Here is a 57,671-nt window from a genome sequence, read left to right on the forward strand (position 1 = left end):
GAGGGGGGAGGGGCGGGGGGTGGTTTGTGGGGGCGGTTGTTGCAAGCCATGGCCTGGGGGGGGGGTGGGGGAGGGAACCCGGGGGGGGGGTTTTTTTTCCCCCCCCCCCCGGGCTGGGTCATGTGATGCGGGTGGGCTTCTGTGGTGTGATCAGTCTTCGAACGTGGCGCTCTTGACGTCCGTCCAGTCGGCGCCCTTGACGGTGTAGACGGTGAGCTGCTTGTTCGTCGTGTCGCCGAACTCGTCGAAGGCGACCTTGCCGGTCACACCGTCGAAGGAGACCTTGGACATCGCCTCGGTGACCTTGGCGCGGGCGTCGGTCGGGACCTTGCCGTCGTTGGCCGAGACGACCGCCTTGACGGCCTGGATGATGGACCAGGCGGCGTCGTAGGAGTAGCCGCCGTACGCCGCGTACGGGTCCTTGTAGCCGCCGGCCTTGTAGTCGTCGATGAACTTCTTGGCGGTCGGGAGCTTCTCGACGGGGTAGCCGACGGAGGTGGCGAGGTCGCCGTCGTTGGCCTCACCGGACGCCTTGATGAACTGCGGGTCGTAGATGCCGTCGCCGCCCATGGTCGGGATCTTCGCCCCGGCCTTCTTGACCTGGTCGGAGAGGAGGCCGCCCTCGGGGTACTGGCCACCGAAGTAGACGGAGTCGGCGCCGGAGGCCTTGACCTTGTCGGCGGTGGAGGAGAAGTCGGTCTCCTTCACCGTGACGTGGTCGGTGCCGACGACCTTGCCGCCCAGGCGCTCGAACTCCGCGGAGAAGATGGCGGCGAGGCCGGCGCCGTAGGTCTGCTTGTCGTCGACGACGAAGACCTTCTTCTTCTTGGCGTCGTTGAAGAGGTACTGGGCGGCGAACTTGCCCTGGATGACGTCGGTGGTGGCGGTGCGGAAGTACGTCTTGAACGGACGCTTCTTGTCCCCCTTGCCCCAGTTGTCGCCCTGGGTCAGTGCCGGGTTGGTGTTGGCCGGGGACACCTGGGTCAGGTTGGCGGTGTTGAAGACGCCCTGCATGGACTGGGCGACACCGGAGTTCAGCGGGCCGACGACGCCGAGGACGTCCTTGTTGCCGACGAGCTTGGTGGCGTTGGCCTGGCCGGAGGCGGGGACGGCCTGGTCGTCGAGGGCGTCGACCTTGAATTCGACCCCGGGGACCTCGTTGTTCTTGTTCGCGGTCTTGACCGCGAGGTCAACGGAGTTCTTGATGCCCTGGCCCAGGGCGGAGAGCGAACCGGTCAGCGGTGCGTCGACACCAATGACGACGGTCGTCTTGCCGCCGCTGTTGCTGTCGCCACCCTTGTTGCCGTCGCGCGACCCGCAGGCGGTGAGGGTGAGTGCTCCCGTGGTGATCACGGTGGTGAGGATGAGCAAGGAACGGTGTCGCACGCTGAGTCCTTTCCCTGGCACGGCTGCCTCATGGGTGAGGGGCCGTTTGGTTCGCCGGGCCGTACTGGTGAAACGGTTGCCGTGCTAGCAGACGCGCCCGGCGGCGCGGTGACTGGCGGTGACTCTAAGCCGCTCTGGCGGGCGGGCGGGAGCAGGGAAGGAAGGATGTGACTGTCTTGTTATGCCATCGCGTGGTTGTTGCGCGCAGTGTGTGCAGATAGGGCGATTGAATAAACGCTCGTATAGACCACATGCTGCGAAATTCCCCTGTTCAACTCAGGAGTATCAGGGGAAATTGGTCCTGACAGTCGCGTTCCCGGACGGCGTTCGGTGTGGCCGGTTGTGGCTTTCCTGCGCGGCCCGCCTCTCGATCGGGTGAAAGCTACGCACGGTGACATCGGACACGGGTGTCAGCTATTCGGACGCCAGTTTTCGGAACTCCCCGTAGCGCCGTTTGCGGATGCGCAGCGTTTTCGGGCTTGATCGTCGATCAGTCGCAGGGCTGCGGGGCGGCCGCGCCTCCGCTCCTCGACGCGACCCGCGGCCAAGACGTCGTCGTGGATGACGAGCTGCTCGTTGGACAGGCCCTTCTGCTCCCAGTCCAGTCCTGCGTACTTCCCTCCCGTGAGGGCTTCACGGGCCCAGTAGGAGACGAGGGCGGTGCAGACGTCGGCGGGGGCGGAGGGGTGGGCGGATGGTTCCGCAACGGTCCTCCCGGTTGTGGGGGAGGTGGTGCTGCAGGCACTGCCGAGAGCCGTGAGAAGGGTGAGGAACGTGAGGGCGCGAGGGCGGAAACCGGACATGGCCGCCAACCTCCCTTTGCCTACGGAGAGTTGGGAAAGCGTTGTGGTTCCTCCACTCTACGGGGCGGGTCTGCCCGCGGCGCGGGCCGGAAGGCTCTTTTTCTGCAAAACCCCTGGCGGGCCCGGGGGTTCCACCGGGTCGGTTTCCCTCGCTTGGTGGGCTTCAGGGGGGGTACTGCCGGATACGTGCCCTCTGGTTCCGAATGCATGTATGAGTGGAAGGTCGATCAACTGCCGTTCTTTTCCCGGAAGATGTCCGGGTGATGGGTTTAACCCTCCGGTTCGGAGGGGAAGCGGTGCGGTTCTGGACGGTGAATCCGGAAATCCGCACCAGGGGTGAATTGCCGGCCGCACGCGCGGACGACCACCGGTCCGGGGCGCCGGCCCGTTGTCTTCCGCCCACGGGCTACGCGGGGAAAATCCAGCCGCCGGCGCCGGCCTCGTCCCCCTCCGTGGGCGGTTCGGTGGGGCTCCGGTCCGCTCTGGTCCGCTGCGGTGGAGGCGGTGCGTCGGCGGGGGCGGGCGCCGGCGAGTGGGAGTGGACAGGTGGGTGCGTTCCGGGCGGCGTCCCGCGCTGATCACTGCCGCCTGCGGGGGCATTCCGGGGCCCGTCAGGGACAGAGCGTCCTTCGGAGCGCGGAGTTGATCCGCTTGCCGGTCGCCTCCGTCACCGGCCGGGCGTCGTTGCCGAACCGCTGGGCGGCGGTCCGGTCGGGGTCGGCGCCGCCGCCGTGCAGGGATCGGCACTGGTTCCGGCCCGCGTCGACCGCCTTGTCCTCGTCCGTGACGAGCGCGGGGTCGATGGCACTGAGCGCCTGGAGGTACTTCTGGCGGTCCGGACCTGTGGGCTCCGCCGGGATGCCCGCGGCGGCCCGGGCGGAGGACGGTGCCGGGGCGGCGGGTGCGGGCGAGGTCACGGGCGAAGTCACGGTCGTGGCCGCGGGGCTGCTGGTCGTACGGTCGGCTGCTGGTCCATCCGCGGCCTTCTCTCCGCTGCTCCCGCAGGCGGTGAGGGCGAGCGCGCAGACCAGTGGGGCGGCTATGAGGCGAGTACGCATCGGGTCATGATGCGCGCCGGCTGGTTGCGGCGTCCGTCGGAACGCCGGAGGCCCACCGGTTCGGGTGAGATCTCCTGCGACCGGTGCCCCGGGGGCCGCCCCCGTGAGAGAGGGGTGCTCCGGGCCGTGGGCGGGGCCCTGGGAACCGCCCGGCCGCGGTGGAGCCCCTGAGCCTCCCGGCGTCCGGTCCCCGGCCGGTGTCCGGCCGGTCGGACTTCGTGCGAACGGATCGGTCCCGTCCGCGTCGCCGCGGACCGGCGCGGCGGTGCGCCTCCTGCGGCCGGCGCCTCAGGGGCCGCCCGTCAGCGGGTGGCGCCCGGGACGTGTTCCGCGTCCTGGGGGCGTGCGTCGCGCAGGAGGCAGGTCAGGCGGGCCGTGCAGACCCGCTTGGCGTGCTCATCGGTGATCACGATCTCGTAGGTGGCGGTGGAACGGCCGCGGTGCACCGGGGTGGCCACCCCGGTGACCTGGCCGGATCGCACGCCGCGGTGGTGGGTGCAGTTGAGATCCACCCCGACGGCGATCTTCGTGCTGCCGCCGTGCAGCATCGAGCCGACCGAGCCGAGGGTCTCGGCGAGGACGGCGGACGCGCCGCCGTGCAGCAGCCCGTACGGCTGGGTGTTGCCCTCGACCGGCATGGTGCCGACGACGCGGTCCGCGGACGCCTCGGTGATCTGCACGCCCATGCGCGTCCCCAGGGTCCCCGCGGAGAAGAGGGCGGCAAGGTCGACGCCGAGCGCCGCGTACTCGTCGAGGACCTCTTGCGGGAACTTCACCGTCGTCTGCTCGCCCATGGGCTCGGCTCCGATCGTGGTACGTGTCTGGCTGTCCTGGGTGCCTGTCGCCTGAGCGAACGCTTAGGCGGACGGTGATTGTTCCAGACGTACGACCACGGACTTGCTGGCGGGGGTGTTGCTGGTGTCGGCGGTGGCGTCCAGCGGCACGAGGACGTTGGTCTCCGGGTAGTACGCGGCGGCGCAGCCGCGCGCGGTCGGGTAGTGCACCACCCTGAATCCGGGTGCCCGGCGCTCCACGCCGTCCTTCCATTCGCCGACCAGGTCCGCGTAGTCACCGTCCGCGAAGCCCAGTTCCGCAGCGTCCTCGGGGTTCACCAGGACGACGCGACGGCCGCCCCTGATGCCCCGGTAGCGGTCGTCCAGGCCGTAGATCGTGGTGTTGTACTGGTCGTGGGAGCGCAGGGTCTGCAGCAGCAGCCTGCCCTCCGGGAGCTCCGGGTGCTCCACGGGGGCGGCGGTGAAGTTCGCCTTCCCGGTGGCGGTGGGGAAGCGGCGCTCGTCGCGGGGGGCGTGCGGGAGGGTGAAGCCTCCGGGCCGGGCGATCCTGGTGTTGAAGTCCTCGAAGCCGGGGACGACGCGGGAGATGCGGTCGCGGATCGTCGCGTAGTCGTGCTCGAAGTCCTCCCACGGCGTCCCGGACCCCGGACCGAGGACGGCGCGGGCCATGCGGGCGACGATCGCCGGTTCTGAGAGCAGGTGCGGGCTCGCGGGCGGCAGGTTGCCGCGCGAGGCGTGCACCATGCCCATGGAATCCTCGACGGTCACGAACTGTCGGCCGCTCCCCTGCACGTCCTTGTCGGTGCGGCCGAGCGTGGGCAGGATCAGGGCGCGTGCGCCGGTGACCGCGTGCGAGCGGTTGAGCTTCGTCGACACGTGCACGGTGAGCCGGGCGCGGCGCACGGCGGCTTCGGTGACCTCGGTGTCCGGGGTGGCGGCGACGAAGTTGCCTCCCATGGCGAAGAAGACCTTCGCCTCCCCGTCGCGCAGCGCGCGGATGGAGCGGACGACGTCGAGGCCGTGCTGCCGGGGCGGCGCGAAGCCGAACTCCTTCTCCAGGGCGTCGAGGAACGCCGGTGCGGGCCGTTCGAAGATGCCCATGGTGCGGTCGCCCTGCACGTTGGAGTGGCCGCGCACGGGGCACACGCCGGCGCCGGGACGACCGATGCTGCCGCGCAGCAGCAGCAGGTTGACGATCTCCTTGATGCTGACGACGGAGTGCTTGTGCTGGGTGAGGCCCATCGCCCAACAGGCGATCGTGCGCCGGGAGGCGAGGATCATCCCGAGGGCCCGTTCGATGTCCCGGCGATCGAGCCCGGTCGCGGTGAGGGTCTCGTCCCAGTCGGTCTCCGCGGCTGCGGTGGCGAAGGCCGCGTAGCCGTGGGTGTGTTCCCGTACGAAGTCCTCGTCGACGCCGCCGTCCGCCTCGATGACCAGCTTGTTCAGGAGACGGAACAACGCCTGGTCGCCGCCGATGCGGATCTGGAGGAAGAGGTCGGTGAGCGCGGTGCCCTGGAGTATTCCCTGGGGCGTCTGCGGGTTCTTGAACCGCTCGAGCCCCGCCTCGGGCAGCGGGTTCACCGAAATGATCTTCGCGCCCGACTGCTTGGCCTTCTCCAGGGCGGACAGCATTCGCGGGTGGTTCGTGCCGGGGTTCTGGCCCGCGATGATGATCAGATCCGCCTGGTGCAGGTCCTCCAGGGACACGCTGCCCTTGCCGACGCCCAGTGTCTCGGTCAACGCCGAGCCGGACGACTCGTGGCACATGTTGGAGCAGTCGGGCAGGTTGTTCGTGCCGAACTCGCGGGCGAAGAGCTGCAGCAGGAACGCCGCCTCGTTGCTGGTGCGGCCCGAGGTGTAGAAGAGCGCCTCGTCGGGGGAGGACAGCGCCGTCAGCTCCTCCGCGACGATCTCGAAGGCGCGCTCCCAGGTCACCGCCTCGTACCGGTCGGCGCCCTCCGGGAGGTACACGGGCTGCGTGATGCGGCCCTGCTGGCCCAGCCAGTACCCGCTGCGGGAGGCCAGGTCCGCGACCGGGTGCGCGGCGAAGAAGTCCGGGGTGACGCGGCGCAGCGTCGCCTCCTCCGCCACGGCTTTCGCGCCGTTCTCGCAGAACTCGGCCACGTGCCGTTTGTCACCCTCGGGCCACGCACAGCCGGGGCAGTCGAACCCGTCCTTCTGGTTGACCTTCAGGAGGGTCCGCGCGGTGCGCGCCACCCCCATCTGCTGCCGGGCGATCTTCAGGGTGTGCCCGATCGCGGGGAGGCCGGCCGCGACGTGCTGGGGCGCCTCGACCTGCGGTGCGTCCTGGACCGGGTCACCTGCGGGCGGCTTGCTGGCCATCGTGCTCCCCTTTGAGCGCGTATCCGTTCGTACACAACCGATCCTGTCACGCGTGATGGCCGCCGGCCGACCCCCAGGTGCAGCGGACCTCGCTGTCGGTGGTCCGTGGCAGGATCGTCATCGTGGCTGAGACAGCGTCGAAGAAGACCCCAGAGGAAACCCGTCCGCGCCTGCTCCTCATGGACGGGCACTCCCTGGCGTACCGGGCGTTCTTCGCCCTGCCCGCGGAGAACTTCTCGACCGCGGGCGGGCAGACGACCAACGCCGTCTACGGCTTTGCGTCGATGCTGGCGAACACGCTGCGCGACGAGGCGCCCACGCACTTCGCCGTGGCCTTCGACGTGTCCCGCAAAACGTGGCGCTCGCAGGACTTCCCCGAGTACAAGGCGAACCGCTCGTCGACCCCGGACGAGTTCAAGGGGCAGGTCGAGCTGATCGGCGAGCTGCTCGACACCATGAACGCGATGCGCTTCGCCGTGGACGGCTTCGAGGCGGACGACGTCATCGCGACCCTCGCCACCCAGGCCGAGGCAGCCGGATTCGAGGTGCTGATCGTCACCGGCGACCGGGATTCCTTCCAGCTGGTCTCGGACCACGTGACTGTGCTCTACCCGACGAAGGGCGTCTCGGAGCTGACGCGCTTCACCCCCGAGAAGGTCCGGGAGAAGTACGGACTGACCCCGGCGCAGTACCCGGACTTCGCCGCGCTGCGCGGCGACCCGTCGGACAACCTGCCGGGCATCCCCGGCGTCGGTGAGAAGACGGCCACGAAGTGGATCAACCAGTTCGGTTCGTTCGCGGAGCTCGTCCAGCGTGCCGACGAGGTGAAGGGGAAGGTCGGGCAGTCCCTGCGCGACCACCTGGAGTCCGTCAAGCTCAACCGCCACCTTACCGAGCTGGTACGTGACGTGGAGCTGCCGAAGACCGTCACCGACCTTCAGCGCGCCCCGTACGACAGGACCGCGTTGAAGGGGTTCCTGGAGGTCCTGGAGATCCGGAACCCGAGCCTGCGGGAGCGGTTGCTCGCGGTCGACCCCGGTGCGGCGGAGGAGGAGCCCCCGGCGCCGGAGGCCGGCGTCGAACTCGACGGCAGTGTGCTGGGCGCCGGCGAGCTGGCCCCGTGGCTGGAGCAGCACGGCGGTCAGCCGCTCGGCGTGGCCACCGTAGCCGCGTGGGCTCTGGGCGTCGGCAGCGTCAGCGAGATCGCGCTCGCCACGGCCGGGGGGCCGGTGGACGCCGAAGGCCGTGGCGGAGGCAAGGCGGCCTGGTTCGACCCGACCCGGCTCGACGAGTCCGACGAGCGGGCCTTCGCCGCCTGGCTCTCCGACCCGGACCGCCCGAAGGTCATGCACAACGCGAAGGAGTCGTTGCGGGTCTTCCCCGAGCACGGCTGGCGCATCCAGGGCATCACGATGGACACGGCGCTCGCCGCCTACCTGGTCAAACCCGGCCGCCGTTCCTTCGCGCTGGAGGCACTGTCCGTCGAGTACCTGCACCGGGAGCTCGCCCCGGCGGCCGCCGACGGGCAGCTGGCGTTCGGCGCCGACGAGCAGGCCGAGGCCGACGCCCTGATGGCGCAGGCCCGCGCGGTCCTCGACCTGGGGGAGGCGTTCGGCGGGAAGCTCGCGGACGTCGGCGCGGCCGAGCTGCTCCACGACGTGGAGCTTCCGACGTCCCTGCTGCTGGCCCGGATGGAGCGGCACGGGATCTGCGCCGACCGCGCCCACCTGGAGGCGATGGAGCAGCAGTTCGCCGGTGCGGTGCAGCAGGCGGTGAAGGAGGCCCACGCTTCGGTGGGCCACGAGTTCAACCTCGGCTCGCCCAAGCAGCTTCAGGAAGTCTTCTTCGGTGAGCTCAACCTCCCCAAGACCAAGAAGACCAAGACCGGTTACACGACGGATGCGGACGCGCTGGCCTGGCTGGCGACCCGGACCGAGCACGAACTGCCGGTGATCATGCTGCGCCACCGTGAACAGGCCCGGCTGCGCTCCACGGTCGAGGGCCTGATCAAGACGATCGGGGGCGACGGCCGGATCCGCACCACCTTCAGCCAGACGGTGGCGGCGACCGGGCGGCTCTCCTCCACCGACCCGAACCTGCAGAACGTGCCGGTGCGTACGGACGAGGGGCGTGCGATCCGTCGGGGCTTCGTCGTCGGCGAAGGCTTCGAATCGCTGATGACCGCCGACTACAGCCAGATCGAGCTGCGGGTCATGGCCCACCTCTCGGAGGACGAGGGCCTGATCGAGGCGTTCACCTCCGGCGAGGACCTGCACACCACCGTGGCCTCCCAGGTGTTCGGCGTCGAGCGGTCCGCGGTGGACGCGGAGATGCGTCGCAAGATCAAGGCGATGTCGTACGGGCTGGCGTACGGCCTCTCGGCGTTCGGCCTGAGCCAGCAGTTGAACATCGAGGCGTCCGAGGCGCGGGCGCTGATGGACACCTACTTCGAGCGGTTCGGCGGGGTGCGGGACTATCTGCGCCGGGTCGTGGACGAGGCACGGGCCACGGGCTACACGGCCACGATGCTCGGTCGTCGTCGTTACCTCCCGGACCTCAACAGCGACAACCGGCAGCGCCGTGAGGCGGCCGAGCGCATGGCGCTCAACGCCCCGATCCAGGGCACGGCCGCGGACATCGTCAAGGTCGCCATGCTGCGTGTCGACGGTGCCCTGCGGCAGGCCGGGCTGAACTCCCGGATGCTGCTCCAGGTCCACGACGAAATCGTGCTGGAGATCGCCCCCGGCGAGCGCGACCAGGTGGAGGAGCTCGTCCGCCGGGAGATGCCGGCGGCGGTGGAGCTGCGGGCGCCCCTCGACGTATCGGTCGGTGTCGGCCCCGACTGGGAGTCCGCGGCCCACTGAGCTGGTGACCGGGGGCGGAGTGTCCCGCCCTCGGCCACTCCGCCCGTCCGTCCGGGAGTGGGGCGCCCGCGCCGGCAGGGCTCCCGGCCGGCACGGGCGTGGTGCACCATCGCCGTCGTCGACGTCCTGATCCGCGTGGCCACGGATGTTCGTCGCCCACCGCCGCGGGCGTCCGACGGACCGGGCGGGGACGGCGTATGACCGGACGGTACCGCCGCGCGCCTCCCCGGATGCCGCGGCCGGCCGGCTGGGACCAGCCGATCGCGCGACGTGCGTCGGGTCCGCCCTGTGGCGTCGTACGCCGGACCCCGGGGGCGCGGCGGGACCCGTGCCGCGCGACGCCGAGCGGCCATGGCACCGGACCGGCCGCCCGGTCCGGTCCCGCGCCCGGGTGATCACCTGGTGCCCCGCCCGTCCTCGGCCCGGGACGGTGGCTGCGGTGTCCGCACGGACGTCCGATCCGTGTCGGGTGCGCGGTTCGCGACGGATCACCGTGGGGGCAGGTCAGGAGACGCCGGTGCGGTCGGGCGCGGGGCGCTCGGTGGTGTCGCCGCCGGCCGTGAGCGCCCCGTGCCGCATCCGGAGCCGCACCGCGGCCGCGTACAGGACGACTCCCAGTACGAGGCCGGCGCCGGCACCGAAGCAGATCGTCGGGATGATGTCGACGGGGTTGTTGATCCGGCCCGGTCCCCAGTAGCGGTAGAAGCGCACGCAGCGGTGGGCCGTCCCGGCGAGCACGCACACGCCCAGCAGCGCGGCGGCCGTGCGCCTGCCGGAGGTCCCGATCACCGGTACGCACGCGGCGGGCGGGAGCCCGGCCGGGACCGACCGCAGTGCCGAGATCGTGAACCAGACCAGCGCGAACATGGCCAACGCCGAAGTGCCGTACTGCACATAGGTGTAGAGGGGGAATCCGGCGACCATCTCACCGAGGGCCGGCACGGTGCGCGTGCCCCAGCGGTCGAAGTGGGTGAAGCCGTCCCACACGATGTGCGTGCCCGCGCCGATGACCGCCGAGACGTAGAACCACAGAGCGACGACGAGAGGTGGCCGGTCCAGCCACCGGCGACCCTTCAGGACGGCGTGCACCCGCCCCTGCCATCCGGTGGGCAGCAGCGCCAGCAGGGGGTCGCGCGCCATGAGCCAGAGCCCCACCAGCGCTGCGGAGATGAGGACATCGACCGTCAGCGCCCCCAGCGGCCCGTGCGTTACCTCTCCGAACTCCATCCCGCCCGGGACGACGCTCGCCGCGAAGTACGTCATGTCGGGTGAGAAGGAACCCGCGATGAGTGCGGAGGCGAGCAGCGGACCGTGTGCCGTGCCGTCCCGGCGGACGCCGGGCAGGACCGCTGCGGCATGGCTGAGTGTGAACGGCATGGACGTCCCCCGTTGCAACCGGATTCGAATAAGAGCGCCCAGTATGCGCGATGTTGATCGTTCGGCCGGGGAGCGGGACGTTGTGCCGGCCGTGACGGATCAAGATATGAATATCGGGTGAGTTGGCCGGGGTTCCTGTGCTCCGGGGTCGTCCCGTGCCGTAATCTCACCGGAAGAATCGCGCGGGGAGCGCGAACGGCCGTCGACGGGGAGGAAACAGACGTATGGCAGCGCAATTCGGCCGCCGACTGCGCAAGGGAGCCACCACGACGGCGGTGGCAGCGGCAGCGGTGGCCGCACTCTCGGCATCCCAGGCGCCGGGTGTGACGCCTGCCACGACGGGTGCTGACGGAGGGCAGGCGGCCGACACGGGCGTACCGCCGGGCGGCTCGGCCACCGGCAATTCCCCGTACCACACGGATCTACCCCCGCTCAACTCCCCGAACAAGCCAGGTACTTCCCCGCAGCTTCCCGTGGTGACGGGCCCCGCCGAAGCAGGCATACCGGCCACCGTGCTCGCCGCGTACAAGCAGGCCGAGCAGGGCATCGCGAGCTCCGACCCGGCCTGCCACCTCCCCTGGCAGCTGCTCGCCGGCATCGGGAAGGTGGAGTCGGGCCAGGCGAGCGGCGGCCGGGTCGACGCGGCCGGCACCACGCTCACCCCGATCCTCGGGCCGATCCTGAACGGCGTCGGCTTCGCGAACATCTCCGACACCGACAAGGGCGCCTACGACCAGGACGCCGTCCACGACCGGGCCGTCGGCCCCATGCAGTTCATCCCGAGCACCTGGGCGACCTGGGGCCAGGACGCCAACGGCGACGGCCGCAAGGACCCGAACAACGTCTACGACGCCGCCCTCGCCGCCGGGAAGTACCTGTGTGCCGGCGGACGCGACCTGTCGCGGCAAGCCGACGTCGACAAGGCGATCCTGAGCTACAACCACTCGCGGGAATACCTGCGGACGGTCATGTCGTGGTTCGAGTACTACCGGCGCGGCACGCACCAGGTCCCGGACGGTAGCGGTGCCCTGCCGACCGCCCCCGTCAGCAGCGGATCCGGTTCCCGCACCCCGTCCGTCGCACCCGTGGTACCCGGCCCCACGTCCACGCCCGCGCCCCACAAGCCCAGCAGCGGCACGCCCGGTACGGCGAAACCCGGTACCACGTCGCCCCCGACGCCCGCGAAGCCGACAAACTCAGCGAAGCCCGGTGGTTCCCCGAAGCCGACGCCGTCGACCCCGCCTCCGCCCCCCTCGCCCACCCAGACGGTGTCCCGGATCGAGGAGGTCGCGGACACGCAGCTCACCGCGGACGCCGGAACCGACTTCACGGAGCGGCTCGCGATCAGTGCCAGGAACGGCCTGGGCAAGCCCGTCGCCGAGGCCGAGCTCCTCTTCGCGATCGTCGGTGACACCGACTCCCGGTTCGCCGGCGGCACGACGGCCGTGGTCGCCCGCACCGGTGCCGACGGGGTGGCCGTCGCCCCGGTGCTGACCGCGGGGGAGAAGACCGGCTCGTTCACCGTCCGGGTCACCGTCGTCGGCCGTGCCGTGGCCGGGCTCAGCCACACCGCCACCGTCACCCCGCGCCGGGCGGACGTCCTGGTGCGGAACGGTGACGAGGAACTGGCGGCCCTGCCGGGGGCCGAGTTCGCCGACCGGGTCGAGGTCAAGGCCACGTTCAAGGGCGCGGCGGCACAGGGGGTGGCGGTCACCGCCACGATGATCGCCTCCGCGGACGACCCGACCGAGAACACCCAGGGCCCGTACTTCGAGAATGCGGACGGCGAGCCCGTCCGCACACTGAAGGAACTGAAGACCGGAGCCGACGGCGCACTCGTCCTGCCGAAGCTCTTCGCCGGCGAGCAGACCGGTACGTTCCTGCTGCGCCTGACCGCAGAAGGCGGCGCGACGCTGACGGTCGAGCTGACGGTGACCACCCCGGCGGCCTGACGCCGCCCGGTGCTCCCGACGCGCGCCCCTCCGCTACTCCCGCGGAGGGGCGCCTCTCGTGTGCGGGGCCCCCGGTGGCGCGGCGCCGGCGTGAAACGTGTTCTCATCTCACGACCGCGTTGCTACGGTGCCCCCGCTCCAGGAGTTCTGACGTCGCATCAGATCCATGTTCCGGGAGGCCGACCATGCGCGCCCTCGTCGCAGCCGCCGCCGGGCTGGCACCCGTGCTGCTCGTCGTGCTCCTCATCGCGGTGCTGGACGTCCCGCCCGGGGAGACGTCGCCCAAACCCTTCTACACGACCGTCCCCGGCCCCAAGAAATAGCGGGAGGGACCGGCCGCCATGCGTCGCCCAGCCAGCCTCGTGCTCCTGGCCTTCGCCGTCTTCTTCGCCGCACTCGCACCGGTGCTGCGCTGGTACGCCTTCCCCAGGCTGGCGAAGATCCCCGCGGACCAGTACCAGGAGGTGGTCCTGGAGGCCAAGCCCGCGATCCTGCTGCAGTACGACACCATGCAGGCGAAGCAGGTGGCCGGGGTCACCATCGTGCAGACCCTGAAGGGGAACGTCGAGGAGTCGGAGAAGATCGAGCGCGACGCGGGCCGGGACGTCGTCGTCTGGGACTCGCTCTCCCACGTCCAGGGCCCCGACGGGAAGCTGGTCTCCCAGATCCCCGAGCGCTACATCTTCGACGCGCACACGCAGGCGCCGGTGCACGCCGCCGGCGAATCCGTCGACGGCGACGCGGTGCGGCGCGACGGCATCGAGTTCAAGTGGCCCTTCCTGACCGAGAAGCGGGACTACGAGTACTTCGACGCCCAGACGCGAACCTCCGCCCCCATCCGCTACCAGGGGACCAGGACCTTCCGCGGCCTGGAGGTCTACTACTTCGAGCAGACGATCCCCTGGACCAAGGTGCCCTACCCCAAGAAGATGCCGATACCCGGCATCGACGCCACGACCCTGGAACAGCAGACCGGCACCACACGCTGGTACACGACCCGGCGCATGTTCTGGGTCGAGCCGGTCACCGGCGCACCCGTGAACGGCGAGGAGATCCACCGGGAGGAACTGCGCGGGGGCACCCTGCTCGGCGGCCGGGACAAGGTCACGGCCTTCGCCGGGCACGTGAAGATGCGCGAGGACTACGTCGCACACACCGTCGACCTGGTGGCGGCCAACCGTGTGCTGGTGCTGCTGCTGGTCTCCTACCTCCCGAGGAGCTTCCTGGTGCTGGGCAGTGGCCTGCTGGCGCTCTCCCTGTGGCTGGAGGCGCGCGCACGGCGCCCGCACCGCGCGTCGACAGCGGAGCCCGAGGCTGGATCGGTCGGCGCCTGACCGAGCCGGTTCGCCTGGCCCCGGGCCGGGAGACGCCGCCGACGACCGGCACGGACGCAGGATCAGCGCTTGACCCCGCGCGTCGGCTCCGCCGCCATCGGGTCCTCCGGCCAGGGATGCTTCGGATAGCGGCCGCGCAAATCCGCCCGCACGGCCCGGTAACCCTCCTGCCAGAACGACGCGAGGTCCGCGGTCACGGCGGCGGGGCGCCCCGCGGGGGACAGCAGGTGGACGAGCACGGGAACGCCCGCCAGCCGGGGCGTCTCCCGGAGCCCGAACAACTCCTGCAGCTTCACGGCCAGCACGGGCTGCTCGCCGGCGTAGTCGACCCGGATCCGCGAGCCGCTCGGCACCGTGAGGCGCTCCGGGGCGAGCTCCTCCAGCCGGGCCGCGTCACCGGTCGCCCAGGGCAGCAGGCGTTGCAGCGCCTGACCCGCGTCGATGCGGGCCAGGTCCGCCCGGCGCCGGGAACGGGAGAGCTCCGGCTCGAGCCACTCGTCCGCGCGCGCCACGAGCGCCCCGTCGGAGACGTCCGGCCACGGTTCGCCCAGCACCCGGTGCAGGAAGCCGAGCCGCTGACGGAGCGCTCCGGCGTCCCGGGACCAGGCGAGCAGCCCGGTTCCCTCACGCCGCAGCCCTTCCAGCAGCGCCGCACGCACGAGGCCGGCGCCGGCTTCCACGAGCGGCCGTACCGCGAGCTCCACCGCGCCGAGCCGTTCCACCCGCCGGGCGACGACGTCACCGTCCTCCCACTGCACCTCCTCGCCGCGGGACAGCAGGTGCGAGGCGGCACCGCGGGCGGTGTCCTCGTCCACGACGGCCGCGAGTCGCACGCGGGCCGATGCGGCGTGAGGCGCGCGGTCCGCGACCGCCACCGCCAGCCAGGGAGCGGTGCGCAGCCGCGACCCCTCACCGAGCTCCGCGCCGGTCCCCGAGACCATCAGGTAGGCCGTCTCGCCCCGGGCGCGGGATACCCGTTCCGGGAAGGCTAGTGCCGTGACGAACCCGGCGACGGTGTCGTCCGAGAGCCCGTCGCCCGGACCCCGGTGGGCGGTACCGGGCGCGGGTGCCCCCGTGCGCGTGGGCGGCGGGGTCGCGGCCCCGATGGCACCGGGACCGCCGTCCGGTGGTCCGCAGGGCGATGGAGCCCGCCCTGAGCGGGGCGGGCGGGCCGACGGCGGCGTGGGCGCGGACGACGTCCCGGACAGGGCCGACGCCAAGCGACCCGCCTCCGCGCGCCAGCGCGCGCCGTAGGAGTCGCCGCCCCGGCGTGCCGTGCGCCAGGCGGCCGCCAGGTCGTCGCCGTACTCCCGCGGCGGCTCTTCGCTCAGCAGGGCCACCACCTCGGCGGCCCTGCGGGTCCCCACTTCCGGCGCGCCGTCCACCAGGGCGCGGGCGAGCCGGGGGTGCAGGCCGAGACGCGACATCCGCACGCCCCGTTCCGTGACCGTGCCCGACGGACCGACCGCGCCGATGGCCTCGAGGACCGAGCGGGCCGCGGCCATCGCGCCGGCCGGTGGCGGGTCGAGCAGGGCGAGACCGGAAGCGTCCGGGTCGCCCCAGCACGCCGCGTGCAGTGCGAACGCCGTCAGGTCCGCGACCTGGATCTCCGGCGCGGGGAAACGCGGCAGTCGTCCGTCTTCCGCCTCCGACCAGCAGCGGTACACCGTGCCCGGGGCCTCGCGGCCGGCCCGGCCCGCCCGCTGGCGCCCGGCCGCCTGCGAAGCGCGCACCGTCGTGAGCGAGCCGAGGCCCCGTGCGTGGTCGGTGCGCGGCTCACGGGCGAGCCCCGAATCGACGACGACGCGCACCCCCGGCACGGTCAGCGACGACTCGGCCACCGACGTCGCCAGGACCACTCTGCGGCCCCGGCCAGGTGACAGCACCGCGTCCTGCACCGCGGCGGGAGCCCGCCCGTGCACCTGCAGGACCTCGGCATCCACCTCGCCGAGCAGGCCCGCGACCCGCGCGATCTCCCCGACCCCGGGCAGGAAACACAGCACGTCACCCGGGCGCTCGGCCAGCGCCCGCCGGACCACCGACGCCACGTGCACCATGAGGGCCGGGTCCACCCTCATGCCGTGCGGCGGCCGTACTGCACGGGCGGGCGGGGCCCACACCACGTCGACGGGGTGCACGACCCCCGCGGCCTCGACCACCGGGGCGTTCCCGAGCAGCCGGGACCACCCCTCTGCGTCCGTGGTCGCGGACGCCGCGACCAGCCGCAGTTCGGGCCGCAGCGTTCCGCGTACGTCGAGGAGGAACGCGGCGACGGTGTCGGCGTCCAGGTGCCGCTCGTGGCACTCGTCGAGGACCACCGTCGTCACTCCGGCCAGCTCCTGGTCGCGCTGCAGCCGCTGCAGCAGCACCCCCGTGGTGACCACCTCGACGACCGTCTCGCGGGACACCGCACGCTCGCCGCGCACGGTGAACCCGACGCGGCCGCCGACGCGTTCCCCGAGCAGCCACGCCATCCGGCGAGCCGCTGCACGGGCCGCGATGCGGCGCGGTTCGGCGACCAGGATCCGTCGGTCTGCCGCGGGACCGCCGCTCGCCCCGCGAGCGCCGCCGGCCAGCCCGCCGAGTGCGAGCGGTACGAGGGTCGTCTTCCCGGTGCCGGGCGGGGCGCACAGCACTGCCGTCCCGCGCGCCTCCAGGGCTCGCTCCAGGGCGGGCAGGGCGCCGCGTACGGGCAGCCCGGCGAGTGCGTCTTCGCGGATCACGTTCCGCCCCCTCGATGTCGTCGCCTTCGGTCCGGCCCTGCCGGGGACGCGCCGTCGTCCCGTTCCGGGGCCCGGCCCCGTCCCGTGTGCGGGGTCCCTCAATCCCGCACGCAGACGAAGATCGCCGTGCCCGGGATCAGGTTCCCCCGGAGAGGGGACCAGCCGCCCCACTCCTGACGGTTCCAGGACGGCCACTCCGGCTCGACGAGGTCCACGAGCCGGAAACCGGCCGCCACGACGTCCCGCACCCGGTCGCCGATCGTCCTGTGGTGTTCCACGTAGACGGCCCGGCCCTGCTCGTCCTGCTCGACGTACGGCGTGCGGTCGAAGTACGAGGCGGACACGCCGAGCCCCTCGGGTCCGGGATCGTCGGGGAACGCCCAGCGGAAGGGGTGCGTCACGGAGAAGACCCAGCGGCCGCCGGGCCGCAGGACCCGCCGCACCTCGCGGAACACCCGCACGGGATCGGACACGAAGGGCACCGCCCCGTACGCGGAGCACGCGAGGTCGAACGAACCGTCCGCGAAGGGCAGTGCGGCGGCGTCGGCCTCCACGAGCGGGAAGTCGCCGCCGATCCTGAGGGCGTGCTGGAGCTGCCGGTGCGAGAGGTCCAGGGCCACGGGGTGCGCCCCCTGCGCCGCGAGCCAACGGGAGCACTGCGCTGCACCCGCACCGATCTCGAGCACCGAGCGCCCCCTGAGGGATTCCGCGCGCCCCAGGAGTCCGGCGTCCGCCTCGTCCATGCCTTCGGGCCCCCAGACGAAGCGGTCGTCCCCGAGGAACGACCCGTGCTCGCTCTGGTACTCGTCCGCGTTCCGGTCCCACCAGCCACGACTCGCCCGGCTGCTCTCCGTGTCGCCGGCGTGACGCCTGGTGGCTTCCGGTTCGTACTCTTGGATCATCTCGCCCGTCGTTGTACGTTGCTGGAACCTCGCACGGAAGCGCCGCCGACGTGTCGCGGAAGGGCGAGGTGCGGCCACGATGGCCTCGGCAAACCTTAGTTGTGCCGAGTATGCGGTGTTCCGCCCCGGGTGGGGGCCTTCGCGCATTGACCGTGCCCTGCCGCCCCCGTATGCTAAAGGTTGCGCTGCGGGCTTGCGCGCCTCAGACGGAGCAGGCCGCGCTCGCATCTGTTGTATGTCCCCTCGGTTGTCGAGGCGCCATTCCTCCCGGGTTGGCGCTTCCTTGGCTGTCCGGCTTCTTCAGCTGCGATTACGGGCTCACGGCGTAGCAGTACCTACGACTTCAATGTCCGTACCGGAGCCCTTTCCCACATGACGAGCAGCACCGAGACCACCGCCACCACCCCGCAGGTTGCGGTCAACGACATCGGTAACGAGGAAGCTTTCCTCGCCGCGATCGACGAGACGATCAAGTACTTCAACGACGGCGACATCGTCGACGGCGTCATCGTGAAGGTCGACCGGGACGAGGTCCTGCTCGACATCGGTTACAAGACCGAAGGTGTCATCCCGAGCCGCGAGCTCTCGATCAAGCACGACGTCGACCCCAACGAGGTCGTCGCCGTCGGTGACGAGATCGAGGCCCTGGTCCTCCAGAAGGAGGACAAGGAAGGCCGCCTGATCCTCTCGAAGAAGCGCGCCCAGTACGAGCGTGCCTGGGGCACCATCGAGAAGATCAAGGAAGAGGACGGCATCGTCACCGGTACCGTCATCGAGGTCGTCAAGGGTGGTCTCATCCTCGACATCGGCCTCCGCGGCTTCCTCCCGGCCTCCCTGGTCGAGATGCGCCGCGTCCGCGACCTCCAGCCGTACGTCGGCAAGGAGCTCGAGGCCAAGATCATCGAGCTGGACAAGAACCGCAACAACGTGGTCCTGTCCCGCCGTGCCTGGCTGGAGCAGACCCAGTCCGAGGTCCGCCAGACGTTCCTCACCACCCTCCAGAAGGGTCAGGTCCGCTCCGGCGTCGTGTCCTCGATCGTCAACTTCGGTGCCTTCGTGGACCTGGGTGGCGTCGACGGTCTGGTCCACGTCTCCGAGCTGTCCTGGAAGCACATCGACCACCCGTCCGAGGTCGTCGAGGTCGGCCAGGAGGTCACCGTCGAGGTCCTCGACGTCGACATGGACCGCGAGCGTGTCTCCCTGTCGCTGAAGGCGACGCAGGAAGACCCGTGGCAGCAGTTCGCCCGCACGCACCAGATCGGCCAGGTCGTCCCGGGCAAGGTCACCAAGCTGGTTCCGTTCGGTGCGTTCGTCCGCGTGGACGAGGGCATCGAGGGCCTGGTCCACATCTCCGAGCTGGCCGAGCGCCACGTGGAGATCCCCGAGCAGGTCGTCCAGGTCAACGACGAGATCTTCGTCAAGGTCATCGACATCGACCTGGAGCGCCGCCGGATCTCGCTGTCCCTGAAGCAGGCCAACGAGTCCTTCGGTGCCGACCCGGCGTCGGTCGAGTTCGACCCGACCCTGTACGGCATGGCCGCGTCCTACGACGACCAGGGCAACTACATCTACCCCGAGGGCTTCGACCCCGAGACCAACGACTGGCTCGACGGGTTCGAGAAGCAGCGCGAGGAGTGGGAGCGCCAGTACGCCGAGGCGCAGCAGCGCTTCGAGCAGCACCAGGCGCAGGTCATCAAGAGCCGCGAGGCCGACGAGGCCGCCGCTGCCGAGGGTGGCCAGGCCGCTCCGGCCGCCGCCGGTGCCACCGGTGGTTCGTACTCCTCGGAGTCGGACGACAACTCCGGCGCCCTGGCGTCGGACGAGGCCCTCGCCGCCCTGCGCGAGAAGCTGGCCGGCGGCCAGAGCTGACCGCTCGCCGCTAGGCAGTAGTTCGTAGCCGAGGCCCGCCTCCCCACCGTGGGAGGCGGGCCTCGGCGCATGTGCCGGTCGTGTTGCCGAGGCGACCGGGGCCGAGGGGGACGGCACGCCGTCCGGCTTGTCGCGGCGAACGCCGTGGTCGCGCGGTACCGGGCCGCGGGGGACACCCGGTGGGACAGGCGAACGGCATCGCCGAGCGTCGGCTTGCCCCTGCGCCGCGTATCGGCCGCCAACTCGCCCGTGCCTTCCGGGAATGCCCGCGCCCCTTCTCGCGTTGGCCCAGATGAAGACGAGGAGGAGCGGGAATCGTGCTTGATCCGCAGGGTTTGTACGCATGGGAGCCGAAGGGCCTGGCCGTTGTCGACATGGCGCTCGCGCAGGAGTCGGCCGGCCTCGTCATGCTCTACCACTTCGAGGGGTACATCGACGCGGGCGAAGCCGGCGGCCAGATCGTCGAGCGGCTGCTGGACGGCCTGCCGCACCAAGTGGTGGCCCGCTTCGACCACGACAGGCTCGTTGACTACCGGGCCCGCCGCCCGTTGTTGACGTTCCGCCGCGACCGTTGGGCGGACTACGAGACTCCGGCGCTGGAAGTGCGGCTGGTCCAGGACGCAACGGGCGCCCCGTTCCTGCTGCTGTCAGGTCCCGAACCCGATGTCGAGTGGGAGCGTTTCGCCGTCGCGGTGCGGCAGGTGGTCGAACGGCTCGGCGTGCGCCTGTCGGTGAACTTCCACGGCATCCCCATGGGCGTGCCGCACACGCGCCCCGTCGGCATCACGCCGCACGGCAACCGCACGGACCTGATGCCCGGTCACCGCAGCCCCTTCGACGAGGCCCAGGTCCCGGGAAGCGCCGAGTCCCTCGTCGAGTACCGGCTCATGCAGGCCGGTCACGACGTCCTCGGCGTGGCCGCGCACGTTCCCCACTACGTTGCGCGCTCCGCCTACCCGGACGCCGCGCTCACCGCTCTCGAAGCCATCACCGCCGCGACCGGACTGGTGGTCCCCGGCATCGCGCACGCCCTGCGCGCCCAGGCGCAGCGCACTCAGACCGAGATCGAGCGGCAGATCGGCGAGGGAGACGAAGAACTGGTCTCCCTGGTGCAGGGCCTCGAGCACCAGTACGACGCCATCGCCGGCGCCGATACCAGGGGCAGCCTCGTCGCCGAGCCGGTCGACCTCCCGTCCGCCGAGGAGATCGGCCGCGAGTTCGAGCGGTTCCTCGCCGAGCGGGAGGGCGAGGCATAGGCCCGCCCGGCGTCCCCCTAAGCTTCCGCTCATGCTGAAGGTGGGCCTGACCGGCGGAATCGGTGCCGGCAAAAGCGAAGTGTCCCGGCTGTTCGTGTCGTACGGAGCCGTGCTGATCGACGCGGACAAGATCGCCCGAGAGGTCGTCGAGCCCGGGACGCCCGGGCTCGACGCCGTTGTCGAGGCCTTCGGCCCGGAGGTCCTCACCGGGGACGGGACCCTGGACCGACCGAAGCTGGGAGCCATCGTCTTCGCCGACGCAGATCGGCTGGCGCGGCTCAACGCGATCGTGCACCCGCTGGTCGGGGCGCGATCGGCGGAACTCGAAGCCGCGGCGGGGCCGGATTCGGTGGTGATCCACGATGTGCCGCTTCTCACCGAGAACCATCTGGCCCCGCTCTACGACGTGGTCGTGGTGGTGGACGCGGCGCCGGAAACCCAGCTGGAACGCCTCGTACGGCAGCGCGGAATGACCGAGGAGGAGGCACGGGCGCGTATGGCCGCGCAGGCGACGCGCGAGCAGCGACGTGCCGTCGCCGACCTCGTCATCGACAACGACGGTCCCCTGGAGGCGCTGGAGACACAGGTGCGCAGGATCTGGGAGGACCTCTCGGCGCGCGCCTCGAGCTAGGACCGTCGGGCACCCGCTGCGCAGCCGGGCCCCGCGGCGCCCGCTTCCCGCAGGGGCATGGCCGCGCGTTCGGGACTTCCGCGGGTCGCGGACGCGGCGGGGCCGGCGTCCGATGTCCGACGTCGTCGCCCCTCCTGCTCCGGCGGGTCCGTCGTCCCGGGCCCCGCGGCCGCCGACGGACGGCCACGGGAGGCGTCCATGCGGGGCGGGTCACCGTCGCCGACCGGCGATGGTCGACGGCACTCGGCCGGGAGCCGGGCGATCGCCGAGTACCCTTCCGGACACGTTCGCCGTCCGTGCGGTACGACGACCGGAATACCGGAACGGCGCGGCACGTTGAATCCGCGCGCCGAGGGGAAGGATGCGAGCGTGCCCGAGACCAACCCGGAGACCCACGTCATCGACTTCCGCGCGGCGGAGCGACTGCTCGCGGCGAGGGATCCGCGCGGTGCCGTGAAGCTGCTCGACTCCGTCATCGCGGCCCACCCGGAGAGCTTCGCGGCCCGCCTGCTGCGCGCCCGCGCCTACTTCGCGGCGGCCATGCTCCGCTCCGCCGAGCGGGAGTTCCGACTGATCGTGGAACGCGAACCCGACAACGCCTACGCCCACTTCGCCCTCGCCCGCACCTACGAGCGCTCCAACCGCCCGGCCGAGGCACTGCGCCACTTCCGGCTCGCCGCGGCCCTCGACCCCAAGCCCGAGTACCTCGAAGCCGCCCGGTTCGAGTCCTGACCGACGCCGCGCCCACCACGGCCGCCGGGGTCGCTCGTCGCGTCTCGAACGAGCGCCCGGTGTGCGGTGGCACAGCCCCGCTGCGCCGCGCTGCCGGGCGCCCCGGACGTGCATCGGACGCCGGCTAGCTGCGGGGGCTCCTGTTGTCCCCCCGGTCCGGTTGGTACGGAGGTACGTCCCGGCCGGGCTGCCAATGGGGCCCCTGGTGGAGCCGGTGCACCACGATCATCAGATCGGCCGAGGCGATCAGGCAGAGGACCGCAGAGGCGATCGCCCAGCCCGGGCGCTCGGCGAGCGCGAACACCGCCGTGCCCGCCGCGGCCCAGAGCAGACCCCAGACACTCAGCCAGAACCGCAGCCGCAGGGGGCTGCGCGCAGTCGCCGGTTCACTCCCAGTGCGCATGACCATCGCCTCTTCCACTCCAGCATGTACCCCGTCTCCGGTCGATCAGCCGGCCGGGGTGACGCGAGTGGTACCGGACCGCCCGTCCGAGCCGGGTGCGACGACCGCCGGCGGGCCGGGCACGCGCCGCCGGGCCCGGTGGGAAGGGAGCGTCGGGCTCCGGGGGCGCCCCGGAGGACGTGTGCGCGGACGAGCGGGGGTCCGACCGCACACACCGACGTGCACCGCCCGCGAGCAATACCGGGGGCGGAGCACCGTGGCCGCGGGTGGCCGGGCTAGTACCAGGCGGTGCGGGCGTAGACCGTCGTACCGCACACCAGTGCGGCGCGCGAGAGCCGTCCGTTCAGGTTGTTCCCGATCTGCGTGTACGCGTAGGTGATGCCGGGGTCGACGCTCTCCCGGACCCAGTCCCAACTGGTCGGGGTGCCGCTGGGGACGTACGGCGTGCGGTCGAGCCACGCGTAGCAGCCCTGCGGGGCGTTGTCGATGCGGGCGAACGACCCACAGCCGCCCGAGTAGTAGTACTTGAGGCTGATCGTGCGGCCGTTGACGTTCGCGCTGGTGCTGTGGACCAGCCGGAAGCCGCCGCTGCAGGGAGTGCGGTCGGGGTACACCCCCTCGTAGGTGAACCTCGGGTATCCGGTGCTGTGGGACGGGGCGGCGTCGGCGGTCCCCGACAGGACCGTTGAGAGTGCGAGAGCGATGGTGGCCAGGCCGACGGCGGCCTTCGGACGATGGGACACGACTGCTCCTTCGCCGTTCAGGGATGGTGCGGTGGCCGGCGGGACCCGGGTCCTCCGGGTGCTCGGGCCGGGCGCTGGAAGCCTGACACGCCCGTGTGTCGTTCAGCGGGCCCGCGCCGCTGGAAGGGCCGAATCGCACACCGACGGACGATACGGGCGCCACCCGTCGGCCGTGGCTGCGCGGCGGGCGGTGTCCCCTGCCACGGGCCGTGACCTCGCGCGGGATTGCCCGGAAGTGGCCCGTCCGTCCGCCGCCTGCCCGGGCGCGACCTTCACCCGGCAGGGCGCAGGCGGGTCAGTGGACGAGCGAGTAGCTGCGCCACGGCGGTGCGCCGGGGGCGATGTTGTCGAAGAGCGTCGTCGGGATGTACGCGCTGTCACCGCCGGTGCAGTCGGGTGTCGGGTAGGCGATGATGTCGATCAGCGTGGCGTTCTCGATCCTGTGCGCGCCCGCCGGAGCGAGGCGGTGGCACCCGTTCACCCCGGGGTTGGAGATCGTGACGACCCGCTTCCCCTCGGTCTCGTAGGTGATCGTGCCCACCGCGTTCCGACCGAGGCCGGAACAGCCCGCGACGCTGAGGATCAGGAGCACTGCCCCGGCCGTGGTGCGGGTGCGCCGGTGACTCTGGTCGGACATGACTGGTCCTCGTCTGTGGTTCCGGACTCGTGCTCGCCACCCTGCCGGACATCCGGTGGTACGGCACCCCGTGCGCGCCCGCCCAGGGGACCGCCGGCCGTCCCCACCTCGTGCGGCCCCGGTGGCCGGAGCGCCTCCGTGCCCGGGCCCGGTAGCCCGCTCCCGCGGGAGGTCCGGGACGTCGGGCGAACGGGACGGATCCGGACGCTCGACCGCGCGTCGCGACAGGAATACCGTGGATCGGGGGCCCGAAGCGGACGGCAGGGGGTGCCGTGATGGTCGAGGATCTTGTGGTGGCGGGTGTGGCGGCGGCGTCGGCCTGCGTGGTCTACGGAATTGCCGCGGCGAAGGTCATCAAGCAGTACGAACGCGGTGTGGTCTTCCGTCTCGGGCGGCTGCGCGACCGTGTGCGGGGGCCGGGATTCACCATGATCATTCCCGTCGTGGACCGGATGCACAAGGTGAACATGCAGATCGTGACCATGCCGGTGCCCGCCCAGGAAGGCATCACCAGGGACAACGTCACGGTCCGGGTGGACGCCGTCGTCTACTTCAAAGTCGTGGACGCGGCCGACGCGCTCGTGAGGGTCGAGGACTACCGTTTCGCGGTCTCCCAGATGGCGCAGACGTCGCTGCGGTCGATCATCGGCAAGAGCGAGCTCGACGACCTCCTGTCCAACCGGGAGAAGCTCAACCAGGGTCTCGAGCTCATGATCGACAGCCCGGCCCTCGGATGGGGCGTCAGCGTCGACCGGGTCGAGATCAAGGACGTCTCGCTGCCGGAGACGATGAAGCGCTCCATGGCGCGGCAGGCCGAGGCCGACCGGGAGCGCAGGGCTCGGGTCATCAACGCGGACGCGGAACTCCAGGCGTCGAAGAAGCTCGCCGAGGCGGCGGCCCAGATGGCCGACACACCCTCGGCCCTGCAACTGCGACTGCTGCAGACGGTGATGGCGGTGGCCGCCGAGAAGAACTCCACGCTGGTGCTGCCCATCCCGGTGGAGCTGTTGCGCTTCCTGGAACACGGCCGGGGCCAGGACCAGCCCGAGACGCGACTCGAGGAGCACGCCGTCAAGCCGTCGCTGACGAACGCGCCGGTGCCCAACACGACGATGCCCGTCATGCCGCACGGGCCGGTGCCGGTGGTGCCCGAGAGCCCGGCGGCGCTGAGCGATCCCGCGCACGGCGGCCACGAGTCGCTGGGCGACGCACCGCGGTAGCGGCCGTCGGGGGAATGCTCCGGTGGGAGCGGCCTGGTGATTGCACCGGGCGGGCCCGGGATGGGCTCTGCCACTGCGGCGGGGACCTGCTCCCGGCCCGTCCGGGTGCCTTGACGGGCCCGGTGGGAGCCGTTGGTGGGCGTACCGTGCCGTGGCCGGCGCCGCGGCCCGCCCGGCTGACGCGCGCCCCGCGCCGGGCGCGAGCCGTGGGGGCATCGGGTCTTGGCCGGGGCGTTCCCCGGCTGCCTCCCCGGATGTGGACGGCGCCCCATCGTGGTCCCGCGGGCGTGTACCGGGCACCACCCCGGCGCGGCCGATCACCTCCGCGCCCGCCCGGTGTGCCAGCGGCGCCCCTGGGCGGAGGCGTTGTTCCGCCCGGCCGGAGCCATGAGGACAGGTCCCGGCGACCGGACAGAGCAACGCGGAGACAGCCCGGCAGCGCGTCAGTCAGGGCCCGAGCCCCGGCCACCGGAACCGAGTGTCAGTGCCCGCCCGTAAGGTCGTGAACCATGGCCACCCGCGGCGCGACAGGAGCACCGCGGCACGACCCCGCCGGAAGGGAGGGGATTCGCGCATGCCGCACACCCGTGCCGCCGTGTTCCTCCCGGCCGAGCTGCCGCGCGAAGGAAGGGTCGCCTTCTGGAGCCCGGAGGGCGAGCCGCTGCCCGCTGTGCGCGAACCGGGAGCGGGGGACGACGGCGCGGGAGGATGGCCGCCGGGGAGGTCCCAGGAGGCCGGTGAGATCACCGTCGTACGCCGACACGGTGCCGTGATCCGCAGCCGCACCGTCCCCGCCGTGCTGCTGTCCGTCGCCGACGCGGTGCCGCTGTTGCTGCACGCGCGGCGGGACGCCGCCGCGCACCCCGCCGCAGCCTGCTGGGGCGCGGCCGCACAGCACGCCCTCCAGATCCTGGCGCGCGGGCGGCTGCTTCCCGGCCTCACCCCGGCCGGCCACGACACCTGGCGGGCGGGGCCGCTGGACGCCGAGGACATCGCCCATGTGCGGTCGATCGCCGCCGCCATGCCGCCCGAAGCGCACGCCACCGCACTCCCGGACCGGCGCCCCCTGCAGTTGCCCGACCCCGAGGCGCTGATCAGATCGTTCCTGGACGCGGTCGCCGACACCCTGCCCCGCACTCCGGCGGCGGAGCACGCGGTCGGCCGTCCGTTCGCCGCGCTGGCGCCGCAGCACCTGCCGGATGCCGCGGAATGGGCGGCCGAGGCCGCGGCGGGCATGGACGCGGGCGTGAGGATCTCGCTCCGCCTCGACCTCTCCGGGTTCGACCTGTTCGACCGGGAGGAGCCCGACGGCGGGGAGCAGCCGGCCGGGGCCGTCCTCGTCCAGGTGCACAGCCTGGCCGACCCGGCGCTCGTCGTGGACGCGGCGGGCCTCTGGTCGGGGGAGGGCGAGGGGCGGCTCGGGCCCCGCGCCCGTGTCGACACCGTGCTCGCCCTGCGCCGGGCGGCTCGGGTCTGGCTCCCGCTCGGCAGGCTGCTGGAGCGCGAGGTCCCCGACGTGCTGCCGCTGGCCGAGGAGGAGCTGTACGAGCTGCTGGGCGAGGCCGCCGGCCGTCTGGGCGGTGTCGGGGTCGCCGTGCACTGGCCGAGGGAGCTCGCCCGTACGCTCACCGCGTCCGCGGTGGTCCGCAGGTCCGCGCCGGGCTCCGCCACGGACGGCACGGCCTTCTTCGACAGCGGTGAGCTCCTCAGGTTCGACTGGCAGCTCGCCCTCGACGGCGATCCGCTCACCCCACAGGAGATGGACGTGCTCGCGGAGGCCCACCGCCCCGTCGTGCGGCTGCGTGACCAGTGGGTCGTGGTCGATCCCGACCTGGTGCGCAAGGCGCGCAAGCGGGAATTGGGGCTCCTGGAGCCGGTCGACGCGCTCGCCGTGGCGCTCACGGGAGCCGCGGAGGTGGACGGAGAAACGGTCGATGCGGTCCCGGAGGGTGCGCTGGCCGCCCTCCGCGATCGCCTCACCAGCCCGCCGGCGGTGCCCGCCCCGCCGTCCGGCCTCGACGCCACCTTGCGCGACTACCAGCTCAAGGGGCTGGCCTGGCTGGACCTGATGACCTCGCTCGGGCTCGGGGGCTGCCTCGCCGACGACATGGGCCTCGGGAAGACGGTCACGGTGATCGCGCTCCACCTGCACCGGGCCCGCCGTGCGCCCACCCTCGTGGTGTGCCCGACCTCACTCCTCGGCAACTGGCAGCGGGAGATCGCCCGTTTCGCGCCCGGCGTGCCCGTGCACCGCTTCCACGGCTCCGAGCGCACCCTCGACGGGATCCGTGCCGCAGAGGGTGCCACCGGCGGCTTCGTCCTCACCACCTACGGCACGATGCGCACGAGCGCGGCCCGGTTGTCCGCACACGACTGGGCCATGGTGGTCGCCGACGAGGCCCAGCACGTCAAGAACCCGTTCTCCGCGACCGCCAAGGCCCTGCGCACCATCCCCGCGCCTGCGCGCGTCGCGCTGACCGGTACCCCCGTGGAGAACAACCTCTCCGAGCTCTGGGCCCTCCTCGACTGGACCACCCCCGGCCTGCTCGGCCCGCTGAAGTCGTTCCGGGCCCGCCACGCGCGCGCCGTGGAGAACCACGAACACGTCGACAACGAGGCAGCCGTCGAGCGGCTCTCCCGTCTCGTCCGCCCCTTCCTGCTGCGCCGCAGGAAGAGCGACCCGGGCATCGTGCCCGAGCTTCCGCCCAAGACCGAATCCGACCACCCCGTGCCGCTCACCCGGGAGCAGGCGTCGCTGTACGAGGCGGTCGTCCGGGAGACGATGGCGCGGATCGAGGACGCGGAAGGCATGGCGCGCCGCGGCCTGATCATGAAGCTGCTCACCTCGCTCAAGCAGATCTGCAACCACCCCGCGCAGTACCTGAAGGAGGACGCCTCCCGCCTGGCCGCCCGCTCGGGCAAGTTGGTTTTGCTTGACGAACTGCTCGACACGATCCACGCGGAAGACGGGGCGGTGTTGGTCTTCACCCAGTACGTGGCGATGGCGCGGCTCATCTCCGCCCACCTCACCGCCCGGGCGGTCCCGTCACAGCTGCTGCACGGCGCCACGCCCGTGGCCGAGCGCGACCGGATGGTGGACCGCTTCCAGTCCGGCGAGGTGCCCGTCTTCGTCCTGTCCCTGAAGGCCGCGGGGACGGGACTCAACCTGACGCGCGCCGGTCATGTCGTCCACTACGACCGGTGGTGGAACCCGGCGGTGGAGGACCAGGCGACCGATCGGGCCTACCGCATCGGCCAGACCCGGCCGGTCCAGGTCCACCGCCTCATCGCGGAAGGCACCGTCGAGGACCGCATCGCGGACATGCTCGGCACCAAGCGGGCGCTCGCGGACGCGGTGCTCGGATCAGGCGAGGCGGCGCTGACCGAGCTCACCGACCGTGAGTTGGCCGACCTCGTCGCCCTGCGGAGGCCGTCATGAAGCCACCGCAGCCCGGGCGGGACCGCCGAACCGACCGGCTCCGCCGTGACACCCGGCGTCGTGCCGAGGCCCGACGGCGCACGTTCCCGGCGCTCGCCCCCCGCCCGGGCGAGATCTCCTTCGCCGCCTCGTGGTGGGGCAACGCATGGGTGGACGCGCTGGAGGACACCGCCCTCGATCCGGCGCGCCTCGCGCGCGGCCGCGCCTATGCCGGGCGGGGCCGGGTCGACGCGATCACCGTCACCCCGGGCCGGGTCACGGCGTACGTCCACGGCTCCAGGGCGCGCCCGTACCGCGCGGAGATCCGGTTGCGCACCCTCGACGACGCCGGCTGGGACGACCTTCTCGGAGCGGCAGCCGCCCGCCCCGACCACATCGCGGCCCTGCTCGACAAGGACGTCCCGCAGACCCTGGCCGCCACCGCCGAACTGCTGCCGGCTCCCGGGGATCTGATCCCCGACTGCTCGTGCCCGGACGACGGCCTGCCCTGCAAGCACGCCGCCGCACTCTGCTACCAGACGGCCAGGATCCTCGACGAAGACCCGTTCGTGCTGTTCCTCCTGCGCGGCCGGGGGGAGCAGGAGATCCTCGCCGAACTGACCCGGCGCCACGCGGCTCGGCCGCGCCCGCCGGCCGCGGGTGCCGCCACGGCGCCCGCGGCCGGCGACCCCCGGGCCCTCGCGTCGGTGCCCGCCCGGGACGCCCTCGCCGCGAGGCCGCGGCCCGCGCTCCCTCCACCGTTGCCCGTTCCCGACCACCCCGGACGCCCGCCGGTCTACCCGCATGCAGCCGGTGCCCCCGATCCGCTCGCCCTCGACCTCCTGGCCACCGAAGCCGCGGCCCGCGCCCACGCCACCCTGCGCACCGGTCAGGACCCGATCGGCGGCCTGAGCCCCTGGCAGGACGCCGTGAGGTTGGCCGCCGCCCAACCAGGCTCCGGTCTCACCGCGACGACCAGGGCCCTGTACACCGCGCTGGCCCGGGCCACCGGACGTACGCCGACCGAGCTGGCCCGTGCCGTGGCCGGCTGGCGCCAGGGCGGCCTCGCCGGCCTGACCGTTCTGGAAGAGTCGTGGGACCCACCGGCCGGGCCCTTCGACCGGGCCCGTCCCGCGCTGGCCGCGGCCGACCACCCCCATTTCCGCCCCTGGCGCAACCGGCTCTCCACCCCGTCGCTGCAACTACGCCTGGGGCGCGACGGCTTGTGGTACGGCTACGAGTCCGATCCCGGGCGGGACGACTGGTGGCCCCGGGGCACACCCGACCGGGACCCGGTCGGTGCGCTCACTGCCCTGCTCGGTCGCTGACGGCCGGGCGCGGCCCGCGACGACCGCTCGGCGCAGGCGTGAGGAGGCGGGGACCGCGCGAACGTGCGGTGGTACCCCGGACGGATCGGGGCCGAGGGTGAACCGGGACCACCTCGTCCGGCCGCCCGGTGGGTCCGGCGTCGCAGGCTCCCGCGGCCGGCCGACCGGCTCCCGACAGGGAGCCCGCCGATCTCATCGTCCCCCGGTGTACCGCGCCCCTGCACGGCGCAGCCGGCGTACCCCTTCCGAGCAGCACCGCGCGGTGGCCGTACGACGCGCCGACACCGTCGCGTCCTCCCGCCACCGCGGACGCCGCGCCCTGAGGGCGGGGGCGCTCCCGCGCCCTCAGGGCGCACACCGCCGCTGGAAGATGGGCTACGCCGTCACACGGGGTTCGCCCACTCCTCGCGGAGCATCCCGAAGAGCACGCGGTCGTAGCGCTCTCCCTCGACCAGCACAGCCGACCGTCGACGGCCTTCCTCGCGGAAGCCCAATCCGGTGAAGGCACGCACGGCGCGTTCGTTGCCGCTCCAGGTGTCCAGCTCCAGCCGGCTCAGGCAGTACGCACCGAACAGGTGGTCCACGAGCAGGCGCAACGCATCACTTCCGTGGCCGCGACCCCAGAAGTCCCGCTCGCCGATGGTGACTCCCAGCGTGGCCACTCCGGCGTAGGGGTCCAGGTCCCGGTAGTCGGCCATGCCGATCACCCTGCCGTCCGCCAGGTCCTCGACCGTGAACACGGCCGACTCCCTCGGACTCAGCCGCAGCATGGTCTCGAAGCCGATCTCGATCGCCTCCGCGGTGACCGGGCCGAAACACGGGTCACCACCAGCGGCCCAGCGCACCACCTCCGGGTCGTTGCGCCAACGGACGTGGTGCTCGGCGTCTTCGGAGCGCAGCGCACGCAGCTTTACCCATTCTCCTTTGAACATCGCACGACCCTAATCGATCACAGCGATCACTCGAGCTGACAGTGGATGACCGAGGACGCCTTCCTCGTCCCTGAGTTCTTCCGTTGCCGCGGTCGTGGCGAAGCCTTGGAATTGATCAGCGAGTACTCCAGCAGCCGATCGTCAGCAGCCGAGGTGAACATCCGCGCGGCGAAGGAGGGTTCGACGATCGGGCCGCCCGATCGGGTGAAACGGTCGGCGGCCATAACTCGGTTGGCGCCATCGCGTTATCTCCGGTGCGGGCGACTACCCGTGTGTTCGATCTCCTGAAAGCAGGACCCATGAGACAGATTCGCCGAACAGGTCTGGTCACCGTCATGGTCACGGGCGGCGCCCTCGCCGCGGCCGGAGCCGCCCACGCCGACGCGGGCGCACGCGGAGACGCGGTCGCGTCACCGGGCCTGCTCTCCGGGAACTCGGTGCAGGCCCCCGTGCACGTCCCCGTGAACGTGTGCGGCAACACAGTGAACGTGGTCGGTCTGCTGAACCCGGCCGTCGGCAACGGCTGTGCGAACGGGGGGACGGCCGACGGCGCAGGCGCGGGGAACACCGCTGAGCAGTCCGACGCTTCCGGTGCCACCGCCGAAGGCTCGGCGGGGAATTCGCCCGGCGTGCTCTCCGGGAACACGATCCAGGTGCCCGTCGACGTCCCGGTGAACGTGACCGGCAACTCGGTCAACGTGGTCGGCATCGGCAACCCCGCCGTCGGCAACGCGTCCTCGAACACTCCGGGGACGCCTCCGGCCGCACCGGAACCGGCTCCCCCGCTTCCCCCGGCCGCCCCGGCGGTCACCCTGCCGGCGCCGCTCCCCGGTACCGCTGCGGAGCAGGCACCACCGGCTGCGGCCCAGCTCGCGCACACCGGTGCACCGGCATCCCTCGGGCTCGCGGTTCCGGCTGCTGCCGCCATGGTGCTGGGCGGTGCTGTGTTGTACCGCAGGCGCCGTTCGGCCTGACCGACAGACGTCGGGTCCGCCGTCCGGTCCGGCCGGACGGCGGACCCGACGTCATGTGCGCGGCGGATCGGTCGTTCGCGGATCGCCGTGCCGTGGACCACTCTGCCGCGGCGACGGAGTCCGCCACCGGTCGAGCGTCGTTTCGACGGCCCGTGCGATCCGCCTGCGCGCCTCGTGGCGGGGTACGCCCCTCATGAGCAACTCCTCGTAGGACGTCTCCCGGTGGCGCACGGAGGCTCGTACCGCTGCCGTGACCGCACCCTCGTCCAGGGCGCGCCCGGCAGCGCTGCGGCCCACGCGCCCACTGCCCCGCACCGAGGCGTGTGCGGCGACGTCGCCGGCTCGCTCCGCCGGGCAGGACGGGAAGAGCCGGAGGATCTCTGCAGTGAGAGCGGCGGTGAACCGCACGTCCTCGGCAGCCCGCCGCGCAGCGTCCCGCTCCCGCCGTCGAGCCCGTGCTTCGGCGTCCGCCAGACAGGCGGCCTCCGCTCGGGCGAGCGCGGCTTCCTCCACGAGCAGGCCCTGGCGTTCGTAGCGCGTCCGCTGCTTGTTGTGACGGACGACGACCGCCCACAGGGAACTCGCCTCCCGGGCCCGGCGGGTCAGCGCTGCGTTCCCCCGGGGCAGGAACAGCAGATGCCCGAGGTCGGCGCAGTCAAGGCAACGCGGGCTGTTGAACTCCAGCACGATGCGCTGGAGCGGACCTCGATGGCATTCGGCGCAGTGCCGTTGTCTGCGAGGTTCGACGACCACCAGGGGAGCCACCGGCAATGCTCCCTCCACGCCCGACCCCGTTCCTCCGCCCCACCGCGCCCGTCCAATAATCGTTCGAGGCAGGGACGTTCGCGCTGTACGTTCGTTGACGTGGCGAAACTCAATCAGATCATCGCAGTCGAGAAGGGCGTCAAGTCCAAGGCGCATCAGGACCTCACCGCAGCACATCACGGTCTCCAGAAGCCGGCCCTGCTCGCCGGGCTCTCCCGGACGTACCAGCCGAAGGACGAGGAGGGTGAGCAGCTGCCGCCCGAGTCGACGCTGGTACAGGTCAAGGTCGAGGGCGTGCTGCGCGACACCGCCAGGACGCTCACCCGACTGTTCGACGTTACCGCCACCAAGGACTGGGCCAACTGCACGGCCAGGGCCGACATCACCGTCGACGGGCGGGTCTTGGTGAGTGCCGTGCCGGTCGCCTATCTGCTCTTCCTGGAGAAGCAGCTGACGGACATCAACACGTTCGTGCGCAGGCTCCCGGTGCTGGACGCCGCCGAGTCGTGGTCCCAGGACCCGTCCACGGACTCCTGGAAGACGGAGCCGGTCAAGACCGTACGGACCAGGAAGGTGCCCCGCAACCACGTGAAGGCGGAGGCCACCGAGAAGCACCCGGCGCAGGTGGAGGTGTACTACGAGGACATCCCGGTCGGCTACTGGACCACGGTGAAGTTCTCCGGGGCGCTGCCCGCCCGCCGTGTCAACGAACTGCTGGACCGTGTGGAGAAACTCCAGCAGGCCGTGAAGTTCGCCCGCGAGGAGGCGAACGGCGCGGAGGTCAACGACCAGCTGGTCGGCGACGCCGTCTTCGGCTACCTCTTCGGCCAGTAGGACGGCGAGGAGGCAGCCATGCAGACTCCCCGGCCGCAGTCCCGCGACCGGGGTGCGCGAGGAGCGCAAAGCTGAAGCTGAAGCTTGTCGTGAACCACGCGGTTCCAGTGGAGGTTCGAGTCCTCCCCCCGGCACTCCCCGCACGTCCGCACCGGATGCGGATGCGGACCCCGGGCCGGGGTAGCCCAACACGGCAGAGGCAGACCGCGATGAATCTCAGACTCTCGCTCCAGACTCAGCATTCGCCGCTCATCGCCGGATCGACCGGGCCCGGGCCCTGGTGCGTCGAAATGCCAGTTCGAATCTGGTCCGCCGAGCTCGATCGGCGGTGGTCCAAAGGAAGGACGCGACGCAATGAGACTGACCCGGGTCTTCAAGCGCGCCGGCGTGTGATCGTGAGCGGCACCACCAGGGTCCGGGGGCAGGCTACGCCCCCGGACCCGCTCCTGCTTCCCACCCGGACCCGTCCCCGTCCCGTTCCGGATCGTCCGGCGTGCCCCTCGTCAGGCTGCCTGCCGTCCGGTGCTCCGCAGTGCGGCCTCCTACTGCCGGTATCCGCTCAAGAAGCGGCCGATGCGGCTGATCGCCGCGTCGAGGTCGTCCGCGTGCGGGAGGGTGAGGATTCGGAAGTGGTCCGGGCGCGGCCAGCTGAATCCCGTGCCCTGAACGACCTGGATTTTCTCCCGTAGCAGCAGGTCGAGGACGAACCTCTCGTCGTTGTGGAGCGGATGCACCTGGGGATCGAGGCGGGGGAACGCGTAGAGCGCACCCTTCGGTTTCACACACGAGACCCCGGGGATCTCGTTGAGACGCTCCCACGCCCGGTTGCGCTGCTCGTACAGCCGTCCGCCGGGTGCCGTCAGTTCACGGATCGACTGGCGTCCGCCGAGCGCGGCCTGGATGGCGTACTGGGCCGGCGCGTTGGGGCACAGCCGCATGGAGGCGAGCATCGTCAGTCCTTCCAGATAGCTGCGCGCGTGCTGCGTGGGGCCGGTGACGACCAACCAGCCCGACCGGAAGCCGGCGACGCGGTACGTCTTGGACAACCCGCTGAAGGTGAGGACGACCAGGTCCGGGGCGAGTGCCGCGGCGCAGTGGTGGACGGCGTCGTCGTAGACGATCTGGTCGTAGATCTCGTCGGCGAAGACCATCAGCTGGTGGCGGCGGGCCAGGTCGAGGATTCCATCGAGGACCTCTCGCGGGTACACGGCCCCGGTGGGGTTGTTGGGGTTGATGATCACGACGGCCCTGGTCCGGTCCGTGATCTTCGAGGCCATGTCGTCGAGGTCCGGGTACCAGTCGGAGGCCTCGTCGCAGAGGTAGTGCACGGGCTTGCCGCCGGAGAGGGTGGTGACGGCGGTCCACAGCGGGAAGTCGGGTGCGGGGATGAGGATTTCGTCGCCGTCCTCCAGGAGCGCCTGCACCGCCATGGAAACCAGTTCCGAGACGCCGTTTCCGAGGAACACGTCGTCGACGGAGACCTCGCCGAGGCCCAGTGACTGGTAGCGCTGTGCCACCGCGCGCCGTGCCGAGAGGATGCCCCGCGAGTCGGTGTACCCGTGTGCCCGGGGGAGCATCCGGATCATGTCCTGGACGATTTCCTCGGGTGCTTCGAAGCCGAAGAGGGCGGGGTTGCCGGTGTTCAGGCGCAGGACGCTGTGGCCTGCCTCCTCAAGGGCGTTGGCGTGCTCGATCACCGGACCGCGGATCTCGTAGCAGACCTCGCTGAGCTTGCTCGACTGCCGGAACTCCATGCGCGTGGCCTCCCCAGAAACGGTGATACTTGGTTTTACCAAGTCGACGCTTGGAAAGTCCAACACCCGGTCTAGACTGCCGTGCATGCCACGTCCTCCGCGCCGCCGAAGCTACGACCAGTACTGTGCCGCCGCCCGCGCCCTCGATGCCGTGGGCGACCGCTGGACCCTGCTGATCGTGCGGGAGTTGCTGGCCGGTCCCCGTCGCTACACCGATCTGCACGCCGACCTGCCGGGTGTCAGTACCGACGTCCTCGCGTCCCGGCTCAAGGACATGGAACGCGACGGACTGGCCCTGCGGCGCCGACTCCCCGCTCCCCTCTCCGTGTTCGTCTACGAACTCACCGAACGCGGTGCGGCGTTGCTGCCCGTTCTCGCGGCCCTGGCGGAGTGGGGCGCGTCGGAACTCGCCGGGCCCAGGCCCACGGACGCGGTACGCGCCCACTGGTTCGCCGTTCCGCTGCGTCGTTGCCTGGAAGCCGCCGGAGCGGCCGGAGTGGTGGAAGTACGGCTGCCCGAAGGGGTGTTCCACATGTGCGTCGGGGGCGCCGCGGCTCCGTCCGGTCCCGTTGGCGGCAGTTCTGGGGCTGCCGTCGCGGGGACGGCGTACGGCGACGGACCCGTGCCGGGTCCGGGTCCGGTGGTGCGGCTCGAACTGGACGCCGACACGTGTCTCGCCGTGAGCAGGGGCAGCCTCACTCTCCAGGACGGTGTACGGGAGGGACGGATCAAGGCGTCGGGAGAGGGGGCCCTGGCGAACGCCCTGCGCGGGGCCTGCGGCGGTTGACACGGGCCCGCGGTGGGGTTGGGCAGGTCCTGCATCCACCAGCGGCAATCCGAGCCGTGCCGCCGGCGAGAGGACGAGGATGCGCGCGGTGCTCGGGTCCGCGGCGGTGACCACCGCGCCACGACACCGGCAGCGTGCCCGGCCGACAATCATGGAACCATGAGGCTCGAACCGATCTCCTGGGAGCGGCTGACCGAAGCCGTCGCCGACCGGGTCGCGGACAGCGCAGCGGCCGACGGCAGCCCCTGGCTGCGCGTCGCCGTCGACGGCGCGCCCGCCGCCGGGCCGGCCGCAGCGGCGGGCGCGCTCGCCGAGGCACTCAGGGTGCGCGGGCGTTCCGTGCTGGTGGCCGGCACGGGTGGATTCCTACGGCCTGCCTCGCTGCGGTACGAGTACGGGCGCGAGGACCCGGACACGTACTACGACGGGTGGTTCGACACGGGCGCGCTGTGGCGTGAAGTGTTCGGTCCGCTGGAGCCGGGCGGTTCCGGTCGCGTCCTGCTCGACCTGTGGGACCCGTCCACCGACCGCGCGACCCGCAGCCCGTACCGCGAACTGCCGCCCGGCGGGGTCCTCGTGCTGCACGGCCCGCTGCTGCTCGGACGCTGGTTCCCCTTCGACCTGACCGTTCATCTACGGCTCTCACCGGCGGCGTTGCGCCGCCGAACCGAGGAGCGGGAAGCATGGACCCTCCGCGCCTTCGAGCGGTACGAGAGTGATGTCGACCCGGCGGCGGTGGCGGACGTCGTGGTCCGCACCGACGATCCGCGGCACCCGGCGTGGAACGACCCCTGGTCCGCGGGGAGCCCGTCCTGAGCCCCGCACGACCGGCCGCGCGGCACGATCCGGTCGGGCTCTCCGCCTCGTCCGGTGCGGGGGCTCTCCGCCCGCCGCCGCGGTCCGTGCGGGTCGCCGACCCCTCGGCACGGGGGACGGCCCACCGGCCGGAAGTCTCCGTACGCCGAGCGGCCGGCCGTGCCGGGACCGGGGCCAACCCCCGCGCGGGCCGGGCGGTCAGTCGGCGGGGTGGTCCGGGGCGCGTCCCGGCGGGCGGCCGCCGCGCCGGGTGACCGCTTCCGCGCCGGCACGGCAGCCGCGCTCGGCGGCAACGGCCGGTGTGGCGCCGGAGAGGAGGGCGGCGAGGAACGCGCCGGTGAAGGCGTCGCCGGCGCCCGTCGAGTCGACCGCCGCCGCCGGGACCGACGGGATCGTGGCGGTCACGTATCCCGACTCCGCCACCAACGCCCCTTGCGAGCCGAGCGTCACGACGGCGAGCGGTACGTGGCGGCTCAGCTTGGCGGCGGCGTCTGCGGTGTCCGGGACACCGGTGAGGACGCGGACTTCGTCGGCGTTGGGCAGCAGCACCCCGACGCCCTCGGTGGCGGACAGGAAGCGGTCCACGCCGAAGCCGGCGAGGAAACCCGCCGACGCAGGGTCGACGCTGACCGGAACGCCGCGCTCTCGTGCGTCCGCGAGCGCCGATGCGGCCAGTTCCCTACTGCTGTCCGCGAAGAACAGGTACCCGGACAGATGGAGCCGGGCGACCCCGTCGAGGAGGGCCGGCGACCAATCGGACGGGGAGAGCCGCAGCGCCGCTCCGCCGTCGGTGAGGAACGTGCGCTCGGCGCTCGCGTCGACCAGGGCGACCACGGTGGCGGTGGGCGCCTCGCCGTCGGCAACCAGTAGCGGGTGCACGCCCGCGTCACGTAGCAGGGCGCCGTGCCAGGACGCGGCGTCGGTGCCGACCCTGCCGAGCAGCCGGACGTCCGCGCACCCCGAGTGCGCCGCCCAGCACGCCGCGTTGGCGCCCGACCCGCCGGGGAGCGTGCATATCTCCGCCGCGGTGTCCGTGCCGTGGGCCAGCGCCGAGCCGTGCCGGGCGACCACGTCGGTCGCCACGTCACCGACCACCAGGAGCGCGCCGCCCGCCGGGGCCTGCGTCCCCCTCGCGGGACCCGTCACAGCGCCGCCGCGACGAGAGCCGCCAACTGCACGTTGCCGCGGACCGCTGCCAGATTGGCCTCCAGGGAGGCGCCCCCCGTGCGTCGCATCAGGTGGTCCAGCAGGAACGGCGTGACCGCCTGTCCCGTGATGCCCCGCTCACGGCATTCGGCCAGCGCCTCGGCAAGGGCCCGGTCGTGCAGCTGAGGATCCAGTTGCTCGTCCTCCGGAACCGGATTCGCCACGATCAGCGCCACGTCGGGACCGCCCAGCGCGTCCTGCGTCCGGATCACCTCCGCCACCTCCCGCGGCGTGCGCACCGTCCAGTCGACGGGCTCCCCGGAGGACGCCAGGTAGAAGCCGGGGAACCGGTCCGTGCCGTAGCCGAGGACGCCCACCCCGAGCGTCTCCAGGCGTTGGAGCGTCGCCGGGACGTCGAGGATCGACTTCACCCCCGCGCACACCACGGCGATCCTGGTCCGCGCCAGCAACTGGAGGTCGGCCGACTCGTCCTGGGTGAGCGTCCATTCGCGGTGCACGCCGCCGAGCCCGCCGGTCGCGAAGACGCGGATGCCGGCACGGGCTGCAAGGAACGCCGTCGCCGACACGGTCGTCGCACCGCTCGCTCCGGAGGTCAGGGCGGGGGCGAGGTCGCGGTGCCCGAGTTTGCGGACGTCCGGGTCGGTCGCGATCCTTTCCAACTCTTCTTTGGTCAGGCCGATGCGGGGCCGCCCGTCCAGTACGGCGATGGTCGCCGGCACCGCACCGCTGCTTCTGACCAGCCCCTCCAACTCCCGCGCGACCGCGAGGTTGCGCGGGCGCGGGAGGCCGTGCGCGATGATCGTGGATTCCAGGGCGACGACGGGGCGGCGGGCGGCGAGTGCTTCCCGTACTTCTTCCGACAGCGTGAGAATGGTCTCGGGCATGTCCCATCCCTGGCACGGAGAAGGCTCGCGCAAACGTTTCTTCGGTCGGTCGCCGGTACACGTCGGCATGCGCATCGGCGCGGCGGGTACGCGCACGGCGGGTACGCGCACCGTGGGGTACGGGCAAGGCACCGCGGGGGACGGGCGCGGGGCCGTGGGGTACGGGCGCGGGGCCGCCACGCGCGCTCGGGACGGAGCCGGCGGGGCGGGCTCCACGATCGCGCTGCCCAGGACGACGCCGGCCGACGGGCCGTGCGGTGCTCCGGGACGCGCGGTGGTGCGGAGCCGGGCACGATGGGAGGACGGAGGAAGGGGCGTGGTCCCGACGCTGACCCGGACCGTGGCGGCACGGGGACGACGGTGACACGGGAGTGTGGCACGTGCGGACCCACCGGCTCACGATGACCCGCGCCCTCAGGAGGAACCCCAGCCCGCTAAGGTGACGCGCCATGACAACCTTTGATCAGTCTGCTGCCGGGCCTACTTCTCCTTCGTTCGTTGTGCACATTCCCGATGCTGAGCTAGAGGTCGAGCCACTTGACCCGACCCAGGTGGTGTCCGGTGCGCCCGTCGTGACCGGCAAGGTGCTGTGGGAGTCCGAGGACGGCAGGCAGTTGCGCGGGATCTGGCAGATCACGCCGGGCGTGGTCACCGATACGGAGTCCAACGAACTGTTCGTCGTGGTCAGCGGGCGCGCCACCGTCGAGGTCGACGGCGGGGCCACGCTGGAGGTTGGGCCGGGGGACGCCTGCGTGCTGCGCGAGGGTGACCGCACGACCTGGACGGTGCACGAGACACTCCGCAAGGCCTACCACATCACCCTCTGAGCCCCGCGCCATGGACGCCCGTGGTCCGGGCGGACCGCCGTGTTCCTGATGCTCGGACGAGCCTCCGTACCGCCGGGCGCGGTGCAGCGCGGATATCTCGCCGTCGCCGCCGCGTGGGTGCTGCCGTCCGGCTTCAGACGGTGGGATCGACCGTGGGCCTTTCTCCGGAGCGGCGCCGGCCGACCGCCCGGAGGACGGTGAACGCGGCCAGCGGCAGCAGCAGGCTCGCCCCGATGAGGTTGAGCCAGCCGTAACCGGCGTTCGACACGATGACCCCCGCCGCGACACCGCCGATGCCCGCCGCCCCGTTCATCGTGAGGTCCGAGAGGCCCTGGACCGCCGCACGGGCGCCGGCGGGAACGGAGTCCGTGAGGAGGGCGGAGCCCGAGACGAGGCCTGCCGACCAGCCGAGCCCCAGCAGGAACAGCCCCGCCGCGCTGCGGCCGTGGCTCGCCCCTGCCGTTCCGGCCAGCAGTGCGGCACCCGAGAGCAGCCCCACGGCGAGTCCGATCACCGAGAGCCTCCCCAGCCGGTCGGAGAGCCAGCCCATCACGGGGGAGAAGGCGTACATGCCGGCGATGTGGCCGCTGATGACGAGGCCGATCAGCTCGATGCCCGCGCCGTGGTGGCTGAGGGCCACGGGCGTCATCGACATGATCGACACCATGGCGGTGTGCGAGACCGCGACCGTCACGAGGGCGAGCCGGGCTCCGGGCGACTTCCGGACCGCCTGAACTCCCGCCCGCAGTGATCGCCCCTTGGTTCCCACCTCGTCGGCCGGCGCCAGAGCACGTGCGGTCAGCAGCGGGTCGGGTCGGAGCAGCACGGCGACGACGAGCGCGGAGAGCAGGAAGACACCAGCCGCCCAGGCGAAGGGGCCGGCCGCCGTCGGGATGCCGAGACCGGACACGCTCCGCCCGGCGGGTGCGGCGATGTTGGGCCCGAGCACCGCGCCGATCGTCGTCGCCCACACCACCGTCGAGATGGCCCTCGCCCTGCGCTGCGGCTCCGCCAGGTCCGCGGCGGCGAACCGTGCCTGCAGGTTCGCCGACGAGGCCGCGCCGAACCCGGCCATGCCCACCAGGAGCAGCGGGAAGTTCCCGAGCACCGAGGCGAGCACGACCACACACGCACCGACCGCCCCGATGAGGTAGGCCAACACGAGCCCGGGGCGCCTTCCGCGAGCTGTCATGAGCGCGGCAAGCGGTACGGAGAGCAGAGCCGTCCCGGCCACCGTTGCCGTCGGAGCCAGACCGGACAGTGCCTCGGTACCGCTGATCTGTTGCGCCAGTACGGACGCCAGCGCGATGCCGGTGGCGACGCCCAGGCCACCGAGTATCTGGCTGACGATGAGCACGGGCGTGATGCGCCGCCGCAGCGCGGACACGTCCACGCGGTCGGCGGCTACGGGTATGTCTGGGGACGTGGTGGCCACTGCCGCAGTGTGCCAGTTACACCTACTGTGCGGAACCGCGGGTCCGGGCCCCGACGCGACCGCCCCCCGCGCCACGGCCTCCGCAGCGCTCGGACCCCTGCCCTCCGCGTCTCGTGGGAGCGCGGGCGGTGCGCCCGCTCCCGTCCCTCCTGCCCGGGCTCGAGCGCCCCCGGCCCCTTGCATGCCGTCAGAACAGTGGTTCCGGTAGCACCCCTTCCAACGCCAGCAGTCGGCGCTTGGTCTCCACACCCCCGCCGAATCCCCCGAGACCCCCGCCGCTCTCGACCACCCGATGGCACGGCACCACCAGAGGAAGCGGATTGGCGCCCATCGCCGCGCCCACCGCCTGGGCCGCTCCGGGCTGGCCGACCCGTACCGCCAGGTCGCCGTACCCCACTACCGTCCCGTACGGAACGCCCTCGGCCAGCTCGCGCAGCACCTCGCGGTTGAACCCGGACGTGAGGGACCAGTCCAGTGGCAGCTCGAACTCCTGGCGCCGCCCCGCGAAGTACTCCGCGAGCTGGCGTATCGGCTCGGTGAGTGCGGCCGAGCCCGGCGCTGCCCCTGCCGGTTCGACACCGAAGCGTGCACCGAGCCGCCGCAGGGCCGTCCCGCGCACCGCCGCGTCGGCGTGGAAGACGACGTTCATCAGCCCGCCGCCGGTGGCGGCGAGCAGCAGCGGCCCGATGTCCGAGTCCACGACCGTCCACTCGAAGGTCTTCATGCCGTCCACCGTACGAGGCCGCGCTGACAGCCGTGCCGGCTTGTGGATAACCTCGTTCGGCCACGGGAGCCGCGGTCCGGGTCCCCTCGCGTCGCGGCCCCACCCCGGCAGCCGCGGACCGGGCACCTCGCCCGGTCCGGCCCGGACCGTCCCCGGCGCCGCCGACCGCCCGGGGCCTCCCGGGGAGACCTTCGGCGGGGGTCCTCCCACCACGGCACACCGACGTGCCGCGGCCTTCCCGACCGCCGCAGGACGGTCACAACGTGAACGAATCCGCCGCGATGAGGTGCCGGCTCCACCATTTCCCCCCCGTTTACCCCCGGATATGTCTCTGCCCTGCTGTTTGCTTGCCGACCTGCTCGCCGTACCCTCGCCGGACAGGGCTCCCTCGACGGAGGGCGCACAGGGGACCTGTGGTGCGAGGGGCGAAGGGCAGACAGGGATGCAGGGCACTGTAGACAGCTTCAGCCACGGCCTGGCCACGCCCGTGGCCGCGTACCTGGCGGCTTGCCTCGGTGCGGCCCTGGGACTGCGCTGCACCGTCAGGTCACTCCGTGCCCGGGGCGCCCACAAACCGGGATGGCTGGCGCTCGGCGCCGCCTCCATCGGGTCCGGGACCTGGATGATGCACTTCGTCGCCATGATGGGCTTCACCGTCGAGGAGGCCGCCGTCGGGTACGACTGGCCGGTCACCTTCGCCGGCCTCGGCGTCGCCGTCCTCATGACCGGCCTCGGGATCTTCGTCGTGGGGTACCGCGGTGCGTCCGCCATGTCGCTGGTGACCGGCGGGACGATCACCGGGCTCGGAATCGCCTCCATGCACTACCTGGGCATGGCCGGCATGCGACTCCAGGGGACGCTGGAGTACGACACCCGCGCCGTCTCCCTCTCCGTAGTGATCGCCGTGACGGCGGCCACCGCCGCGCTCTGGGCGGCCGTGTCCGGCCGCGGCGTCTCGTCGAGCGTCGGAGCCAGTCTGATGATGGGCCTTGCTGCCGGCGGGCTGCACTACACGGGCATGGCCGCCGTCAGCGTCCACGTCCACGACGGCGCTCCGGAATCCGGCCTCGACGGCTCGCCCGCGACGCTCATCGCTCCGATGCTGATCGGCCCTGCCCTCTTCCTGGTGCTGGCCGGGGTGGTCGTGGTGCTCGGCCGCGGGGCGGTCATGGGTCACCAGGAGCCGCAGTTCCCAGGCGCCCCGGGCCTCGCCCTGCGCCCTGGGGTCCCGACGCAGCGGAGCGCGCGGTCGCACGGCGAGCCGGCGTACTGGTCGGCGGAGCCGTCCCACACCGCCCACCGCACCTCGCAACGCTCCCGGCCCTTCTGACCACTCCCGCGGTCGCACACGGCTGTCAGCGGTGGGTCGTACGGTGGGTGCATGCGGCCCGTTTCCCAGATCGAACGCTCGATGGCGCCCTTCGAGGTCGTCAGCCCCTACCAGCCCAGCGGTGACCAGCCCACGGCCATCGCCGAGCTCGACAAGCGCATCCGCGCTGGTGAGAAGGACGTCGTCCTGCTCGGTGCCACGGGCACGGGCAAGTCGGCGACCACGGCCTGGATGATCGAGAAGCTCCAGCGCCCCACCCTCGTCATGGCGCCCAACAAGACGCTGGCCGCCCAGTTGGCGAACGAGTTCCGCGAACTCCTGCCGAACAACGCGGTGGAGTACTTCGTCTCGTACTACGACTACTACCAGCCCGAGGCCTACGTCCCGCAGTCCGACACCTACATCGAGAAGGACTCCTCGATCAACGAGGAGGTGGAGCGGTTGCGCCACTCCGCGACCAATTCGCTGCTCACCCGCAGGGACGTGATCGTGGTCGCCTCGGTCTCGTGCATCTACGGCCTCGGCACGCCACAGGAGTACGTGGACCGCATGGTGCCGCTGAAGGTCGGCGAGGAGATCGACCGCGACCAGCTGCTGCGCCGTTTCGTGGACATCCAGTACACGCGCAACGACACGGCGTTCACCCGGGGCACGTTCCGGGTCCGCGGCGACACCATCGAGATCTTCCCGGTCTACGAGGAGCTGGCCGTGCGCATCGAGATGTTCGGTGACGAGATCGAGGCGCTCTCCACGCTCCACCCGATCACCGGCGAGGTCATCAGCGACGACCAGGAGCTGTACGTCTTCCCGGCCAGCCACTACGTCGCAGGCCCCGAGCGCATGGAGAAGGCGGTCAACGGGATCGAGCGCGAGCTGGAGGAGCGCCTCGCCGACCTGGAGAAGCAGGGCAAGCTGCTGGAGTCGCAGCGGCTGCGGATGCGTACCTCGTACGACATCGAGATGCTCCGCCAGATCGGCACTTGCTCCGGGGTCGAGAACTACTCGATGCACTTCGACGGGCGCGACCCGGGCACCCCGCCCAACACGCTCCTCGACTACTTCCCGGAGGACTTCCTCCTCGTCATCGACGAGTCACACGTGACGGTCCCGCAGATCGGCGCGATGTACGAGGGCGACGCGTCGCGCAAGCGGACCCTCGTCGACCACGGCTTCCGGCTGCCCTCCGCACTCGACAACAGGCCACTGAAGTGGGAGGAGTTCCAGGAACGGATCGGCCAGACGGTGTACTTGTCCGCCACCCCTGGCACGTACGAGCTCTCGCGTTCCGACGGCTTCGTCGAACAGATCATCCGGCCCACCGGCCTGGTCGACCCCGAGGTCGTCGTCAAGTCCACCGAGGGCCAGATCGACGACCTGGTGCACGAGATCCGCACGCGCACCGAGAAGGACGAGCGCGTCCTGGTCACCACGCTCACCAAGAAGATGGCGGAGGACCTCACGGACTACTTCCTGGAGCTCGGCATCCAGGTCCGTTACCTGCACAGCGACGTCGACACCCTCCGCCGGGTGGAACTGTTGCGCGAGCTGCGCGCCGGTGAGTACGACGTCCTGGTCGGCATCAACCTGCTCCGCGAGGGCCTGGACCTCCCCGAGGTCTCCCTCGTGTCGATCCTCGACGCCGACAAGGAGGGGTTCCTGCGCTCCGGGACCTCGCTCATCCAGACGATCGGCCGTGCGGCGCGCAACGTCTCCGGTCAGGTCCACATGTACGCCGACAAGGTCACCCCGGCGATGGAGAAGGCCATCGAGGAGACCAACCGCCGGCGGGAGAAGCAGATCGCCTTCAACAAGGCGAACGGCATCGATCCGCAGCCGCTCCGCAAGAAGATCAACGACATCGTGGCCACGATCGCCCGCGAGGGGGTCGACACCGAGCAGCTCCTCGGCACGGGGTACCGCCAGGGGAAGGACGGCAAGGCAGCCAAGGCACCGGTGCCGTCCCTCGCGGCACACTCCGTCAAGGGAGCCAAGGGCGGTAAGGCCGCTGCGAGGAAGGGCGACCTCACCAGTGATCGGCCCGCGGCCGAACTGGCGGGCATCATCGAGGAGATGACGGACCGGATGCGCGCGGCGGCCGCGGAGCTCCAATTCGAGGTGGCAGCACGGCTGCGCGACGAAGTGAGCGAACTGAAGAAGGAGCTGCGGCAGATGAAGGAGGCCGGGATCGCCTGACACGGGGCCGGTCTGACGCCGTGTCGCATGACGCGGGGCCGTACGGGTGCGTCCGGCACGTACGGGGGCGGCGGTGACGACGGGTGCCGCCGGCTACCTGTGGCTGCCGTCGTCGCCCGGTGCTGCGGCCATCCCGTGCCCGTCCGCAAGGGGCGGACGGTGCGTGCGTACCGCAGGCCGCGGCGCCGGGTGCGGCACGGTCCGGCTGTGTCCGGTGCTCCGGTTGTGATTCCGTGGGCGGACCGATGTTCGGTGTGTCTCAACACCGCCACAAAACCAGACCAAGTCTCCGTGCTGTCGGCCCGAATGCGTAGGGTGCAGGACAACCGCACACATGGACGGTTGCGGGGGAACCATGGAGAGGGGACAGCGCGTGGTGGACGTATCCGAGGGCGGGACGCCCGGGGGTCCCGGCGTCAATCTGACCAAGGGACAGGCCATCAGCCTGGAGAAGAGGGGCGGCGGCACCCTCACCGCGGTGCGGATGGGCCTCGGCTGGCAGGCGGCGCCCCGGCGTGGTCTGTTCGGCTCCCGCACCCGCGAGATCGACCTGGACGCCTCGGCGGTGCTCTTCGCCGACAAGCAACCCGTGGACGTGGTCTTCTTCCGGCACCTCGTCAGCGACGACGGATCGGTCAGGCACACCGGTGACAACCTCGTGGGCGGAGCCGGCCAGGGCGGCGACGACGAGGCGATCCTCGTGGACCTGCAGCGAGTACCGGTCCACATCGACCAGATCGTCTTTACGGTGAACTCGTTCACCGGCCAGACGTTCCAGGAGGTGCAGAACGCCTTCTGCCGTCTCGTCGACGAGACCAACGGGCAGGAGCTCGCGCGCTACACGCTGGACGGCGGAGGCCAGTACACCGCCCAGATCATGGCGAAGGTGCACCGCGCGGGTGCCGGCTGGCAGATGACCGCGCTCGGCACCTCGGCCAACGGCCGTACGTTCCAGGACCTGATGCCGGCGATCCTGCCGCACCTGTAAGGCGGGGCCTCAGCCGTACGACGCGCAGCTCCCGGAGGTACCACGCCGCCGGGAGCCACCCGCACACCACCGAGGGGACAGAGCCAATGACGGCGGAGCTGGTCCGGGGACAGAACCACCCGCTGCCCCACAACGCACTCGAGATCCGGGTGTCGGCCGGCGAGTCCGTCGTGGTGGGAGTGGCCCTCGGCGACGAGAACGGCCGTGTGGCGGGCGCGGAATGGGTGGCGCACCCCGTCCAGCCGGGTCTCCCCGGCGTCGAGGTCTCCCGGCAGGCCGCCACCGACCACCGCCTCACCGTGGACCTGGACGCCGTGCCCGCTGCGGTGTATCGGGTGACCGTCCTCCTCGCCCTACCGATCGGACCCACAGCCCCGGGCAGCTTCGGTGCCGTCGCCGCTCCGTTCGTCGCCGTCTCGGGGCCGGACGGCGCCGACATCGTCAGCTACACCGTCACCGGCCTCGATGTGGAGTCCGCCGTCATCGCGTTGGAGCTCTACCGCCGCCACGACGTGTGGAAGGTCCGGGCCGTGGGGCAGGGATACGCGGGCGGCCTCGCGGCCCTCTTCGCCGACCAGGGACTCGACCGGTCGGCGGAGGTGGCCGCCGCCGTCCAGGAGTCGGTCGCCCTCGACCTCGCCCGTACCGGGGGAACACCGCCACCCGTCACCACCGAGGTCCGTCACGGCGCTGCTGCGGCTGCCGCCGGCACGGCTGCCGGAGACCCCGCTGCCGCTCCGGGCCACACGGTCGCCGCGTCGCCGCAGGCGGTGCCGCCACACGGCCTCGCCGCCGCGGACATCCCGCCGGACGGTGCCGCCTCGCAGGCCGCGCAGCCCCCGTCGCAGGCGCAGACCCAGGCCCACAACGACCCGATCAGCTATGTGGATCCACGGCGGCAGCCTGCCGCGCCTCCTCCGCCGCCCCCGGTCGCACCACCCACGGAGCCGGGGCGCCCGGCTCCTCCGGTCGCCGGTGACGCCACCGGCTGGACCATGGAGGAGCGGCTCTACAACCAGGTGTGGGGCATGTTCGAGGACCTGGCCCGCACGGTCGCCGCGTACCGGAGCGCGGTCGACTTCGCCGAATCACGGCTCGACCAGGAGCTCGACCGGGCCCTGTCCGACGCGCGCAACCGGATGGGCGGGTCGGCGGACACCGCGCGCGAGGCGGCCCGCGTCAAACACGACGAGCTGACCGAACGGGCCCGCGAAGCGCTGGAGCGCGACCTCGCCCAGCTGATCGCGGAGTCCGAGGTCGTCGAACCCGCGCTGCCGCCGGCGTTCGCCCGGTGGGACAACCCCGTCTGGCACGGCTACCGCGTCCCGATGGAGATCCCCATGGCCCTGCGTCTGGGTGACCTGCACCTCCCTGAACGCCCGCAGCTGCGCATCCCGATGTTGGTCAGGCTGCCGCTCGAACGCGGTCTGTGGGTGGACAGCGGACGCAGCGCCTCCGAGGAAGCTTCGCTGTTGGACGATGCGCAGCTGCGCGCACGCGCCGTGGACGCCGCGGTCTCCCACGCCGCGCGGCTGCTCGCGGTCTATCCGGCCGGTGAGTTCACGGTGCACGTCATCGACCCCGCGGGCTCCGCCGCGGCCTCCCTGGCCCCGCTGGTGCAGTCCGGTGTGCTGGACGAGCCTCCTGCGGTGGGGGCCCAGGGTGTCTCCTCTGTGCTCGGTCGGCTCACCCAGCGCGTGGACCTCGTGCAGATGGCCATGCGCGGGGGAGCGGCCGACGCACTGCCGCCCGATCTGGACACGGCCCATCAGTTGCTGGTCGTCAATGACTTCCCGCACGGCTTCGACGACCGTGCGGTGACGCAACTGCGCTACCTCGCCGACGAGGGACCGGCCGTCGGCGTCCACCTGCTGATGGTCGCCGACCGCGAGGACGCGAGCGCGTACGGTCCGCTGCTCGATCCGCTGTGGCGCTCCCTGCTGCGGATCACGCCGGTGCCCGACGATCATCTGGCGGATCCGTGGGTGCAACACTCCTGGACGTACGAGCCGCCCGCGGTTCCCCCGGGCAGCGACGTCCTTCGGATCGTGCTCTCCCAGGCCGCCGCTGCCCGGCACACCTGGCGCCGCTGAGCCACTGGCGGAGGCGTCGGTACGGTCGCCCCGGGCTGTGGTCGGCCCGGAAACCCGCCGGGTGGTGAAGCCCCTCGGGCACGCCGGGTCGGCCGCTGCCGGGGCTCTTCCCCGCCTCGCCGGGTTTCCCGGACGGATCCCAGCGTCCCGGCAAAATGACGGACCTCCTGACCTGCATATTTGACCTTTACATTGCCTTTCTCTTTACCTTCCTTTGGTCTTTCCTGTACAGTTCTTTGCGCGGAGGGGAGTACTCCCACCTGCGGCGTTCCCGTCAGTACGGACGGACGGACAGAGCCCGGTCCCGGGGCGCCGGCCCGCGGTGCGGCAGTGTGGCGCCCGGGTGGAAGAGACCTCCGGCAGCGACGACGCTGATCAGTAGCCGTACGACGCCGGAGGCGCAGTGAACGTGTCACTCACCCTGTGGGCGCTGACCATTCTCGGTCTGTCCGCCCTGATCGCGGTCGACTTCTTCATCGGACGCAAGCCGCACGACGTGTCGATCAGGGAGGCGGGCATCTGGACGGTCGTCTGGATCGTCCTCGCCGTGCTCTTCGGCCTCGGCCTGCTCCTGGCCGGGGAGAGTCAGGCGTCCGGCGAGTTCTTCGCCGGCTTCATCACCGAGAAGTCGCTGAGTGTCGACAACCTCTTCGTCTTCGTCCTGATCATGGCGAAGTTCGCCGTACCGTCCCACCTCCAGCAGCGCGTCCTGCTGGTGGGCGTTCTCATCGCCCTGGTCCTGCGGGCCGTCTTCATCGCGGCCGGCGCCGCGATCATCGCGAGCTTCTCGTGGGTCTTCTACATCTTCGGTGCGTTCCTGATCTACACCGCCTGGAAGCTCATCCAGGAGGCGCGTTCCGACGAGGAGGACGAGTTCGAGGAGAACCGTCTACTCAAGTCCGTCGAGAGGAAGTTCGGGGTCGCCGACAGGTACCACGACACGAAGCTCTTCATACGGGTCAACGGCAAGCGCGTGATGACCCCGCTGATGGTCGTCATGCTCGCCATCGGCACCACGGACGTGCTGTTCGCGCTGGACTCGATCCCGGCGATCTTCGGCTTGACCCAGGACCCGTACATCGTCTTCACGGCCAACGCGTTCGCGCTGATGGGCCTGCGCCAGCTGTACTTCCTGATCGGTGGACTCCTCAAGAAGCTGGTCCACCTCAGCTACGGCCTGTCGGTGATCCTCGGCTTCATCGGCGTCAAGCTCGTGCTCCACGCCCTGCACGAGTCCGGCGTCCCGGTCCCCGAGATCTCCACTCCGTTGTCGCTCGTGTTCATCTGCGGCATCCTGATCATCACCACGATCACCAGCCTGGTGGCCTCCAGGCGGCAGGTGGCGCGTGAGGCCGAGGAAGTGGCCGAGGGCGCGGCGGTCGACCCGTCTCCGAAGGACAGCGTCGACGCTTGACGATCGACCGCGTAGGGCCGCGCTGCACGACGGTGGACCGCCGGGCTGTCCGGCAGGCCCGCCGGCGTCCGGGAGTCAGGCGGCTCCGTCGGCGTCCCGGGGGCGTGCCCGCGGCCCCCGGCACACGGGGTCGCGTGGCGGGACCGCGGGCGAAGCATCCGTTCCGACCGCGCTCAGGCGGTCGCCCCCTCCCCGGGGCTCCGGACGACCGCTGCGCGTGCGGGGAGGGTCTCCGGCAGGAGGGCGAAGCATCCCAGGCTGAGCAGTGCGAGTCCCGTCACGTACGTCGCCACCCCCCACGGCGGACCGCTCCCGGCCGCGACCGCCGTCGCCACGATCGGAGTGAGCGCTCCGCCCAGGACGCCCGCAAGGTTGTAGCCGACCGCCGCACCCGTGCACCGCACCCTCGGCTCGAACAGTTCCGGCAGGTAGGCCGCGACCACGGCGAACACGGTGATGAAGGCGAGCAGCGCGCCCAGGAGCCCGGCGAACATCAGCAGCGGTCGTGCGGTCTGCAGCAACGCCGCCGTCGGAAACATCCACAGGGCGATCGCCGTACAACCGGTGAGGCAGAGGACCCGCCTGCCGTACCGGTCACCGAGCAAGGCCACGAACGGCGTCACCGCCCCCATCACGGCCACCGCTGCCATGACGCACACGAGCATCACCGTGCGGCTGACCCCGAGGCGTTCGGTGCCGTACGCCAGGGCCCAGGTGGAGACGGTGTAGAAGACCGCGTACCCCACCGACAGAGCTCCGGCGGTGAGGAGTACCAGCCTCCAGTGCCCGCGAAGCACCTCGGCGAGCGGGAGGCGGGCCCGTTCGGTGAGCTGCTCGAACTGCGGTGTCTCCGTGAGCGAACGGCGCAGCAGCAGTCCGGCCGCGGCGAGCAGGCCCGCCGCCCAGAACGGGACTCGCCATCCCCAACTGCGGAACTGCGTGTCGCTGAGACCCGCGGACAGGGCCAGCATCACCCCGTTGGCCAGCAGGAATCCGACCGCCGGACCGACCTGCGGAAAGCTCGACCACAAGGCGCGCCGCCCGGCCGGCGCGTGTTCGGCGGTGAGCAGCACCGCGCCGCCCCATTCGCCCCCGAGACCGAGGCCCTGCAGGAAGCGCAGCGCCAGCAGCAGGGCCGGCGCGGCGGTACCGAGTGTCGCGTACGACGGCACACAGCCCACCGCGACCGTCGCCGCCCCCGTCAGTAGCAGCGAGGCGAAGAGGACGGGCCGCCGTCCATGGCGGTCGCCGATGTGGCCGAAGAGCGCGGAGCCGAGCGGCCGCGCGACGAATCCGACCGCGAAGGTGCCGAAGGCGGCGAGGGTCCCCGCGACCGGGGAGATGGTCGGGAAGAACAACGGCCCGAGCACCAGCGCCGCCGCGGTGCCGTACACGAAGAAGTCGTAGAACTCGACGGCCGTCCCGATGAGGGCCGACAGGGCGAGCCGGGTCATGGACGGGGCGGAGCGCTTCGGCGGCGACATGGTAGGCGACACAGGGTGACTGTTGTGCATGTTGCGACAACTACCCGTGATGAGCGCTGGTTACGGGGCGCACAGAGGCTTGCGGATCACGATCACCGGCCGTGAGCGGGTACCGGAGGTCTGCCGGAGCGGGGCCACCGGCGCCCCGCACCGTCGTCACCAGCCGCGCGCGTGCCACTCCGGGAGGTGCGGGCGCTCCTTGCCGAGCGTCGTGTCGTTGCCGTGGCCCGGATAGACCCAGGTCTCGTCCGGAAGGACGTCGAAGAGCTTGGTCTCGACGTCGCGGACGAGCGAGGCGAAGGCCTCCGGGTCCTTCCAGGTGTTCCCCACTCCGCCCGGGAAGAGGCAGTCGCCGGTGAAGACGTGCGGGTGGCCGTGTGGGTCGTCGTAGACGAGGGCGATCGACCCCGGGGTGTGTCCCACCAGGTGGCGCGCGGTGAGCTCGACCCGGCCCACCCGGATGGTGTCCCCGTCATCGACCAGGACGTCCGTCGGCACGGGGATGCCCGCCGCGTCGTGGCGCCCCGCGTACGTGCGGGCACCCGTGGCCGCGACCACGTCGGCCAGCGCCTGCCAGTGGTCACCGTGCCGGTGGGTGGTGACGACGGCCGTGATGCCGTCGTCACCGATCAGCCGGAGCAGCGTGTCGGCCTCGTTGGCCGCGTCGACCAGCAGTTGCTCGCCGGTGGTCCGGCAGCGCAGCAGGTAGGAGTTGTTGTCCATCGGGCCGACGGCGACCTTGGAGATCATCAGGTCCGCCAGCTCGTGCACGTCCGCCGGACCGCCCACCTTCACCGCTCCGCTGTATGTCATGGGGTCAGCGTACTCAGCCGACTACAGGGGAGGCAGCTGAGGCAGGGATCCTCCGGTGATCCTGAGCGCCGACCCGTCCCTACGGCCGCAGAGCCAGCCGAGCAGGTCCGCGGCGGTTCCCCGCACCGCGACGGGGGTGCCTTCTGCGCCCCCGCCCGTGGTCCACTCCCGGCCGTCGTCGGCGACGACGGTGGTGGTCGGCACGTCATGGTGGCCGGCGAACCTGTCGGCGAGGAACCCGATCTCCCGCTCGACGAACCCGTCGGGCAGGTCTTCCAGCTCGTACCCGATGCCCAGGTCGACGTGGTGCAGCTCCAACTCGACGAGCCGTCGGAACGGGATGCGGGCGGTGGTGTCCTTCACTCCGTTGCGCAGCTCGACGGTGCGGGACCAGTCGGATTCCCCCGAGGCGACCGATTGGTAGCGGGCGGCGCTGTCGCGCACGTCGTCGAGCTGGACATCGAGCGGGCGCGGCGCGTCGCGCTCGATGTCGGCGTTGCGCGCGTCGCCGCTGACGTACATGGGACGGCCTTCGAGGGCGTTGACGAGGGCGTCGGCGTTGCGGGAGAGGTGGGCCAGCACATGGCCGCGGCTCCACCCGGGGAGTCGTGACGGCTCGCCGAGAGCCGCGCTGTCCAGGGCGGCGGCTGCGGTGAGCAGTCGGTCCGTCGCCTCGCGTACGGATGCCAGGTCGCGCACAGGATCGATCATGACGCCGACGATAGCTCCACCACACGTTCGGGTGAAGGTGGCAGAGGACTGAGAGAAATCGAATGCACGTGCTATAGGCTCGGTGGAGGCATCCTTGGTAGTCAGGCATTCACTAGTCAGGCATTCATTGATCCGGCGGCCCCCATAGGCTGGAACAGTCTGGGACGGGGGCTGTGTCCCCGCTCTTCAGGACTTCTTCTCAAGAAAGGTGCGGACCCGGCGTGGCCGACCGTCTCATCGTCCGTGGCGCTCGCGAGCACAACCTCAAGAACGTCTCGCTCGACCTCCCGCGTGACTCCCTCATCGTCTTCACCGGGCTCTCGGGGTCGGGCAAGTCGTCCCTCGCGTTCGACACGATCTTCGCCGAGGGGCAGCGCCGATACGTCGAGTCGCTCTCCTCCTACGCCCGGCAGTTCCTGGGCCAGATGGACAAGCCGGACGTCGACTTCATCGAAGGCCTGTCCCCGGCCGTCTCGATCGACCAGAAGTCCACGTCGCGCAACCCGCGTTCGACGGTCGGCACGATCACCGAGGTGTACGACTACCTCCGGTTGCTTTTCGCCCGGATCGGCAAGCCGCACTGTCCCGAGTGCGGACGTCCCATCGCACGCCAGTCGCCGCAGGCCATCGTCGACAAGGTGCTGGAGCTGCCCGAAGGCAGCCGGTTCCAGGTGTTGTCGCCGCTCGTGCGCGAGCGGAAGGGCGAGTTCGTCGACCTGTTCGCCGACCTCCAGACCAAGGGGTACAGCCGGGCGCGCGTCGACGGGCAGACGATCCAGCTGGCCGAACCGCCCAAGCTGAAGAAGCAGGAGAAGCACACCATCGAGGTGGTCGTCGACCGCCTGACCGTCAAGGACGGCGCCAAGCGGCGGCTCACCGACTCCGTGGAGACCGCCCTGGGCCTCTCCGGCGGCATGGTCGTGCTCGACTTCGTCGACCTCCCCGAGGACGACCCCGAGCGCGAGCGGATGTACTCCGAGCACCTGTACTGCCCCTATGACGACCTGTCCTTCGAAGAGCTGGAGCCGCGCTCCTTCTCCTTCAACTCGCCGTTCGGTGCCTGCCCCGACTGCACCGGCATCGGCACCCGCATGGAGGTGGACCCCGAGCTGATCGTCCCCGACGAGCAGCGCTCGCTCGACGAGGGGGCCATCCACCCCTGGTCCCACGGGCACACCAAGGAGTACTTCGGGCGGCTGATCGGCGGGCTCGCCCAGGCCCTCGGATTCTCCACCGACATGCCCTGGGCCGGGCTGCCCCAGCGCGCCAAGAAGGCCCTGCTGTACGGCCACAAGACGCAGGTCGAGGTCCGCTACCGCAACCGGTACGGCAGGGAGCGCGCGTACACCACCCCGGCGTTCGAGGGGGCGGTGTCCTTCGTGAAGCGGCGCCACAGCGACGCGGAGAGCGATGCGAGCCGTGAGCGCTTCGAGGGCTACATGCGCGAGGTGCCCTGCCCCACCTGCCAGGGCACGCGGCTGAAGCCGATCGTCCTCGCCGTCACGGTGATGGAGAAGTCCATTGCCGACGTCTCCGGAATGTCGATCAGTGAGTGTGCCGACTTCCTCGGCCGACTCACGCTCAACGCCCGCGACAAGAAGATCGCCGAACGGGTCCTCAAGGAGGTCAACGAGCGGCTGCGGTTCCTGGTCGACGTCGGCCTCGACTACCTGTCGCTCAACCGGGCTGCGGGCACGCTCTCCGGTGGTGAGGCCCAACGCATCCGACTCGCCACCCAGATCGGCTCGGGCCTCGTCGGCGTGCTCTACGTGCTCGACGAGCCGTCCATCGGCCTGCACCAGCGCGACAACCACCGGCTCATCGAGACCCTCGTCCGGCTGCGGGACATGGGCAACACGCTGATCGTCGTGGAGCACGACGAGGACACCATCAAGACCGCCGACTGGGTCGTGGACATCGGCCCCGGTGCGGGCGAGCACGGGGGGAAGGTCGTCCACTCCGGGCCGCTGAAGCAGCTCCTGGGCAACAAGGAGTCGATGACCGGGCAGTACCTGTCGGGCAAGCGGGCCATCCCGACGCCGGACGTCCGGCGTCCCATGGACCCCGGCCGGCAGCTGACGGTCCACGGGGCCCGCGAGAACAACCTGCGGGACATCGACGTGTCGTTCCCGCTCGGCCTGTTCACCGCCGTGACCGGGGTGTCCGGCTCCGGAAAGTCGACGCTCGTCAACGACATCCTCTACACCCACTTGGCGCGCGAGCTCAACGGCGCCAAGTCGGTGCCCGGTCGGCACACCCGGGTGGACGGCGACGACCTCGTCGACAAGGTCGTACACGTGGACCAGTCGCCCATCGGCCGCACGCCACGGTCCAACCCGGCCACGTACACGGGCGTCTTCGACCACGTGCGCAGGCTGTTCGCCGAGACGATGGAGGCGAAGGTCCGTGGCTACCTCCCCGGCCGCTTCTCCTTCAACGTCAAGGGCGGCCGCTGTGAGAACTGCTCGGGCGACGGCACCATCAAGATCGAGATGAACTTCCTGCCGGACGTGTACGTCCCGTGCGAGGTCTGCCACGGGGCGCGCTACAACCGCGAGACCCTGGAGGTCCACTACAAGGGCAAGTCCATCGCCGAGGTGCTGGACATGCCGATCGAGGAGGCGCTGCACTTCTTCGAGGCGGTGCCGACGATCGCGCGCCATCTGAAGACCCTCAACGAGGTGGGGCTGGGCTACGTCCGGCTCGGGCAGTCCGCGCCGACGCTCTCCGGAGGGGAGGCACAGCGCGTCAAGCTGGCCTCCGAGCTCCAGAAGCGTTCCACGGGCCGAACGGTCTACGTCCTGGACGAGCCGACCACCGGTCTGCACTTCGAGGACATCTCGAAGCTGATCAACGTGTTGTCCGGACTGGTCGACAAGGGCAACTCCGTGATCGTGATCGAGCACAACCTCGATGTGATCAAGACCGCGGACTGGGTCGTCGACATGGGACCCGAGGGAGGCAGCGGCGGCGGCCTCGTGATCGCGGAGGGCACTCCCGAGCAGGTCGCCGCGGTTCCCTCCAGCCATACCGGGAAGTTCCTGCGGGACATCCTCGGAGGGGAGCGGATCGTCGACACCGTCCCTGCGCAGTCCCGGAAGGCGCCGGCGAAGAAGGCCGCCGCCAAGAAGACGGTGTCCGCCAAGAAGACGGTGTCGGCGAACAACACGGCGACGCGGAAGAAGGTGTCGGCGAACGCCACGCCGGTGAAGAAGACGGCCACGGCTCGCACACGGGCGCGCAAGGCCTGACCTCCGGGTGCGCGGCCCCGTTGGTCCTGCCGCTGCCCGGGGGCGGCAGGACCAACGGCGACGGCACAACGGGCCGTGCCCACGGAGGGAAGCCCGCGGGCGCGGCCCCGTGGCGCCTCCCCAGCGGCCTCCGTGCCGCGTGGGTTCGGACGGGCTACCGCAGATCCGACGCGTACGGGGGTTCCGCACCGGTGCGGGCGCACGTCAGGGCGGCGGCGCGTGCCGCGAAGGACAGGACCTCCGTCCAGCCGGCGGAGCCGAGGGAGAGCAGGGCCTCCGATGCGAGCGCCGCACGCCGCGCCAGGTCGTCCAGCAGTGCTGCGTTGACCGTGTCGCCCGCGCCGATGGTGTCGGCGACCGTCACCTCGACACCCGGAACGGAGATCTCCGCACCGTCCCGGGTGTACACCGTGAGCCCGCGCTCACCGTGGGTGAGGACGACGGCCGCGGGGCCGAGCCCGAGCCACTCCTCCGGAGAACCGCCGAGCCATTTGACGTCGTCCTCGGACACCTTCAGCAGCGTCACCGACGCAAGCCACCTCGTGAACCGCGCCCGGTACGCGTCCGGTTCCGAGATCAGACCCGGCCTGATGTTCGGATCGAGCAGGGTGAAGACCCCTCGTGCAGCCTCCCGGTGCAACAGCGCCTCATAGGCGCTCGCCCCCGGCTCCAACACCAGGGAACACGTTCCGAGCGCCAACGCCTCCACCCCGGCGGGCAGTTCCGGAGGCAGCGCGAACAACCGGTCGGCACTGCCGGAGGCGTAGAAGCCGTACCCCGCGGACCCGTCGGCCTCTATCGCGGCGACCGCGAGGGTGGTTGGTTCCGGGCCGCGCTGCACCAGGGACGTCCCGACTCCCGCCGCCCGCAGACCGTCCAGCAGCGCCTCTCCGAAACCGTCCGTCGAGACCCGCGAACAGAACGTGACGTCCGCGCCCAGCCGTCCCAGGGCCACCGCGGTGTTGAACGGGCCGCCGCCGAGCCGTGGCAGCAGGGGCGGCAGCGCCTCGCCCCCGACCGCCGCCCGTTGCGGGACCAGATCGATCAGGGACTCACCGGCGACGACGATCACGCCTGCAACGTAACCCATCGTCCGGGGCCGCGACAGTCCCGCCACGGCCGCGCCCGCACCCTCGCCGACCGGTCGGGACCCGGCCGCGGAGGGCGCAGTCTGCGCCGGTATCGTCGCGTCTGTCGGCGGTGCCGGCGCCCTGGCGCCGCCCCGACGCCTCCCTCGATCCCAGAGCCCTGGAGCACTTCATGTCCGGCCAGCCCTCCGCTCACCTCCGGCCGGTGGGACCCCCCGCCCGCCGTACCGTGCTGAAAGGCGCCGCACTCGCCGGGGCCGCCGGACTGGGCGCCGCCGCCTGTTCCACCGAGTCCAACGTCGGCCACGCCCAGGTGCCCACCCCCACCGCACCGGTCGACCTCGGCGCCGCGGATGCGGTGCCCGTCGGCGGTGCCAAGCTCTACCGGGAGCAGCGTCTCGTCGTGCACTGCCCGGCCAGGGGCACGTACCAGGCGTTCAGCGCGCAGTGCACCCACGCCGGGTGCGTACTGGAGAAGGTCGAGGGCACCGAGGGCAACTGCCCCTGCCACGGCAGCCGGTTCGACGTCACCACGGGGGAGGCGGTCCGGGGGCCGGCGACGGTGCCGCTCCCCAAGGTCCCGGTCGCGGTGCGCGACGGCAAGCTGATCGCGGGACCCGGCGCCTGAGCGCCG

The 57,671-nt window shown here is 71.5% G+C and carries 46 protein-coding genes; 23 read left to right on the forward strand and 23 right to left on the reverse strand.

The features are described from left to right. Positions 1-150: 150 nt before the first annotated feature. From ACFXOM_RS05290 to ACFXOM_RS05310, 5 genes are all read right to left on the reverse strand, one after another. Positions 151-1,386: an ABC transporter substrate-binding protein gene (locus tag ACFXOM_RS05290; RefSeq protein ID WP_384929769.1), complete on the reverse strand. Its 1,236-nt coding sequence runs from the start codon at positions 1,384-1,386 to the stop codon at positions 151-153. A 410-nt stretch (positions 1,387-1,796) separates the two neighbouring features. Then, on the reverse strand, positions 1,797-2,189 hold the full coding sequence (locus tag ACFXOM_RS05295; RefSeq protein ID WP_384944240.1) for a hypothetical protein: 393 nt from the start codon (positions 2,187-2,189) through the stop codon (positions 1,797-1,799). A gap of 611 nt (positions 2,190-2,800) precedes the next feature. Beyond that, entirely contained in the window at positions 2,801-3,247 is a 447-nt protein-coding gene (locus ACFXOM_RS05300; protein WP_384929764.1) for a hypothetical protein, read from the reverse strand. A gap of 302 nt (positions 3,248-3,549) precedes the next feature. Then, positions 3,550-4,041, reverse strand: coding sequence for a PaaI family thioesterase (locus ACFXOM_RS05305; RefSeq protein WP_384929763.1), 492 nt, complete (start codon positions 4,039-4,041; stop codon positions 3,550-3,552). Between the two features lie 63 nt (positions 4,042-4,104). Beyond that, the gene (locus tag ACFXOM_RS05310) at positions 4,105-6,384 is read right to left on the reverse strand and encodes an FdhF/YdeP family oxidoreductase (RefSeq protein ID WP_384944239.1); all 2,280 of its coding nucleotides are present in this window, start codon (positions 6,382-6,384) and stop codon (positions 4,105-4,107) included. A 179-nt stretch (positions 6,385-6,563) separates the two neighbouring features. Between ACFXOM_RS05310 and polA the strand changes: the two genes are divergently transcribed. Next, entirely contained in the window at positions 6,564-9,248 is a 2,685-nt protein-coding gene (gene polA, locus ACFXOM_RS05315; RefSeq protein WP_384930350.1) for a DNA polymerase I, read from the forward strand. 504 nt (positions 9,249-9,752) lie between these two features. Here the strand turns inward: polA and ACFXOM_RS05320 are convergent. Then, positions 9,753-10,625, reverse strand: coding sequence for a DUF4184 family protein (locus tag ACFXOM_RS05320; protein WP_384929757.1), 873 nt, complete (start codon positions 10,623-10,625; stop codon positions 9,753-9,755). 224 nt (positions 10,626-10,849) lie between these two features. Here ACFXOM_RS05320 and ACFXOM_RS05325 point away from each other — a divergent pair, with 224 nt between their 5' ends. From ACFXOM_RS05325 to ACFXOM_RS05335, 3 genes are all read left to right on the forward strand, one after another. Then, a complete protein-coding gene (locus ACFXOM_RS05325) occupies positions 10,850-12,577 on the forward strand; it encodes a lytic murein transglycosylase (protein ID WP_384944238.1) in 1,728 nt (575 codons plus the stop codon). Positions 12,578-12,762: 185 nt separating this feature from the next. Then, the gene (locus ACFXOM_RS05330) at positions 12,763-12,900 is read left to right on the forward strand and encodes an SPW_0924 family protein (RefSeq protein ID WP_384929752.1); all 138 of its coding nucleotides are present in this window, start codon (positions 12,763-12,765) and stop codon (positions 12,898-12,900) included. 18 nt (positions 12,901-12,918) lie between these two features. Continuing rightward, complete coding sequence (locus ACFXOM_RS05335; RefSeq protein WP_384929749.1) at positions 12,919-13,911, forward strand: DUF3068 domain-containing protein; 993 nt, start codon at positions 12,919-12,921, stop codon at positions 13,909-13,911. A gap of 62 nt (positions 13,912-13,973) precedes the next feature. Here ACFXOM_RS05335 and ACFXOM_RS05340 read toward each other — a convergent pair whose 3' ends face one another. Beyond that, on the reverse strand, positions 13,974-16,634 hold the full coding sequence (locus ACFXOM_RS05340) for an ATP-dependent RNA helicase (protein WP_384944236.1): 2,661 nt from the start codon (positions 16,632-16,634) through the stop codon (positions 13,974-13,976). A gap of 98 nt (positions 16,635-16,732) precedes the next feature. Next, complete coding sequence (locus ACFXOM_RS05345) at positions 16,733-17,536, reverse strand: class I SAM-dependent methyltransferase (protein WP_384929743.1); 804 nt, start codon at positions 17,534-17,536, stop codon at positions 16,733-16,735. Between the two features lie 372 nt (positions 17,537-17,908). On the opposite strand from ACFXOM_RS05345, the gene rpsA reads away from it, so the two are divergent. From rpsA to ACFXOM_RS05365, 4 genes are all read left to right on the forward strand, one after another. Beyond that, the gene (gene rpsA / locus ACFXOM_RS05350; RefSeq protein WP_384929741.1) at positions 17,909-19,405 is read left to right on the forward strand and encodes a 30S ribosomal protein S1; all 1,497 of its coding nucleotides are present in this window, start codon (positions 17,909-17,911) and stop codon (positions 19,403-19,405) included. Positions 19,406-19,722: 317 nt separating this feature from the next. Continuing rightward, positions 19,723-20,661: a PAC2 family protein gene (locus ACFXOM_RS05355; RefSeq protein WP_384929737.1), complete on the forward strand. Its 939-nt coding sequence runs from the start codon at positions 19,723-19,725 to the stop codon at positions 20,659-20,661. Between the two features lie 31 nt (positions 20,662-20,692). Next, a complete protein-coding gene (coaE, locus tag ACFXOM_RS05360; protein WP_385036988.1) occupies positions 20,693-21,292 on the forward strand; it encodes a dephospho-CoA kinase in 600 nt (199 codons plus the stop codon). A gap of 369 nt (positions 21,293-21,661) precedes the next feature. Continuing rightward, a complete protein-coding gene (locus tag ACFXOM_RS05365; protein ID WP_384929731.1) occupies positions 21,662-22,024 on the forward strand; it encodes a tetratricopeptide repeat protein in 363 nt (120 codons plus the stop codon). A 124-nt stretch (positions 22,025-22,148) separates the two neighbouring features. Here ACFXOM_RS05365 and ACFXOM_RS05370 read toward each other — a convergent pair whose 3' ends face one another. The 3 genes from ACFXOM_RS05370 to ACFXOM_RS05380 form a co-directional block, all read right to left on the reverse strand. Further along, the gene (locus ACFXOM_RS05370; protein WP_385036991.1) at positions 22,149-22,427 is read right to left on the reverse strand and encodes a DUF6343 family protein; all 279 of its coding nucleotides are present in this window, start codon (positions 22,425-22,427) and stop codon (positions 22,149-22,151) included. Positions 22,428-22,702: 275 nt separating this feature from the next. Beyond that, positions 22,703-23,170, reverse strand: a complete 468-nt coding sequence (locus tag ACFXOM_RS05375) for a hypothetical protein (RefSeq protein ID WP_385036994.1) — start codon at positions 23,168-23,170, stop codon at positions 22,703-22,705. Positions 23,171-23,465: 295 nt separating this feature from the next. After that, positions 23,466-23,807, reverse strand: a complete 342-nt coding sequence (locus ACFXOM_RS05380) for a hypothetical protein (protein ID WP_384929725.1) — start codon at positions 23,805-23,807, stop codon at positions 23,466-23,468. Positions 23,808-24,082: 275 nt separating this feature from the next. On the opposite strand from ACFXOM_RS05380, the gene ACFXOM_RS05385 reads away from it, so the two are divergent. The 3 genes from ACFXOM_RS05385 (at position 24,083) to ACFXOM_RS05395 (ending at position 29,773) form a co-directional block, all read left to right on the forward strand. Continuing rightward, positions 24,083-25,027, forward strand: a complete 945-nt coding sequence (locus tag ACFXOM_RS05385; protein WP_384929722.1) for a slipin family protein — start codon at positions 24,083-24,085, stop codon at positions 25,025-25,027. 574 nt (positions 25,028-25,601) lie between these two features. Then, positions 25,602-28,466 carry a DEAD/DEAH box helicase gene (locus tag ACFXOM_RS05390; RefSeq protein ID WP_385036997.1) on the forward strand — a complete coding sequence of 955 codons (2,865 nt, stop codon included), beginning with the start codon at positions 25,602-25,604 and terminating at the stop codon, positions 28,464-28,466. Beyond that, positions 28,463-29,773, forward strand: coding sequence for an SWIM zinc finger family protein (locus ACFXOM_RS05395; RefSeq protein ID WP_384944797.1), 1,311 nt, complete (start codon positions 28,463-28,465; stop codon positions 29,771-29,773). The genes ACFXOM_RS05390 and ACFXOM_RS05395 overlap by 4 nt, the downstream gene beginning before the upstream one ends. 383 nt (positions 29,774-30,156) lie before the next feature. On the opposite strand, the gene ACFXOM_RS05400 is transcribed toward ACFXOM_RS05395, so the two are convergent. Then, positions 30,157-30,705 (reverse strand): GNAT family N-acetyltransferase, encoded by a 549-nt coding sequence (locus ACFXOM_RS05400; protein WP_385037000.1) that lies wholly within the window; start codon positions 30,703-30,705, stop codon positions 30,157-30,159. A gap of 26 nt (positions 30,706-30,731) precedes the next feature. Further along, positions 30,732-30,929 (reverse strand): hypothetical protein, encoded by a 198-nt coding sequence (locus ACFXOM_RS05405; protein WP_384935856.1) that lies wholly within the window; start codon positions 30,927-30,929, stop codon positions 30,732-30,734. A gap of 75 nt (positions 30,930-31,004) precedes the next feature. Here ACFXOM_RS05405 and ACFXOM_RS05410 point away from each other — a divergent pair, with 75 nt between their 5' ends. Further along, positions 31,005-31,679 carry a chaplin gene (locus ACFXOM_RS05410; RefSeq protein WP_384935854.1) on the forward strand — a complete coding sequence of 225 codons (675 nt, stop codon included), beginning with the start codon at positions 31,005-31,007 and terminating at the stop codon, positions 31,677-31,679. 51 nt (positions 31,680-31,730) lie between these two features. Here the strand turns inward: ACFXOM_RS05410 and ACFXOM_RS05415 are convergent, their stop codons facing one another. Beyond that, positions 31,731-32,444 (reverse strand): DUF2293 domain-containing protein, encoded by a 714-nt coding sequence (locus ACFXOM_RS05415; protein ID WP_385037112.1) that lies wholly within the window; start codon positions 32,442-32,444, stop codon positions 31,731-31,733. 99 nt (positions 32,445-32,543) lie between these two features. On the opposite strand from ACFXOM_RS05415, the gene ACFXOM_RS05420 reads away from it, so the two are divergent. Continuing rightward, entirely contained in the window at positions 32,544-33,278 is a 735-nt protein-coding gene (locus ACFXOM_RS05420) for a hypothetical protein (RefSeq protein ID WP_384944794.1), read from the forward strand. A 542-nt stretch (positions 33,279-33,820) separates the two neighbouring features. Here the strand turns inward: ACFXOM_RS05420 and ACFXOM_RS05425 are convergent. Continuing rightward, a complete protein-coding gene (locus ACFXOM_RS05425) occupies positions 33,821-35,032 on the reverse strand; it encodes a pyridoxal phosphate-dependent aminotransferase (protein WP_385037003.1) in 1,212 nt (403 codons plus the stop codon). Positions 35,033-35,117: 85 nt separating this feature from the next. On the opposite strand from ACFXOM_RS05425, the gene ACFXOM_RS05430 reads away from it, so the two are divergent. Continuing rightward, positions 35,118-35,819 (forward strand): winged helix-turn-helix transcriptional regulator, encoded by a 702-nt coding sequence (locus ACFXOM_RS05430; protein ID WP_384944790.1) that lies wholly within the window; start codon positions 35,118-35,120, stop codon positions 35,817-35,819. A gap of 159 nt (positions 35,820-35,978) precedes the next feature. Beyond that, entirely contained in the window at positions 35,979-36,635 is a 657-nt protein-coding gene (locus tag ACFXOM_RS05435; protein WP_384944788.1) for a uridine kinase, read from the forward strand. A 198-nt stretch (positions 36,636-36,833) separates the two neighbouring features. Here the strand turns inward: ACFXOM_RS05435 and ACFXOM_RS05440 are convergent, their stop codons facing one another. Both ACFXOM_RS05440 and ACFXOM_RS05445 read right to left on the reverse strand, forming a co-directional pair. Further along, positions 36,834-37,781, reverse strand: coding sequence for a carbohydrate kinase family protein (locus tag ACFXOM_RS05440; protein WP_384935836.1), 948 nt, complete (start codon positions 37,779-37,781; stop codon positions 36,834-36,836). Beyond that, on the reverse strand, positions 37,778-38,686 hold the full coding sequence (locus tag ACFXOM_RS05445; RefSeq protein WP_384944786.1) for a pseudouridine-5'-phosphate glycosidase: 909 nt from the start codon (positions 38,684-38,686) through the stop codon (positions 37,778-37,780). Before ACFXOM_RS05445 ends, ACFXOM_RS05440 begins: the two co-directional genes overlap by 4 nt. A 449-nt stretch (positions 38,687-39,135) precedes the next feature. Here ACFXOM_RS05445 and ACFXOM_RS05450 point away from each other — a divergent pair, with 449 nt between their 5' ends. Further along, on the forward strand, positions 39,136-39,513 hold the full coding sequence (locus tag ACFXOM_RS05450) for a cupin domain-containing protein (RefSeq protein WP_384935829.1): 378 nt from the start codon (positions 39,136-39,138) through the stop codon (positions 39,511-39,513). A gap of 133 nt (positions 39,514-39,646) precedes the next feature. Here ACFXOM_RS05450 and ACFXOM_RS05455 read toward each other — a convergent pair whose 3' ends face one another. Further along, entirely contained in the window at positions 39,647-40,948 is a 1,302-nt protein-coding gene (locus tag ACFXOM_RS05455; protein WP_384935826.1) for an MFS transporter, read from the reverse strand. Between the two features lie 187 nt (positions 40,949-41,135). Continuing rightward, on the reverse strand, positions 41,136-41,672 hold the full coding sequence (locus tag ACFXOM_RS05460; protein WP_385037006.1) for a methylated-DNA--[protein]-cysteine S-methyltransferase: 537 nt from the start codon (positions 41,670-41,672) through the stop codon (positions 41,136-41,138). A gap of 442 nt (positions 41,673-42,114) precedes the next feature. On the opposite strand from ACFXOM_RS05460, the gene ACFXOM_RS05465 reads away from it, so the two are divergent. The 5 genes from ACFXOM_RS05465 (at position 42,115) to ACFXOM_RS05485 (ending at position 49,690) form a co-directional block, all read left to right on the forward strand. Beyond that, positions 42,115-43,002 (forward strand): MHYT domain-containing protein, encoded by an 888-nt coding sequence (locus ACFXOM_RS05465; protein WP_384935821.1) that lies wholly within the window; start codon positions 42,115-42,117, stop codon positions 43,000-43,002. A 51-nt stretch (positions 43,003-43,053) separates the two neighbouring features. After that, positions 43,054-45,195: an excinuclease ABC subunit UvrB gene (uvrB, locus tag ACFXOM_RS05470; RefSeq protein WP_384935818.1), complete on the forward strand. Its 2,142-nt coding sequence runs from the start codon at positions 43,054-43,056 to the stop codon at positions 45,193-45,195. Positions 45,196-45,550: 355 nt separating this feature from the next. Further along, positions 45,551-46,183 carry a TerD family protein gene (locus tag ACFXOM_RS05475; RefSeq protein WP_385037009.1) on the forward strand — a complete coding sequence of 211 codons (633 nt, stop codon included), beginning with the start codon at positions 45,551-45,553 and terminating at the stop codon, positions 46,181-46,183. 86 nt (positions 46,184-46,269) lie between these two features. Then, positions 46,270-48,276, forward strand: a complete 2,007-nt coding sequence (locus tag ACFXOM_RS05480) for a TerD family protein (RefSeq protein WP_385037012.1) — start codon at positions 46,270-46,272, stop codon at positions 48,274-48,276. A 403-nt stretch (positions 48,277-48,679) separates the two neighbouring features. Continuing rightward, positions 48,680-49,690, forward strand: a complete 1,011-nt coding sequence (locus tag ACFXOM_RS05485; RefSeq protein ID WP_385037015.1) for a TerC family protein — start codon at positions 48,680-48,682, stop codon at positions 49,688-49,690. A 173-nt stretch (positions 49,691-49,863) separates the two neighbouring features. Here the strand turns inward: ACFXOM_RS05485 and ACFXOM_RS05490 are convergent, their stop codons facing one another. The 3 genes from ACFXOM_RS05490 to ACFXOM_RS05500 all read right to left on the reverse strand — a co-directional run bounded on the left by ACFXOM_RS05490 (position 49,864) and on the right by ACFXOM_RS05500 (position 52,698). After that, positions 49,864-51,144, reverse strand: coding sequence for an MFS transporter (locus tag ACFXOM_RS05490; RefSeq protein WP_384935878.1), 1,281 nt, complete (start codon positions 51,142-51,144; stop codon positions 49,864-49,866). Between the two features lie 186 nt (positions 51,145-51,330). Beyond that, positions 51,331-51,987, reverse strand: a complete 657-nt coding sequence (locus ACFXOM_RS05495) for an MBL fold metallo-hydrolase (RefSeq protein ID WP_384935810.1) — start codon at positions 51,985-51,987, stop codon at positions 51,331-51,333. Between the two features lie 21 nt (positions 51,988-52,008). Continuing rightward, positions 52,009-52,698: a maleylpyruvate isomerase family mycothiol-dependent enzyme gene (locus ACFXOM_RS05500; protein ID WP_384935808.1), complete on the reverse strand. Its 690-nt coding sequence runs from the start codon at positions 52,696-52,698 to the stop codon at positions 52,009-52,011. A gap of 221 nt (positions 52,699-52,919) precedes the next feature. Here ACFXOM_RS05500 and uvrA point away from each other — a divergent pair, with 221 nt between their 5' ends. Further along, a complete protein-coding gene (gene uvrA, locus ACFXOM_RS05505; RefSeq protein ID WP_384935805.1) occupies positions 52,920-55,949 on the forward strand; it encodes an excinuclease ABC subunit UvrA in 3,030 nt (1,009 codons plus the stop codon). Positions 55,950-56,103: 154 nt separating this feature from the next. On the opposite strand, the gene ACFXOM_RS05510 is transcribed toward uvrA, so the two are convergent. Beyond that, on the reverse strand, positions 56,104-57,021 hold the full coding sequence (locus ACFXOM_RS05510) for a carbohydrate kinase (RefSeq protein ID WP_385037018.1): 918 nt from the start codon (positions 57,019-57,021) through the stop codon (positions 56,104-56,106). Between the two features lie 188 nt (positions 57,022-57,209). On the opposite strand from ACFXOM_RS05510, the gene ACFXOM_RS05515 reads away from it, so the two are divergent. Further along, positions 57,210-57,665, forward strand: coding sequence for a Rieske (2Fe-2S) protein (locus ACFXOM_RS05515; RefSeq protein WP_384935800.1), 456 nt, complete (start codon positions 57,210-57,212; stop codon positions 57,663-57,665). Positions 57,666-57,671 lie beyond the last annotated feature (6 nt).

This window comes from Streptomyces sp. NPDC059169, assembly GCF_042755225.1.
Taxonomy (GTDB): Bacteria; Actinomycetota; Actinomycetes; order Streptomycetales; family Streptomycetaceae; genus Streptomyces.

Bases quoted from the DNA above. Each gene is read 5' to 3' on its own strand.
- ACFXOM_RS05295 (WP_384944240.1), bottom strand. From the start codon at position 2,189: ATGTCCGGTTTCCGCCCTCGCGCCCTCACGTTCCTCACCCTTCTCACG.
- ACFXOM_RS05300 (WP_384929764.1), bottom strand. From the start codon at position 3,247: ATGCGTACTCGCCTCATAGCCGCCCCACTGGTCTGCGCGCTCGCCCTC.
- ACFXOM_RS05305 (WP_384929763.1), bottom strand. From the start codon at position 4,041: ATGGGCGAGCAGACGACGGTGAAGTTCCCGCAAGAGGTCCTCGACGAG.
- ACFXOM_RS05310 (WP_384944239.1), bottom strand. From the start codon at position 6,384: ATGGCCAGCAAGCCGCCCGCAGGTGACCCGGTCCAGGACGCACCGCAG.
- polA (WP_384930350.1), top strand. From the start codon at position 6,564: ATGGACGGGCACTCCCTGGCGTACCGGGCGTTCTTCGCCCTGCCCGCG.
- ACFXOM_RS05320 (WP_384929757.1), bottom strand. From the start codon at position 10,625: ATGCCGTTCACACTCAGCCATGCCGCAGCGGTCCTGCCCGGCGTCCGC.
- ACFXOM_RS05325 (WP_384944238.1), top strand. From the start codon at position 10,850: ATGGCAGCGCAATTCGGCCGCCGACTGCGCAAGGGAGCCACCACGACG.
- ACFXOM_RS05330 (WP_384929752.1), top strand. From the start codon at position 12,763: ATGCGCGCCCTCGTCGCAGCCGCCGCCGGGCTGGCACCCGTGCTGCTC.
- ACFXOM_RS05335 (WP_384929749.1), top strand. From the start codon at position 12,919: ATGCGTCGCCCAGCCAGCCTCGTGCTCCTGGCCTTCGCCGTCTTCTTC.
- ACFXOM_RS05345 (WP_384929743.1), bottom strand. From the start codon at position 17,536: ATGATCCAAGAGTACGAACCGGAAGCCACCAGGCGTCACGCCGGCGAC.
- rpsA (WP_384929741.1), top strand. From the start codon at position 17,909: ATGACGAGCAGCACCGAGACCACCGCCACCACCCCGCAGGTTGCGGTC.
- coaE (WP_385036988.1), top strand. From the start codon at position 20,693: ATGCTGAAGGTGGGCCTGACCGGCGGAATCGGTGCCGGCAAAAGCGAA.
- ACFXOM_RS05370 (WP_385036991.1), bottom strand. From the start codon at position 22,427: ATGCGCACTGGGAGTGAACCGGCGACTGCGCGCAGCCCCCTGCGGCTG.
- ACFXOM_RS05380 (WP_384929725.1), bottom strand. From the start codon at position 23,807: ATGTCCGACCAGAGTCACCGGCGCACCCGCACCACGGCCGGGGCAGTG.
- ACFXOM_RS05385 (WP_384929722.1), top strand. From the start codon at position 24,083: ATGGTCGAGGATCTTGTGGTGGCGGGTGTGGCGGCGGCGTCGGCCTGC.
- ACFXOM_RS05390 (WP_385036997.1), top strand. From the start codon at position 25,602: ATGCCGCACACCCGTGCCGCCGTGTTCCTCCCGGCCGAGCTGCCGCGC.
- ACFXOM_RS05395 (WP_384944797.1), top strand. From the start codon at position 28,463: ATGAAGCCACCGCAGCCCGGGCGGGACCGCCGAACCGACCGGCTCCGC.
- ACFXOM_RS05400 (WP_385037000.1), bottom strand. From the start codon at position 30,705: ATGTTCAAAGGAGAATGGGTAAAGCTGCGTGCGCTGCGCTCCGAAGAC.
- ACFXOM_RS05405 (WP_384935856.1), bottom strand. From the start codon at position 30,929: ATGGCCGCCGACCGTTTCACCCGATCGGGCGGCCCGATCGTCGAACCC.
- ACFXOM_RS05410 (WP_384935854.1), top strand. From the start codon at position 31,005: ATGAGACAGATTCGCCGAACAGGTCTGGTCACCGTCATGGTCACGGGC.
- ACFXOM_RS05425 (WP_385037003.1), bottom strand. From the start codon at position 35,032: ATGGAGTTCCGGCAGTCGAGCAAGCTCAGCGAGGTCTGCTACGAGATC.
- ACFXOM_RS05430 (WP_384944790.1), top strand. From the start codon at position 35,118: ATGCCACGTCCTCCGCGCCGCCGAAGCTACGACCAGTACTGTGCCGCC.
- ACFXOM_RS05435 (WP_384944788.1), top strand. From the start codon at position 35,979: ATGAGGCTCGAACCGATCTCCTGGGAGCGGCTGACCGAAGCCGTCGCC.
- ACFXOM_RS05445 (WP_384944786.1), bottom strand. From the start codon at position 38,686: ATGCCCGAGACCATTCTCACGCTGTCGGAAGAAGTACGGGAAGCACTC.
- ACFXOM_RS05450 (WP_384935829.1), top strand. From the start codon at position 39,136: ATGACAACCTTTGATCAGTCTGCTGCCGGGCCTACTTCTCCTTCGTTC.
- ACFXOM_RS05460 (WP_385037006.1), bottom strand. From the start codon at position 41,672: ATGAAGACCTTCGAGTGGACGGTCGTGGACTCGGACATCGGGCCGCTG.
- ACFXOM_RS05465 (WP_384935821.1), top strand. From the start codon at position 42,115: ATGCAGGGCACTGTAGACAGCTTCAGCCACGGCCTGGCCACGCCCGTG.
- uvrB (WP_384935818.1), top strand. From the start codon at position 43,054: ATGCGGCCCGTTTCCCAGATCGAACGCTCGATGGCGCCCTTCGAGGTC.
- ACFXOM_RS05475 (WP_385037009.1), top strand. From the start codon at position 45,551: ATGGAGAGGGGACAGCGCGTGGTGGACGTATCCGAGGGCGGGACGCCC.
- ACFXOM_RS05480 (WP_385037012.1), top strand. From the start codon at position 46,270: ATGACGGCGGAGCTGGTCCGGGGACAGAACCACCCGCTGCCCCACAAC.
- ACFXOM_RS05490 (WP_384935878.1), bottom strand. From the start codon at position 51,144: ATGACCCGGCTCGCCCTGTCGGCCCTCATCGGGACGGCCGTCGAGTTC.
- ACFXOM_RS05495 (WP_384935810.1), bottom strand. From the start codon at position 51,987: ATGACATACAGCGGAGCGGTGAAGGTGGGCGGTCCGGCGGACGTGCAC.
- ACFXOM_RS05500 (WP_384935808.1), bottom strand. From the start codon at position 52,698: ATGATCGATCCTGTGCGCGACCTGGCATCCGTACGCGAGGCGACGGAC.
- ACFXOM_RS05515 (WP_384935800.1), top strand. From the start codon at position 57,210: ATGTCCGGCCAGCCCTCCGCTCACCTCCGGCCGGTGGGACCCCCCGCC.